This window comes from Flavobacterium sp. TS_SC_5, from assembly GCF_056156265.1.
The window spans coordinates 1,937,844-1,995,514 of the sequence record NZ_CM149588.1 but is presented as its reverse complement, the minus strand read 5'-3'; the positions used below and the strand labels follow the sequence as shown (position 1 = coordinate 1,995,514).

Genomic DNA, 57,671 nt, shown 5'->3' with positions numbered 1-57,671 from the left:
GCTGTGTCAAAATCAGTTGAAACCGTTTCTGGATTACAATTGATCATTATCGTTTCGTAACCACATTCTTTGGCGGCAAGCACCCCGTGAACACAGGAATAATCAAACTCGATTCCCTGTCCAATTCTATTTGGGCCTGACCCAAGAACAATTATTTTCTTTTTATCGGTTACAACACTTTCATTGTCAACATAACGGGTTCCGTCCGCTTTTTCTATTTCGGCTTCAAAAGTCGAGTAGTAATAAGGCGTTTTTGCTTTGAACTCCGCCGCACAAGTATCAACCAGTTTAAACACACGATTGATATTCATTTCTGTACGCAACGTATGTACTTGACTTTCCAGACAACCCATCATGTGCGCGATTTGTCTGTCGGCAAAACCTTTTTGTTTCGCTTCTAATAACAATTCTCTTGGCAAAGATTCTACTTTATAGTTAGAAATTTCTTTTTCTAAACTATACAATTCCTCGTATTGTTTCAAGAACCACATATCAATTTTAGTGATTTCATGAATGCGACTCAATGGAATTCCCATTGCGATTGCATCATAAATCACAAAAACACGATCCCAACTCGCAAAAGTCAGTTTCTCGATAATTTGTTCGTAGTTAGTGTAACCTTTTCCGTCAGCACCCAAACCATTTCTTTTGATTTCCAATGATTGAGTCGCTTTATGCAGGGCTTCCTGAAACGAGCGTCCAATTCCCATTACTTCACCAACGGATTTCATTTGAAGTCCCAAAGTTCTGTCAGCTCCTTCGAATTTATCAAAGTTCCAACGCGGAATTTTCACAATCACATAATCCAAAGTCGGTTCGAATAATGCCGAAGTTGATTTGGTAATTTGATTTTGCAATTCATCAAGATTGTACCCCAAAGCCAGTTTAGAAGCAATTTTTGCAATAGGATAACCCGTTGCTTTTGATGCCAAAGCGGATGAACGAGACACACGAGGATTGATTTCAATCGCTACAATGTCTTCTTTATCGTCAGGTGAAACGGCAAACTGCACATTACAACCTCCGGCAAAGTTTCCGATGCTTCTCATCATCAAGATAGCGTAATCACGCATTTTTTGGAAAGTTGTATCAGACAACGTCATTGCTGGCGCAACTGTAATGGAATCTCCGGTGTGAATTCCCATTGGATCCATATTTTCGATAGAACAGATAATCACAACATTGTCATTTTTATCTCTCAAAAGTTCCAATTCGTATTCTTTCCAGCCCATTAAAGCCTTATCAATTAAGACTTCGTGAATTGGTGAAGCTTCTAAACCTCTAGTCAAAAGTTCATTAAAATCTTCTTTTTTATAAACAATAGCCGCTCCGGTTCCACCTAAAGTAAACGAAGGACGGATTACTAACGGGAAACCAAATTCCTGAGCAATTTCTTTACCGCGAAGGTAAGAAGTACATATTTCTGCAGGCGCAGATGGCACTCCAATTTTTTTCAAAAGTTGTTTGAACTGCTCTCTGTCTTCGGTAATATTTATCGCATTTACATCAACCCCGATTAATTTTACGCCAAAATCAGCCCAAATACCTTTTTCATCGGCTTCCAGACACAAGTTTAAAGCGGTTTGTCCTCCCATTGTAGGCAAAACAGCATCAATTTGCGGATGTGCTTTTAGGATTTCAATGATAGATTTAGTTGTCAGTGGTTTTAAATAGATATGATCAGCCATAGAAGGATCGGTCATAATTGTTGCCGGATTGGAGTTTATCAAAATAACTTCAATTCCTTCTTCACGAATAGAACGGGCAGATTGTGATCCTGCATAATCAAATTCGCACGCTTGACCAATAACGATAGGACCTGAACCTATTATTAAAACTGATTTTATAGATGTATCTTTTGGCATTGTATAGTAGTGTTGTGTAGTTGTTATTTTCAAAAGATTAAAGTTACTGAACTCAAACCCTTTACCTGTAAATCTTAAACTTTTTTTAACGAATAGGTATAAAAAAAGGCGATACTAAAAAAAGTAACGCCTTATTTATGTTTATACAAACATTATTTTTTGTGTCTTGGTTCGCAAGAAACAGTCAATTTATGTCTTCCTTTAGCTCTTCTACGCGCTAGAACTTTTCTTCCATTTGCAGAAGCCATTCTGTCCATAAATCCGTGCTTATTTCTTCTTTTTCTTTTCGATGGTTGAAACGTTCTTTTGCTCATTGCTTTGTATCTTTAAAATCTTATTTATATGTCTTCTTATTTTCGAATAACTGTTATTCTAAAACCGAGTGCAAATATACAAAGACTTTTTTTTCTCACAAGTAGTTTTGTAAAAATATTTTCAATTCATTTTACTATATTTGTGATCTTAAAATAAACCTACTATGTTTCACAGAAATATTAAACTTATTATCGCCGGACTTATTATCGCTACTGGCATTTGGCAATTTACAGAAAGTAATATCGGTAACGGAATTTTCCTTCTAATATTGAGCGCAATTCCAATTTTCCTTTACTTCAAAAATGAATTCATCTTATTGGCTTTCTTAAAACTTAGAAAACAAGATTTTGAAGGAGCTAAAAAATGGTTGGCTTACATCAAAAATCCAGAGACGGCTTTGGTACAAAAACAACAAGGATACTTTAATTACCTGCACGGAATCATGCTTTCGCAAACCAATATCAATCAAGCAGAAAAATATTTCAAGAAAGCGATTGAACTTGGATTATCAATGGATATGGATTTGGCTGTAGCCAAATTAAACTTAGCCGGAGTTGCCATGACACGTCGTCGTAAACTTGAAGCCACTTCTCTATTGAACGAAGCTAAAAAATTAGACAAGCAAAACATGCTGAAAGATCAGATTGTCATGATGAAAGAACAAATGAAGAAAATCTAGTTTCCTCCAAGAATAGCTCTAACAACTTAAAAAACCATTTGTATCCTCAAATGGTTTTTTTTATTCCTAAAATGCTAATTAACGGATATTTAAGTGGTTTACCTATTATATTATTTAGAAGCATTTTTTTTCTTAAATTTAGTTTTCAAAAAAAAAAAATGGCGAGAAAAATACTCTTACTATCCTTTTTACTTTCTTTTTTAAGTAATTACTCCCAAGATAGTATTGCCTATTTTTCTGATACCTTACGATTAAATATCAATTCTTATAATGCTGCAAGTAACCGCGCTTTTGAAAACAAAGATTTTAATGAAGGCAAACGATTATTTGACTCACTCGTACAATACAAGCTTATAGGCACTCGATTTGATGATTTTACGGTTAAGGGGTACAATTCTAAAGACGTAATCTTAAACAACATCAACAAGCCTATTTTATTAGTAACTTATACTTCATGGTGCATCTTAAATAAAGGAGATGCTCCAGCATTAAATGAATTGGCAAAAAAATATCCTGAGAACTTACAAATTATCATTCTTTTTTGGGATAAAAAACAGAACCTAAAAAAAATAGCCACTCAGTTTAGCAACGCAATCAAAATATGCTATGCTAACGAGTCCTACGCTAATGATTTCCGAATCATCGCAACATTAAAACACACGTTGGGAATTCCTACTGTATTTTTTATTGATGAAGACAAAAAGGTAGTTAACATCAACCGTATTAAAAACCATTACAAACCAAAAATTTCATTTGACACAGCTTTGACCATTAGTTATGATCTTTTTGACCAAATGATCAATCCTTATTTAAATAAAATAACTTCCAATTCCGCCATAGTCAACAACAACGATTAATAGCCCTTCAATGGAATTTCGATTTGGTATTTTTTACCAGTATCATTCACCAATTTAGTTTCCCTCAGCCAAGGATTATGGATCTTCAAAATTTTATAATTGATTCCCTGCCCTTTTGCAAAATCAGCTAAATCCGTAATCGAGCTGTCAATTTCAATTTTCTTGGTTGGTAAGATTCCATATAACTCCTCTGGAGCAATCGTAAATCCATATTTTACGGGATTTTCCATAATCTCTTTTAAAGCTAAAATTCTGAAAACATAGCGAGACGTTTCTTCAGTAAGTAATAAATCATAGTAATTAGATACTTTCTGAATTCCAATTTGCTTATTCACACCTGTCATTCCTCCGTTGTAAGAGGCTGCCGCCAAAGTCCAGCTTCCAAATTTTCCTTTGGCACTCAAAAAATAACTGCAAGCCGCTTCGGTTGACTTTTCAAGGTCATAGCGCTGATCCACATTTTCAGTCACTTCCATTCCGCGCTCTTTTGCCGTTTCCGGCATAAATTGCCAAATACCTCTTGCTCCTGCCGGCGAAACTACATTGACCAATCCGCTTTCAATAACGGCCAGATATTTAAAATCATCCGGAATACCATTCTTTTTTAAAATAGGTTCAATCACTGGAAAAGCACGATTCGCTCTTTTTATAGCCAAAATGGTGGAGGCGTGCAAATTCACATTTACCAATAATTCCCTATCAAACCGTTCCTTGACATCAGCTATTTTCAACGGAGTTTCTTCGCCAGCAAAATCAAGTTTTACAGAAAAACTATAACTAATTTCTGCTTTTACATCTTTCCCTTTTGCGTCATTTGTTGTTGCAAAAATGAATATTCCACTTGCAAAAATTACGGTTACGAGTAATATTATTTTATTAATAGCTTTCATCTTTTCCTTTTTTATCGCTTTTGTTTCGTTACAAAAGCGTCTTTGATTGTTTTTTTACTCCCAATATAATAGAAGGCAAATTTTCGTTCAACCATTTGTATTTATTCAAAATCATAATGTGCGTCCCACCTTTTACTACAATACAATCCTTGATATATTTGATTGGAAAAACATCATCCGCATCACCGTGAATGTGAATTACGTTTTCATCAATAACGGTTCTATCCCATAAAATCACTTGTTCCACAGCCCAGTTCAAATACCGAATATCCCGAACAGAAAGAAATTTTTCATATAACTTAAGGCGCTGATTTACTTTTTCTCCAAAAGAAAATTTAGCCAGACTTTCGATATTTGCAAATAAACTCATCGGAATCAGTTTATAAGCTTTGGTTGTTTTAGCGATTTTTAATCTTCGTGGAAATTCAGAATTGCATCTCACACTCGAAATAATAATTACTTTGCGTGCGTCCACATATTTTGACATTTCCTGAACTAAGATTCCTCCAAAAGAAACACCAATCAAAACCGGATTCTTATGGATTACTTTTACAGCAATTCTCTTGGCATAATCCGTCAAAGATTCGTGATCTAGCGGAATCTCCCATTCTAATAAATGGATTTCAAATGTGTCTTCGGGAAGTACGATGCGTTCAAAAATAGCAGCACTTGATGCCAAACCAGGCATTAGATACACGGGAATTTTACTCATAATTGTTTTAACGATTTTATAACAAAAATCCACTTTTTTATGGCGAATTTTGTATAAAATTAATTTTTTTATTGGAATTCGTCTAACTATCCATCTTATATTATCAATAATTTATGACTACACAACTATTTGAATCGAACACAAGAGGCAAGGCTGATTTTGGTTGGCTTAAAGCCAATTTCTCTTTTTCTTTCGGAAATTATTTTAATCCGGAGCGATTACAATTTGGAATGTTACGCGTTTTAAATGATGACACCATTGCAGGCGGATCAGGCTTTGGCACTCATGGACATGCCAATATGGAAATTATTACTATTCCACTCGAAGGCGGCTTAAAGCACCGGGACAGTATGGGAAATGAAGGCGTCATTGGTTTTGGAGAAGTTCAAGTAATGAGTGCGGGATCCGGAGTGGAGCATTCTGAAATGAATGCTAGTCAGAAAGAAGAGGCAAAAACTTTACAACTATGGGTTTTTCCTGACACAGAAAACGTATCGCCAAGATACGACCAGAAATCATTTGATATTGAAAATCAAATCAATACCTTTGTAAACATTGTTTCGCCAAATGATCAAAATGATGGCAACGCTCTTTGGGTTTACCAGAAAACCTTTTTCTATTTAGGAATATTCGACAGCAATACAAGCATTACTTACAAAGTACGAATTCCTAAAAACGGTGTTTATTTGTTTTTGATTGAAGGTGAAATAGAAGTTAACAACCAAGTTTTGAAGGCAAGAGATGCCATGGGAATTACAGATTTTGATACATTTGACATCAAGATCAGCACCAAATCAAAAATACTTTTGGTAGAGGTACCAATGAATCAGAGTTAAATATTATGGATGCAGCAAGCACTATGGAAATCAAAGACAATACTTTTTCAAGACAATTTGAAACTACGGTCGATCAGGGATTAGTTTCTGTTGAATACTCGTTTCAGGAGAAGAAGATATTTTTAACTAAAATAAATGTTCCGGAATCTTTTGAAGATGAAGAATTTATTTCAAATTTCTTGAAAAATATTATGGAAATTGCAATTGAACGAAAATTAAAAGTGGTTCCTATTCTTCCTAAAATAGTAGTGTTTTTCAAAAAAAACCCTGTTTACAAAGAATTGCTTCCTCCAGGAATTAGACTGTAACAAAAAAAAATCGGCTGTATTTTAGGATACAGCCGATTTTTTTTTGTAAAAAGTTTAAGAATATTATTTCTCTATTTCTCTCATGCTATCCATTTTCTTGTTGGCTAAGAAACCAGTAATATCTTCAAAATGTTCCACCACTCTTTTATTTCCAAATTCAAAAACTTTAGTCGCTAATCCGTCTAAGAAATCTCTATCGTGTGAAACCAGGATTAAAGTTCCATCAAAATCGCGCAATGCATCCTTGATAATATCTTTGGTTTTCATGTCTAAGTGATTCGAAGGCTCATCCAGAATTAATAAATTTACAGGTTCCAACAATAATTTTATCATCGCCAAACGCGTTTTTTCCCCACCCGAAAGCACTTTCACTTTTTTGGTCACATCATCACCCTGAAACATGAAAGCACCAAGAATATCTTTGATTTTAGTTCTTACATCACCCACGGCAATATCATCTATTGTTTCAAAAATAGTGGCATTTTCATCTAATAATGAAGCTTGATTTTGGGCAAAATAACCAATTTGTGCGTTATGACCAATTTCTAAACTACCACCATTGATTTCAATTTCTTTCATAATGGCTTTGATCATAGTCGATTTTCCTTCCCCATTTTTACCAACGAAAGCTACTTTTTCTCCTCGTTCAATCACCATATTTGCATTCGAAAAAACTACATGATCTCCATACGATTTTGACAAATCCTTAACAATCACCGGATATTGTCCGGAACGCGCTGCGGGTGGAAATTTTAATTTCAATGCCGAAGTATCTACCTCGTCAACCTGAACAATAACCAATTTCTCTAACATTTTAACACGAGATTGAACAGCATCCGTCTTAGAAAATGTTCCTTTAAACCGGTCGATAAAAGTCCTGTTATCCGCAATCATGCGTTGCTGCTCGTCATATGCTTTTTGCTGATGCACACGTCTGTCTTTTCTCAGTTCCAAATAATGAGAATATTTGGCTTTATAATCATAAATACGTCCCATTGTAACTTCGATAGTACGGTTCGTAATATTATCGACAAAAGCCCTATCGTGAGAAATTACCACCACTGCTTTAGCTGAATTAATCAAGAAATCCTCCAACCATTGAATACTTTCGATATCCATGTGGTTGGTTGGCTCATCCAGTAGAATTAAGTCTGGTTTTTGTAAAAGGATTTTTGCTAGTTCGATTCGCATTCTCCACCCTCCGGAAAATTCCGAAGTTTGACGGCTAAAATCTTCACGAACAAATCCCAACCCAATCAGAATTTTTTCTACTTCGGCTTCATAATTGACCTCCTCAATCGCATAGAATTTCTCGCTTAAATCAGAAACTCTTTCAATTAATTTCATGTACCCATCACTTTCATAATCAGTACGAACTGTCAATTGCTCATTGATTTCATCAATTTCTGCTTTCATCGCAAAAACTTCTCCAAAAGCTTTCGAAGTTTCCTCCATTACGGTTGCACCATCCGTAGTCAATAAATGCTGAGGCAAATAGGCCACAACAGCATCTTTTGGTGCCGAAATATTCCCTGTTGAAGGTTTGCTTTGACCCGCAATGATTTTAAGAAGCGTCGATTTTCCGGCTCCATTTTTACCCATCAGGGCAATTTTATCATTTTCATTTATAGCAAAAGAAACATCGCTAAAAAGGGTTGTCCCACCAAATTGCACGGAAATATCGTTAACTGTAATCATTGTAATGTTGATTTGTAGATTTGGTTATTCATTTATTCTAAAAGTTGAAAACCAAGTTGTTTTTAAAAAGTGCAAAGATAGATTAATTAAGTAATTTGTTTACTATAAAATAAAAGCCTCCAAAAAGAGAATGAAATTTCTATTTCTGGAAGCTTCTCAAAAGAAATACTCGCATTATACTTCTTTATTCTTATTGATTTCGTCCCATATCGGCACATTCATAACACCAATATTCTTTGGATAAAAAACAGGATCTTGACCTTCTTTCTTTTGCTTTTCATAATCTTTTAATGCTGCAAAAGCTGGTTTCTGCAATAGCAGAATTGCAATAATATTACACCAAGCCATGATCCCCACACCAATATCCCCAATATTCCATATCAATTTTGCTTCATTGACACAGCCGTACATTACAACCAATATCATTACAATTTTTAATACTCGGTTAAAAATCGGAGAATTCAATTTTCTGGTCAAGTATGAAATATTAGTTTCAGCAATATAGTAATAAGCCAAAATAGTGGTAAAGCAAAAAAGAATAAAACAATTGCCACAAATAAAGAGCCAAAACCAGGAAAAACACTATCCATGGCACTTTGCGTATATCCCGTTCCAGCAGTAACGTTCTGTGCTCCTTCGTATAAAAATTCAGTGGCGCCATTTGCATCTAAAACTGGGTTTTCTACATTATATTTACCTGTAATCAGCAACATAAAACCGGTTGCGCTGCAAACCAATAATGTATCAATATAGACTGAAAAAGATTGTACTAAACCTTGTTTTACAGGATGCGAAACATTTGCTGCAGCGGCAATATGAGGTGCAGTTCCCTGTCCTGCTTCATTAGAATAAAGCCCTCTTTTTACACCCCATTGAATTGCCAATCCAATAACGGCTCCATATCCCGCTTCCTGACTAAAAGCACTGTTAAAGATCAAGGAAATAATGCCTGGCAACGCTCCAAGATTCATACCTATTATAACTAATACAATTAAAAGATAGCCAATTGCCATGATGGGAACCACTACTTCAGTCACTTTTGCAATTCGTTTTACTCCGCCAAATATAATCGCTCCAAAGACGACAGCAACAACAACGGCGGTAATTCTAGGGTCCAAATTAAAAGCATTGTTCAAACCGTCAGCAACGGAATTTGACTGAATTCCGGGTAATAAAATACCTGCTGATATAACTGAAACAATGGCAAACAAGACAGCAAACCACTTTACGCCCAATCCCTTTTCGATGTAAAAAGCGGGACCTCCTCGAAACTGTCCCAAATGTTTTTCTTTATAAATTTGCGCAAGAGTTGCTTCTACAAATGCTGTACTTGCGCCTAAAAAAGCAACAACCCACATCCAAAATAAAGCTCCAGGACCTCCAAAAGTTATAGCTGTAGCAACTCCCGCAATATTTCCAGTACCAACCCTGCCTGCCAAAGACATTGATAATGCTTGAAAAGAAGAAACACCTGACTCTGAACTTTTCCCATCAAACAACAAACGGAACATTTCCTTGATATGCCGCAACTGAAGAAAACGTGTTCGGATTGAAAAATAAAGCCCTGTTCCTAAACACAAAATTATTAAAGGCATACTCCAAACTATTTCATTTATCATCCCGACAATCTCTTCCATATTTTTAATTTAAATTAATAATCCCAACATTTAATTTTGATAAAAATATACCATTAAGCCAAACAAAACTAACTAACGGCCATCTAAAACGGTACTAAATACTTAAATACCTTAAAAACAAAAGATTGAAAAAAACACTATTTTTACTCAAAAGGAGAATTTCCCCTATCCTTTTTCATATTTCGAAGAAGAATTCTACTTCTATTAAATTGAAAAAAAAATGCTCTATTCGATTGAATGGAGCATTTTCCTGTCTTTAAGAAATATAATATCAATAGCAAAAGTTATTAATCTTTTCTCCACTTTTTTGTTTCCTCGAAAACATGTTCCAAAATTGCTGCTTCTCTTTCATCAAATTCCACATCTCGACGGTTCATTACAAGTCTTGCCGTTTCAAACGCTTTTTTAGTAATATAAGTAGTAAAACCAGAAGCACCGCCCCAAGAAAAACTTGGTACAAAATTGCGAGGAAAACCGCTACCAAAAATATTAGCACTCACTCCTACTACTGTCCCTGTATTGAACATAGTATTAATACCGCATTTACTGTGATCACCCATCATCAAACCGCAAAACTGAAGACCTGTTTTAGCAAAACCTTCTGTTTCATAACTCCACAATTTTACCTCTTCGTAATTATTTTTCAGATTGGAATTGTTGCTGTCAGCTCCAATATTACACCATTCACCAAGAACAGAATTTCCTAAGAATCCGTCATGTCCTTTGTTAGAATATCCAAATAAAACCGAATTATTGACTTCGCCCCCAATTCTGGAAAAAGGACCTACTGTTGTCGCTCCATATATTTTAGACGCCATTTTTACCGATGCGTTTTCACACAAGGCAAAAGGGCCTCTGATTACTGAACCTTCCATAATTTCAGCATCTTTACCGATGTAAATTGGACCTGTAGAAGCATTTAAAGTCACAAACTCTAACTTCGCTCCTTCTTCAATAAATATATTTTCCGGCGCAATTACGTTCACACTTTTGGGAATAGGCTGAGATCTTCGATCTTCGGTTAAGATTTCGAAATCTTCCCTAATGGCAGCATCATTTTTAGAGAAAATATCCCAAGTGTTTTGAACTGTTAAACAATCATCCGTATATTCAATAATTTCATAGGAATCAAAATCTACTGCTTCTTGTTCTTCGGTAGTATAAAAAGCGATGACTTCATCGCCTCTAAAAATTGCCTGATTGGGTTCCAAATTACTAACCATTTCGACCAAAATAGCGTTAGGCAGGAAAGAAGCATTAATCATTACGTTCTCTTCTAACTCTACCATTGGAAATTTTTCTGATAAATATTCCTCTGTCAATGTGGTGGTAGTAGAACCCAGATGCATTTCCCATTTTTGACGAATGGTCATAATTCCGATAAGGATATCCGCAACAGGACGTGTAAAAGTAAAAGGCAATAAGGCGTTTCTGGATGGTCCGTCAAAAAGTATGTAATTCATAAAATTGTTGATTTGTTGGTTCGGTTAGTTATTGATTAAAATTAGCTCAAACAACTTCCCTTTTTATAATATTGACTTCAAAGTTACAAAGTTTTCAAATAAATAAAATAAAAAAGCCTTCCAAAAAGGAAGGCTTTGATATATTTGAAAACAAGTTAAAATTATTTAACGTGTTTAGCGTATTTAGTTTTGAATTTATCAATACGTCCTGCAGTATCAATAAGTTTAGATTTACCTGTGTAAAAAGGGTGAGAAGTTCTAGAGATCTCCATTTTCACAACTGGGTATTCAACACCATCAACTGTTAATGTTTCTCTTGTATCTGCAGTAGATTTAGTGATAAAAACTTCGTCATTTGACATGTCTTTAAATGCAACTAATCTGTAATTTTCTGGGTGAATTCCTTTTTTCATCTTGTTAATCTTTTTTATTTGTTAATTATAACTTGTCTTGAAGCTTTTCTTCTAACAGAAAAGGTATAAACTCCTTATAACTTTTTGTTTTACATTATTATTTTGAGTTTGCAAATTTACAATTATTTTCCAATAAACAAATCTTTGTATCACTTTTTTTATATAATCGTAAAAAGTGATTTTTCGCTCCGAATATATTGGGAATTGTTATATTTGTGGATTAATTTTAAAACTATAACAATGGTAAATGAAATCATTAAAAAGAATGGAATAACCTTTGGAGTAACAATTGGAATTGTTTCTGCATTAATTACTTCAACAATTTACGCTATTGATTTAAATTTGTTTACTTCTTGGTGGATTGGAGTCCTAAGTATTTTGGTTTACCTTACATTGGGAATTGTTTTACTTTCGAAAACAAAAAAAGAGCTGAACAATGTTTTCTCTTTCAAGGATGCTTTTACGACTTACTTCATCGCTACACTAATAGGTATTTTAATTTCAACTCTTTTTAATGTTCTTTTATTCAATTTTATTGATCCTTCTGCTAAAGAGACTTTAAGTGAATTAATGATTAAATACACTGTCAATATGATGCAAAAATTTGGCACACCAGCATCAGCAATTAATGAAGCTATCGCAAAATTAAAAGAAAACAATCCTTACTCTACATTGGAACTATTAAAAGGCTCTGTTTTTAGCATTGTTTTCAGTTCTATTTTTGGATTAATTTTGGCAGCATTCTTTAAAAGCAAATCTACACAAGAATAAGAATTAATGAATTTATCAATACTCATACCGCTTCTTAATGAAGGGGAATCACTTAATGAATTATACAACTGGATCATCAAAGTGATGCACTCTCATAATTATTCGTACGAAATCATTTTTCTGGATGATGGAAGTACCGATAACTCATGGACTATTATTGAAGGATTTGCAAATGAAAATCCTCATGTAAAAGGTGTTCGTTTCATGAAAAATTTCGGAAAATCACAAGCACTGCATGCTGGTTTTGCAAAAGCGCAAGGTGATGTCATCATTACTATGGATGCTGACTTGCAAGACAGCCCAGAGGAAATTCCGGGATTATACGACATGATTATCAATGGAAAATATGATTTAGTTTCCGGATGGAAAAAGAAACGCTACGACTCCGTGGTGGCAAAAAACTTGCCTTCTAAATTGTTCAATTGGGCGGCGAGAAAAACATCGGGAGTGGAATTGAATGATTTCAATTGCGGATTGAAAGCCTACAAAAATATTGTAGTGAAAAACATTGAAGTTTCTGGCGAAATGCACCGATACATTCCGGTTCTGGCAAAAAATGCCGGTTTTGGAAAAATTGGTGAGAAAGTGGTACAACATCAAGCTCGAAAATATGGTGAAACTAAATTTGGGATGGAACGTTTCATTAATGGTTTCCTTGATTTAATCACTATTTGGTTTCTATCAAGATTTGGAAAAAGACCAATGCATTTATTTGGCGCCATGGGATCATTAATGTTTATTATTGGGTTTATGCTTGCCGGATATATTGGTATTTCAAAATTGTATCACATGTATAATGACATGCGTTATAGTCTAGTTACAAATAATCCTTGGTTTTATATCGCGCTTACGACAATGGTTTTGGGAACACAATTATTTTTGGCCGGATTTCTTGGCGAAATAATTTTGAGAACAAAAAATAATGAAGAACGTTATAAAGTATCGAGTGAGGTTAATTTTTTATAAATTTATGTAAACAAAAAAGTTCTCGTTTGCACAATACCTAGCCCTGATAAAAGCGGCATCCCACGCTTTTTTTTTGCGTGGATATAGCGTATAGCAGGATATAGCTCCTAAAAAAAAACAATTGGATTTAAATTTCATTTACGAATTTAGAAACTAAAAACTTATACAATGGAAATCAAACAAAATATTTTGGACGCAGTAAATGAGTGGCTTACGCCAACATTTGACACCGCAACACAGGAGGCGATTAAAGAAATGATGACTACATCGCCGAAAGAACTGGAAGAGAGTTTTTATAAAAATCTTGAATTTGGAACCGGTGGAATGCGCGGTGTTATGGGCGTGGGAAACAATCGCATCAATAAATATACGCTAGGAAAAAGTACTCAAGGACTTTCGGACTACTTGCATACTGCTTTTCCTAACCAACCTTTGAAAGCCGTTATTGCTTACGATTGTCGTCATAATAGCGATACTTTGGCTAAATTAGTGGCAGATGTTTTCACGGCTAACGGAATTGAAGTGTATTTATTTTCGGAATTGCGACCTACTCCAGAATTGTCATTTGCAGTAAAACATTTAGGTTGTCAGTGCGGAATTGTTCTTACGGCATCACATAATCCTCCTGAATATAACGGTTACAAAGTATATTGGCAAGATGGTGGACAAATTGTGCCGCCGGAAGATAAAGGAATTATCACTGTTATTGAGAATTTAAATTACAATCAAATCAAGTTTACTGCAAATGAAGATTTGATACATTATATAGATACGGAAGTTGATGAAGCATTTATCAAATCAACTATCGAGAATGCAAGTTTTGGAACTTCGGCTGAAGCCAAAGAAAATCTGAACATTGTTTTCACGTCTTTGCACGGAACTTCGATCACATTAGTTCCTGATACTTTCGCGCAAGCTGGATACACAAATGTGCATATTGTAGAAGAACAGAGAGTGCCAAATGGTGATTTCCCAACTGTAAAATCTCCTAACCCTGAAGAGCCGGAAGCATTGACGATGGCACTGGCATTGGCAGATAAAACCCATGCTGATATTGTAGTGGGAACAGACCCAGATTGCGATAGATTGGGTGTTGCTGTTCGAAATAACGAAGGACAAATGACCTTGCTAAACGGAAATCAAACGATGATTTTGATGACTGCATTTCTATTAGAACAGTGGAAAAAAGCGGGCAAAATTAATGGCAAACAATTTGTGGGTTCCACAATCGTATCTACTCCTATGATGATGGAACTAGCAACAAACTACGGCGTGGAATGCAAAGTGGGATTAACTGGTTTCAAATGGATTGCCAAGATGATTAAGGATTTTCCTGAGCTGGAATTTATTGGTGGTGGTGAAGAAAGTTTCGGTTATATGGTTGGCGATGCTGTACGTGATAAAGATGCTGTTGCAGCTACATTATTGATTTGCGAATTGGCGGCTCAAGCCAAAGCCAAAGGAAGCACGGTCTACAAGGAATTACTCAAATTGTATGTAGACAACGGTTTTTACAAAGAACATTTAGTTTCATTGACTAAAAAAGGAATGGATGGTTTACAGGAAATTAATCAGATGATGATTGACATGAGAGAAAATCCATTGAAGGAAATCAACGGACAACGCGTGATTATGCTGGAAGATTACCAATCGTCAATAGCTAAAAATTTACTTTCTGATGAGGAATCCAAAATGGATATACCAAAATCGAACGTTTTGATTTATTACACAGAAGATGGCTCTAAAATTTGCGCCAGACCAAGTGGAACGGAACCAAAAATAAAATTCTATATCAGTGTAAATACGGAATTGGAATCAGTTGAAGATTTCAATGAAGTAGAAAGCATTTTGGACCATAAAATAAAAAATATTATTACTTCAATGCAATTGAATTAATTAAAAAACAAAATTGATTTTTCAGACAGACCCGATAAGTAGAGAACTTATCGGGTCTTGATGATAAAAAAAACAACTTAAATGGACTCAAATTTCAAAAAAATTATTCCTTTCACAAAACCATATCGTTCTCATATGGTTTGGAATGTAATATTCAATATTTTTTACGCACTGTTTAGCACTTTGTCTTTTATTGCATTAATCCCTATGATGGATGTCCTTTTTGGCACAAGTGAAAAAATTAACAAAAAACCTGTTTTAGAATCTATTTTTGATATTATTAAATTCTCTAAAGAATACTTATACTATAACATCACACAACTAACAAACGAGTATGGTCCTGAATTTGCGTTGCTGCTAGTTACAGGTATAGTAAGCATCACTTTCCTGTTAAAAAATCTGTTTAATTACCTTGCATCCAATCATTTGATGCATCTTAAAAATGGTGTATTGAAGGATTTGAGGAATTCAATGTATCACAAAATTATAAATTTACCTATCTCCTATTATTCTGAAAAAAGAAAAGGAGATATTATGGCTAGAATGTTAGGTGATGTAAATGAGGTTCAAAACTCTTTCTTTTCTATCCTAGAATTGATTGTAAAGGAACCAATGACGATTATATTCACGCTGATTGGAATGATTGCAATCAGTTTCAAATTGACCTTATTTGTCTTTATTTTCATCCCTCTTTCAGGACTATTAATATCAAAAATTGGCAAGACACTGCGCAGTAAATCCGAGAGAGTACAATATGAAAATGGCTATCTAATTTCAATTGTAGAAGAATCGTTATCTGGACTCAAAGTTGTTAAGAGTTACAATGCCGAATCAAATTTTAAACAAAAATTTAATGATTCAGTTACCAGAGTTTTAAAATTATCTAATAGTATCGGAAAAAAGAACAACTTAGCTACGCCATTAAGTGAGTTCTTAGGAATTATTACAATTTGTGTATTACTATGGTTTGGTGGAAAAATGGTACTTGTAGACACCCTGCCTAATGGAAAAGCACTACTTGACGGAGCTAAATTTTTAGCTTATATGGGTCTTGCCTATAACATTCTAACTCCGGCAAAAGCTATTTCTAAAGCATCTTATTCTGTAAAAAATGGACTAGCAGCAGCCCAACGTGTTTTTGAAGTTTTAGAAGTAAAAAATGAAATTACAGATAGCGAAAATGCGGTTAAAAAATCAACTTTTGAAAACAGTATAACAATTCAGAATATTAATTTTAGATACGAAGAAGAGAATGTTTTAAAAGACTTTTCACTTCAAGTTAAAAAAGGACAAACTGTTGCTCTTGTAGGACAATCCGGTAGTGGAAAAAGTACCATTGCTAATTTATTGACTCGTTTTTATGATGTGAATGAAGGTACTATAGAAATTGATGGAATTGACATCAAAGACATGAACCTACATTCGCTTCGTGATTTAATGGGATTAGTGACTCAAGATAGTATTTTATTCAATGACACTATAAAAGCTAATATCTCTCTTGGGAAATTAGACGCAACGGATGATGAAATTATCGAAGCGTTAAAAATTGCCAATGCCTATGAATTTGTAAAAGACTTACCGTTAGGAATTGACACAAACATTGGCGATAGCGGAAACAAACTTTCCGGCGGACAAAAACAACGTTTATCGATTGCCAGAGCAGTTTTGAAAAATCCTCCAATTATGATCCTGGATGAAGCTACATCAGCATTGGATACTGAGAGTGAAAAATTTGTTCAAGTAGCTCTGGAAAACATGATGCAAAACAGAACATCAATTGTTATTGCGCACCGTCTGTCCACCATTCAAAAAGCAGATTTGATTGTGGTGATGCAAAAAGGAAAAATAGTAGAGCAAGGAAAACATGACGAACTTATTGCAATGAATGGCACATATAACAAATTAGTCACCATGCAGTCTTTTGAATAATAATTGCGTTTTTAAGTATACCTATGGAATCTAATCCTAAAGAAAAATACAGATTTTGACAGATTTTTAAATCATCTAATCTTTACGTTAAAATGTACATCAACAATCCAAACATAAAACTACCTGAAGACCCAAATACTGTTGTTTGGAAATACCTGGATTTGTCAAAGTTTTTAGATTTATTAATGTCCGAAAAATTATTCATGTCACGATCCGATAAATTTGAAGATCAATATGAAGGTACTTTCAGCGAACCCACTTTTGAGGAAATAAAAAAACTTTCAATCGACAATCCTGACTTTTTAAACTATTACAAAACACATCGGGAAAAAGTAGCGATTAGCAGTTGGCATATCAACGAATACGAATCGTATGCCATGTGGCAGATTTTTACACAAAACAGCGAGGGTTTAGCGATTCAATCCACAATTGGGCGTTTGCAGGAATCCTTGAATCCGGAAACTAATTTCAATCAATATATTGGGGAAGTAAATTACATCGATTATAAAAAAGAGCACATTCCTTTTGACGATATGTTTTTTCCTTTTTTATTCAAACGAAAAAGTTTTCAGTACGAACGTGAAGTCCGCATCATCACAGACATTGGTGAAAGTGATATTAAAATTAATGAAGGCTTGAAAATCAATGTAGACATCAATCAGTTAATCGAAAAAATATACATTCATCCTAAATCCGAAAACTGGTATAAAAATCTGGTCATTCAGTTAGTAAAACAACTTGGTTTTAATTTCACCATTGAAAAATCAGACTTGGAAAGTGATATTTTAATTTAAAATCAATGCTGCTAAACTGGCTCGTAACCAATTATTTTCCATTCCTTTTTTGACAGATCGATATAGTAATAATTCACAACATCTTTCTTATCAAACTCTCCATTTTTATTAGTATCCTCAACCGTTCTATAGTACAAACGATTATTGGTTCCTATCAATTTCCAGTCGATTAATTCCTGAAAATCAGAAGATATTTTAGTGAATTTCTCACCGCTGATTTCGGATAAATACAAAGCTTTAATATCACTTATATCTAATTTCCCATCTTTATTCGTATCCATATCAACCATCGTATACACCATAATATGGTTATTGGTTTTATCAGCAACCGACTTCAAATACGTAGCAGTCATAATCAAAACAGGTTTCTCTGTCAATTTTCTGATGGAATCCGAATCAACTTTTTGAAATTTCAAATTCTGCAAAAAACCCGTAATTTCAAATTCACCATAATTTGATATTGTAAAGCTTAAATCATTAACACTTGAAGAACCATATCTCGATTTTATACCTTTCTCACGTATGCTTAAATCCGCAACGGGATGAATCAAGTAATCCGTTCCTTCCATTTGCAGCGGTAAATCGGCAATTTGTATTTGAGTAGAATCAGCTTTGGCCAGTTCTTTTGCTCTACTTGTTCCATCGTAAGTAACTTTTGGTTTTTCAACTTCTTCCTTACAACTCGTTAAAAGTAAAATTGCAATTCCTATTATTGTGATGTGTATTTTTTTCATGTTGTTGTACTATTAAAATTCAAATGTAATCATTTTTAAAAATGGTAACGGCATTCGATACTTGATTTTAACGAATTAAAATTGAGCTAAACTTTACTGATTCGTAACGATTACAACTTAGCGCTCAATTTTACATTAAAAACTCTGGTCGTCATATAATTGGGAATTGCATATTGATTCTTAGAATACACATCGCGCACCCAAGTATTTGTAATAGCATTTTGATTGTCAAAAAGATTAAAAATTTCTAATCCTATTGCCAACTCTTTAAAGTCTTTAAACAAACCTGAATTCTTTCTTACTGTTTTGTTATCTATAAAAACTTTAGAGAAACCTACATCCACACGGCGGTAATCATTCAATCTGTTTTGGTACAAATAAGGATCTGCGTACGATGGCGAACCTCCCGGTAATCCCGTATTGTATACTAAATTCAAGTATAATTTTAAACTTGGAATATTAGGCATATAGTCTTGAAATAAAAGCCCAAATTTCAATCTTTGGTCTGTAGGTCTGGCTATATATCCTTTATCATTGCTGTTTTCTTCTGTTTTTAAATAACCAAAACTAAACCACGATTCAGTTCCGGGAACAAACTCGCCGTTCAAGCGAACATCTAATCCTTGCGCATAGGCGGTCGCATTATTGTTGGCTGCATACCGAATGCGAACATTGTCAATCGTGTACGTTTTTACATCCGTCAGCGATTTGTAATACAACTCTGAAACCAACTTGAAAGGACGATCCCACATCTTAAAACTATAATCATTCCCAAAAACAACATGCACTGATTGCTGCGCTTTGGTATTAAGTTGTACCACTCCATCCACATCTCTCAATTCCCTGTAAAATGGCGGCTGATGATACAATCCTCCAGAAAGTCTAAAAACCATATCTTTCTCCCAATCTGGTTTTATAGCAAATTGAGCTCTGGGACTAACAGTAATTTGGGACATGCCAGATATATCAGAACCTATAACTTCCCAATTGTTAAAACGCAATCCGGCATTATACCAAACTTCACTCGAGCCAATATTTGATTTCAAACTCCATTGACCATAACCCGAAAATCTATTGATAGAGTTAAAATTAGTTGCTCGAATATTTTGATACGGAACAAGCGGTCCGGTGTAAGGCGAATACGGCTGATCATTTTTACGAAAATCAATAATGGGTGGATTCAAAGAAAAACCCGCTGAATCAATTACTTCCCACTCTATTATTCTGTCACGAATGGATTCTTGCGTATATTTTACTCCCCATTCAAATTGGTTTTCTTTCCAATCATGAAATCCTTTTATCTCCGTATTTACAATTAAAGCATCCAAATCATTTCTGGCATGACTCAACTGCGATCCAATTCCTCTTGTAAAAGCAACTTCTCCAAAAGTTTCAGAACCAATATTAGAATCCATTTCACCAAGACGATATTGTGCGAAAATATCAAAATATTCTTGTTCCAAAGTATGAAAAACAGAGCCGATAAATTTCAAAGTAAAATTATCCGAAACATTGAATGTTGTTTTCAATGCTCCAAAATACGTATCGTATTTATCCTTTTCTTGACCTTCATAAAAAACAGTCAATACCATAGGATTATTTATGGTTCCAAAATTAGTTTGTCTCGTTAGTGGTTGATATTGGTATTTATTTTGGGAAATATTCCCCAGAAAACTCCATTGCCATCTAGCCGAAGCTTGATAGTTTATATTGGTTTGAATATCCGCAAATGAAGGTGTAAAATTTGTTTGAGTTTCTTGACTGTTCACCAAAAGGCTGTTGTTGCGGTATCGAACTCCTGTAACTGCAGACCATTTTTTATTCTTGGAAACCGCATCAACAGAAACGCTTCCGCCAAGGAAACTCGCTTCAAGGCTTGCGCCAAATTTAACCGGTTTTCTGTAAGTTATATCTAAAACCGAGGATAATTTATCTCCAAACTTCGCTTGAAAACCTCCCGCTGAGAAATCAACATTTTGCACTAAATCAGTATTAGTAAAACTCAGCCCTTCTTGTTGTCCCGAGCGAATCAGGAACGGACGATAGACTTCAATTTCATTTATATAAACCAAATTCTCGTCATAATTTCCTCCACGCACTGCGTACTGTGTACTCAACTCATTATTAGAATTTACGCCTGGCAACGCTTTCAAAATGTTTTCGATTCCGGCATTGGCTCCAGGAATTTTCCGAATCATCTCAGGTTCAATTGCTGTAATACCCTGAATCTGTTTTCGGTTGTTAGAGGTCACAATAACTTCTCCCATTTGTTCATCCTGATCGCTCATTACTGGGTTGAACTCCTTTTGTTCATATAAATCCAAAGAAAAAATTACTGTTATTTTTTTTAACGAGACATGCGTAAAAACAAGTGTCACTTGTTGGTTTGCAGGAATTTTTAAATTGTAAAAACCATTTTCGTTGGTACGCGTACCGCCACTCGAATAAGAAACATTGACGTTTTCTACCGGTTGATTATTTTTGTCTAAAATAACTCCTTTTATTCTAGCCGTTTGAGCGGATAAAGTTAGGCTCAAAAAAACAAATAAGAATACAGGTAATAATTGATTCGCACTCAAAGTGTGTGATTTTTAATTTTTTTGACTTCTAAAAAAACGAGTTTCAAAGGTAGTTGAATTTCCTACATTATCCGTAACAACAATTTTTAAATCATTGGCTCCATCAACCGCAATTCCGTCACTGAAATAATGAGTCAATTTTCTAGTCTTGTTATCGTATTCAAATAAAATCCATTTCCCGTTTAAGTAGCCATTGTATGATTTAATCCCTGATAATTCATCGTAAATAGAGAACTGAATGGTTTTTTGCTCGCTGATCCATTTCCCTTCAACAGGAACGGCAATACTTATTTTTGGTGCAACCGCATCTGAAACCAAAGCATATTTCCCCAAGATTTTAACCTTAGTATTAAATACATTATCTTTCCTGTAGGTTGGATTGTAATTTATTTTTTTTCCTTCGATCCTGCCAATAAACATTTTTTCTTTTTGCAGTTCGGAAGATTCTGTGTCTTCAATTGAAACCGTAAAATTAGTATGCGCAGGAACCGTGTCATCATGCAAAAACATCGTATCATTTTTTACATCAAAATTCAAATTAAAATCTTCGTAAAAGGTTCCCGAAGGAAAGAAAACTGACATGTTGCCTAAAGCAAAATTGCTGTCTTTGTTCGCTCGTACGAAATAATTGGATTGCACAGGCTCCTTGCTAATTATGGTAGGTAAGATATCGTACTTAATAGGAATTGATATTGTTTTTTTATTTCCAAAAAAATCCGCAACTTCAATGCGATAAAGCGAGGCTAAATTGGGTGTTACTTGCAAAACCCCTTTGTTTTCATCGGCTTGAATAAAACTTAAATTATAGGGCGTTTTCATGAATAATTTCTGAACGCGCTGTTGCATTTTCTTATATCTTGAATAATCAATCAATGCATTAATGTACCGCATGTCATCAAAGGAATACGTGTTGAATTCATAACCGAAATTTGGTTTCCCATTATAAAAAGACTGCACTTTATAAACTCCATTATTATTAAACGAAACATCGTCAGTGTCATACGCCGAAATACCAAAACCGATTGAACCATTTGCGACAACTTTGTCTGACAAATAGGTACCGTCTTTTTGTAAAGAAACATTTAGTAATAAAGGACGTTTAGAATGATTAACCGTAGTTTTCGAATCCAAAGGATACACATAAACCCCAGAAACAATTGGTTTCTTTGTATCTTTTAAAAATTTATTAAATCCAAAAAGCATCGGATTAATTATGAATTCTGTTTTAGAATCCCGAAATTCAAAATGCAAATGTGGTCCTTCTGAGGCTCCTGTATTACCTGAAAAAGCAATGATTTCTCCTTTTTTAACTACCATTTCATTCGGCTTAAAAAACATTTCGATCTCAAACGATTGTTCTTTATAGTGCGTTTTCTTAATGTAATTTTCTATTTCACCGTTGGCCATTTTTAAATGTCCATAAACCGAAGTATATCCATTAGGATGATTGATATAAATTGTTTTTCCGTTCCCAAAAGTAGATATCTTTATTCTTGACACGTAACCATCGGCTACAGCGTATACTTTTAATCCTTCTTTTTGTTGTGTTCTCAAATCAAAACCAGCATGGAAATGATTGGGTCTTAACTCTCCAAAATTCCCAGATAATTGCATCGGAATGTCTAATGGAGATCTAAAATAATCTTTTGGATAATCAACTTGAGCAAAAACAGAGGTGCAAAAAAATAATATATACAGCGAAAATCTCATGGTTTACATTTTTGCTAAGATAAAAAAAGTATTCAAATCATCACTAAAAAAAACAGTTCGTAACCATTTGTACAACTGATATTTAATTAATTTAATGCAAAAAAAATAATAAAATATTGCAAAATTAAAAAGGAATACTAACTTTGTATGATTATGTAATGAATAAGATATATAATGAGTGCGATTGCAGAAATTATTGATACTCTTGAAAATAAAGTCGAAAAACTTTTTAATAAAATGAAAGGTTTAGAGAAAAATAATCAAGATTTGAAAAACGAATTAATAAAAACTGCATCCATAATACAAACTCAATCACAAGAGATTGAAGCGCTGAAAACGCAGTATGAAACACTCAAAGTAGCAAATACATTACTAGGCAGTGACGATAATAAAAGAGATACGAAGCTTAAAATAAATTCATTAATTCGCGAAATTGATTACTGTATAGCACAGCTATCAGATTAATAAAAGATATGGACGAAAAGCTTAAAATTAAAATATCAATAGCAGACAGAGTTTACCCGTTAACGGTTGATTTTGCTCAGGAAGAAGGCCTTAGAAGCGCTTCGAAAAAAATTGATAAAATGATTAAGCAGTTTGAAGAAAATTACGCTGTACGTGACAAACAAGATGTTTTGGCAATGTGTGCCTTACAATTTGCCTCACAAACGGAACAAAAACAAATTGATAATGCTATTGATGGAGAAGCTACCATTGAAAGAATTAAAAAAATCAATGCTATTTTAGATCAATATCTCGACAAATAAACGTTCTTTACAAAAACTAAGATACTGCCTACATTAGTTCAATTTGGTAAACTCAACACTAACAATTTAGAATGAGCAAATCATCGTTACTAAAGCAAGCCAATTCAGTTTGGAAGCTTGAACAACGAGTTAGCTCAAAACTTGTCTTTTCGAGTTTATTCAATCACTCTAATGTAGGCTTTTTTATATATAAATTTTAACAAACATGGACAACATATTAACGATTATTATTGCAGGAATTATAGGTATTGTAGCGGGTTTTGCCATCGCAAAATTGATAGAAAAAAGCAACATATCCAACTTAATTAAAAACTCAAAGAAAGAAGCAGCATCAATTTTGAAAGATGCTAATCTTGAAGCTGAAAACATAAAAAAAGATAAAATTCTTCAAGCAAAAGAAAAATTTATTGAACTGAAATCAGAACACGAACAAGTTATTTTAACTCGTGATAAAAAAGTGGCTGAAATTGAAAAAAGAGTTCGTGATAAAGAATCTCAAATTTCAAATGAATTGTCAAAAGCGAAAAAAGTAAATGATGATTTTGAGTCAAAAACTATAGAATACACTACAAAAATTGAGAATTTAGACAAGAAACAAGCGGAAGTTGAGAAACTTCATAAAAGTCAATTGCAGCAATTAGAGGTTATATCAGGTTTATCTGCCGAAGAAGCTAAAAATCAATTAGTAGAAGGATTGAAGGCAGAAGCTAAAAGCAAAGCAATGTCTCATATTCAAGATACTATCGAAGAAGCAAAATTGACTGCACAACAAGAAGCTAAAAAAATTATTATCAATACAATTCAGAGAGTTGGAACTGAGGAAGCGGTAGAAAACTGCGTTTCGGTATTCAACATTGAATCTGACGATGTAAAAGGTAGAATCATCGGTCGTGAAGGAAGAAATATCCGCGCCCTAGAAGCCGCTACCGGAGTAGAAATCATTGTTGATGACACACCAGAAGCGATTATCCTCTCTTGTTTTGATCCTGTTCGAAGAGAAATTGCACGTTTGGCATTACATAAATTAGTGACTGACGGAAGAATTCACCCGGCTCGTATTGAAGAAGTAGTTGCAAAAACAGCAAAACAAATTGATGATGAAATTATAGAAGTTGGTAAACGTACCGTTATCGATTTAGGAATACACGGATTACATCCTGAACTGATTAAAGTGGTTGGACGTATGAAATACCGTTCTTCTTACGGACAAAACTTATTACAACACTCTCGAGAAGTTTCTAAGCTTTGTGGAATAATGGCTGCTGAACTTGGTTTAAACGTAAAACTGGCTAAAAGAGCTGGTTTATTACACGATATTGGTAAAGTTCCAGATGCCGAAAGTGATTTACCACACGCTTTATTAGGAATGCAATGGGCTGAGAAATACGGTGAAAAAGAAGAGGTTTGTAACGCTATTGGCGCTCACCATGATGAGATTGAAATGAAATCATTATTATCTCCAATCATCCAGGTTTGTGATGCTATATCAGGAGCAAGACCCGGAGCAAGAAGACAAGTATTAGATTCTTATATTCAACGTTTGAAAGACCTTGAAGAAGTGGCTTACGGATTCAGTGGTGTAAAAAATGCTTATGCAATTCAAGCTGGTAGAGAACTTCGTGTAATTGTGGAAAGCGAAAAAGTTTCGGATGAAAATGCTGCAAGCTTATCCTTCGATATTTCACAAAAAATACAAACAGAAATGACGTATCCTGGACAGGTTAAAGTAACTGTAATTCGTGAAACAAGAGCAGTGAATATTGCTAAATAATTTATTGTATCTGACATATAAAAAAAACTTCTCATCACTGAGAAGTTTTTTTTTGGAATATTATAAACGAAGAATCTACTTAAAAAAACTTTGCTAATTCATTAAATAACGTAATTAAGCATTCAAACTATCGTTAAAAACAATCTTAAAAGTTGTTCCTACTCCTACTTCACTTTCGACTGAAACAGTTCCTTTCATCGATTCTATTTGATTCTTTGTAATGTACAACCCTAAACCTCTAGCCCCTTCGTGCTTGTGAAATGTTTTATACATACCAAAAAGAGAATCTCCATATTTTTTTAAATCGATGCCTAAACCATTATCAGAAATTGACAACGTTTTTTTACCATTTTCCAATGAGAAAGAATATTTTATCTCAACAGGTTTATTAGAATTAGAATATTTTATAGCATTTGTTGTAAAATTCAATAAAACACTTTCTAGGTACGCTGGATTAAAATCGATAAATATACTTTCAGGAATATCATTCATAATAGTAACTTGACTATAATTTTTTAAATTCTTGATCAATTCCAAAGTCTTCTTCAAGTATAAATTCAGGTTCAATGATTTTATCGGAATGTTCGAATTACTTTGTATTAGCACTAATTGGGTCAAATTAGCTATTGTTTCATTTAAATCATTGGAGACAGTGCGTAAATGAGATAACATTTCTGTGCTACTCTCTAAATCCTCCTCGGAATCTATAATATCTAAAATTGATTTAATATTACCGGCTTGCGTATTTAGATTATGGGATACAATATGTGAAAAATTCAATAGTCGACTATTTTGTTGACTAAACAATTCCATTGTTTTTACTAATTCTAATTCTTTTTCTTTTTGTAAAGAAATATCAGTATGCGTGCCTATAACTCGCAATGGTTTACCATCTTCATCACGCTGAATTACTTTTCCTCTGTCTAAAATCCATTTATAATTTCCGCTTGAAGTTAAAACACGATGGTAATTTTCATAAAAAGGTGTTTTATTTTTAAAATGATCCTGAATTTCAGAGTAATATTTTTCTAAATCATCAGGATGTACAATTTCATCCCAACGTTCAGGATTATCAAAAATATCTAAAGATTCCTGCTCGAGGATTTTCATCGATTGTGAGGAATAAAAAACTTTATTGGTTGTTAAATCCCAGTCCCAAACTCCAGCTGTAGAAGCTTCAAGAGCAAATTTAAAACGCTCTTCAGAAATTTTAAGCTTAATTTCCTGATCTTTCAAGTCAGTTACATCCGAGATTCTTCCGTAAAAAGCAATATTCCCATCAGGACATAATTCTGGTTTTGATGAGACTTTAAGCCAACGCAATCCCTTTTCAGGTAATAAAACCCGAAACTCGAAATCCCATCTTGCAATATTTCTTTTTGCGTCTACCAATGACTGAAAAAATGTCAATCGATCAGCTTCAAATATCCTGTCATACACAAGGAATTTATCACTGTCTACAAAATGATTTGAAGACAACTCAAAAAAATCAGTTACCGATTTACTCACTAAAGGAAATAAATAGGTATTGTCAGGAGCAATCACAAATTCAAAAATTAAATCTGGAATCTCATTAAATAATTTACTGTAAAAATCATTTACCTCTTGGCAATTTCCGTTTTGGGGAAAATCAAAAACCATATTACTTTTTATAAGATTTTAATTGACCACAATTTAAATTATATTTTTTATTTAACAGACAAATTAACTGTAAAAATCGCTCCTATTTAATGACTTTATAAACCGAATTTTAAGAAATTTAATTTACAGCTTATCCCGTAAACTCTTTCTTACCTTAACAATGTACGAATTGAAATTACTAACAAAATGTTATTTTCTGGGATGAAAAGTATTTACAACTTGCGCGAGGAACTTTCTGTCAAGATGCACATATATTTCTGTTGTTGTTATTGATTCATGTCCAAGCATCAATTGAATAGAGCGCAAATCAGCCCCATTTTCTAGAAGATGTGTCGCAAAAGAATGACGCAAAGTATGCGGACTGATGGTTTTGTAAAGATTTATTTCAAGCGCTAAGTTTTTTATAATTGTAAAAATCATCGCTCTGGTCAATTGCTTCCCTCTTCTGTTTAAAAACAAAGTATCCTCAAATCCTTTTTGAATAGTAAGGTGCGTTCTAACGGTATCCCGGTAAATTTGAATAAATTTTTGCGTCAAATCACTTATAGGTACAAAACGTTGTTTATTGCCTTTTCCGGTAATCTTAATAAAACCTTCCTCAAAGAATAAATCGGAAATTTTTAATGTTACTAATTCAGATACCCGTAAGCCACATCCATAAAGCGTTTCGAGCATCGCACGATTGCGCTCCCCTTCATTCGTAGTCAAATCAATAGCTGCGATAAGATTATCAATTTCTTCGACAGATAAAGTATCCGGAAGTTTCCTGCCCGTTTTGGGAGTTTCAATCAGTTCCAAAGGATTGTCCGTACGATAATCTTCAAAAATTAAATAGTTGAAAAAACTTTTCAAACCTGAAATTATTCTAGCTTGCGAACGAGGATTTACTTCTTTGGAAACACCGTAAATAAACTGTTGCACCGTTTCCTCACTAATTTTAATTGGAGAAACTTCGATTTCACTTATGACTAAAAAAAGGCGTAAACGTTCGATATCAAAAGAATAGTTTTCTATTGTATTCTTTGACAAACCGCATTCAATTTTGAGATACGATTGATAACTCTTTATATAACTGTCCCAATTCATGGCTACAAAGTAACTCTTTTTTAAGCATTAAAAAACCCCTACTAAGAGTGGTTTTGATATAGTAAAAGGAAACAATTATTTTCCCCATTTGCCACCACCTACATAAAATCCTAAATGAATTCCTACGTATGAATTAGCTACAGTTCCTTGATTGTTTCCATTGATGTCTTGTAAAGTAGATTCAGGCACTAAATTATATTCTAATCCCATTCTGAATTTTCCCCACTCAAAACCACCACGAACTAATCCTCCCATTTTACCGGTTGCATCTATATTTACATCATTGTTATTATTTGTATCATCGAGTTCTACATTTGCTACACTACAATAACCCGCACCAGCACCGTTGAAATAATAATCATAAGTAGCAACATACGAACCATTAGCCGCCACTTTTACACTATCAGTGGCACCAGAATCATTTATGTCACGAACAATCGCTGCTATTCCTATTCGTAAACCAACATTCATGTTCTCTCTAATATTATATTTTGGCTCTAATGAGAACAAAGCTCCTCCGCCGCCATTAGTAGGAACAACCACTAAATCTAAACCAACTCTAAATCACCTTCTTTTTGAGCATAACCCGAAACACAAAAAAAAGTAATACATGCCGACAAGATAATTTTTTTCATTTTTTATCAATTGATTATTTTTAGAAAATATAAATTATATTAAATTTAAAATAATTCTTACAATTTTAAATTATTAACATATTTATTAAAAATAAAAACCTCAATTTTTCACACTAAATGGTGAATTTATCAAAGCTTATGATTCATTTTTCTAACTTTTAAAAAATAACTATAAAAATAACTATAAAAAAAACTTCCTAAAAAAAGTGAGAAATTTAAAATTAAAACTAAAACACAAAATACTGTTTTACAACTATTTGAAACTTCAAATTTTTTATTTGAAATTCAAAACTGCATCTAAAAGAAGAAAAATCGTAATTTAGCAGTGTTTTGGATTAGTTCTTGGTATTAGAAATAAAAAAACTAACAATAATTGTTCTACAAAACAGTTTTAAGTAAGAGACAGTATTCAATAAATAGTAATAAATTTAAAAAACAAATTATGAAAAAAATAATTTTAGTAGCGGTAGTACTACTCGCAGCGTCAGTAGACATGCAAGCACAATTGGTTAAATTTGGTATAAAAGCTGGTTTAAACTATGCCAACCAAACTGGTACTGATATCACAATAAATAGTGGTAATTATGATAAAGAAGCTATTACCAGTTATCACGCCGGTTTAATTGCCGAAATCAAAGTAACTGACGGTTTTTCTGTTCAGCCTGAATTATTATATTCTACTCAAGGAGCAAGCTATGAATATGCAGCTACAGAATTCAAAAAGGAACTAGGTTATTTATCCATCCCTGTTTTGGCAAAATTTCATTTTAATAAAACCGTCAGTTTAGATCTTGGACCGCAAGCTTCTTTTTTATTGAGCGAAAGAAAGAATGTTAATATCAACGATTCTGAAACTTTTGAGTTTGGAGTTGTTGGAGGTTTAACATTAAATGTTACGAAAAGCATTTTTCTACAAGGACGCTATGTATTAGGTCTTACTGAAGCATCTAAAGATGCTGATGTCAAGAATTCAGTAGTGCAAATTTCAGCCGGATTTAAATTCTAGAAATAATAAAATTAAATTTATTAAAAACCGTTCTATAAATTGGAACGGTTTTTTTATTTTTACCAAAACAGGAATTATGAAATGAGCATATCGAATATGTAATAAAAACCAGATAAGTCATATGCGAATTCCATATTCAAATAAAAACAAATATTAACTACGTATGAAAATCAGTATCATCAACGGACCAAACCTCAACCTTTTGGGAAAACGTGAACCAGAAATTTATGGAAGCCAAACTTTTGAAGAATATTTCACCACTTTACAAATTAAATACCCTACTGTTGAATTCTCCTATTTTCAGAGCAATATTGAAGGTGAATTAATTGATAAAATTCAGGAATATGGTTTTTCATTTGATGGTATTATCTTAAATGCCGGAGCGTACACGCATACTTCCATAGGAATTGGCGACGCTGTCAAAGCCATTACTACTCCAGTTGTTGAAGTCCATATTTCGAATACTTTTTCCCGTGAAAGTTTCAGACATCAATCCTATATTTCAGGAAATGCCAAAGGGGTAATAGTAGGTTTTGGTTTAAAGAGTTACGAGCTAGCAATACAGTCTTTTTTATAGTTTTAAAATATAGTTCCCTCTCAACGAAATCTTTAACAAATAATTAATACGGTCTTTTTAAACTTCTTCTATTTTTGTGAAAGAAAAAACTTTCATGAAAAAACACTACTTACTACTGCTTTTCTTAGTTTCATTTGTCAGCAATGCACAAATAAAAGGAACTGTTTCGGACGAAAAAGGAAATCCCTTGCCTTTTGTTACTATTTTTCAGGAAGACACCTATAATGGAACCACTTCAAACGAACAAGGAAATTACGAGTTCAACTTAAATAAAAAAGGAAAACAATCGGTTGTTTTTCAGTTTTTAGGTTTCAAAACCCAAAAAGTTGCCATACAAACCGATAAATTGACTTATGTGTTGAATATCATAATGATCGAAGAAAGTTTCTCATTAAACGAAGTAATTATCAACAAAAAAAACAATCCGGCGTTAGCGATTATAAAAAGTGCAATTGCAAACAGAAAACGAAACACCGAAAAAACAAATCGATTCAACGCTGACTTTTATTCACGCGGTATTTTTAAACTAAAAAACGCCCCTAAAAAAATATTAGGGCAAAAAATTGGTGATTTGAATGGTGCTTTGGATTCTACCGGAACCGGGATTATTTCCTTATCGGAAACCTTTTCAAAAATAGCCTTTGAAAAACCCAATAACTTAAAAGAAGTCGTTACTGCGTCTAAAGTGAGTGGCAGCAACAATGGTTACAGCTACAATACTGCCCGATCTTCGTTCTATGATTTCTATGATAACACTATCGATTTTGGTGTCCAAATGATTTCTCCAATAGCGACTAACGCTTTTAACTACTATAATTACAAGTTAGAAAGCACGTTTAATGACGAGAATGCCAATATGATTAACAAAATAAAAGTGATGGCAAAGCGTGACAGCGAACCGGTTTTTGAAGGACACATCTATATAGTGGAAGATTCCTGGGCGATTTACGCAGTTGATCTGGATATAAAAGGCTACCGCATAAAAGAGGAATTTCTGGATTTGATGACCTTAAAACAAAATTTCGGCTACAACAATAGCAATAAAATTTGGCCAAAAATACCCAAAGTCTCGAAATTACAGCAGGCGCTTTTGGGATAAAATTTACCGGAAAATACAATTACGTTTATAGCAATTATGAATTCATAGATACTTTTGCTGCCAAAACATTTACAAATGAAATTACGCGCATCGAAATAAATGCCAATAAAAAAGACAGCGTGTTCTGGAATACTAACAGGCCCATTCCGTTAACACTTGAAGAAAGCACGGATTATGTTAGAAAAGACAGTATTTACAAAGTCCGAAATTCAGAAAAATACTTAGATTCAATTGATACAAAAGAAAACAAGTTCAAATTATTAAAGCTGCTGACGGGCTACACGTATAAGAATAGTGCCGAAAAACACAGTTTTAGTTACGAGGGATTATTAAATGTTGGTTCGCTAAGTTTCAATACTGTACAAGGATATAATTTTGATTCGGGATTTAAATATACCAATTGGAAAAATCAGGAAAATAAAGGAATTTACACTTCCATCAGTACAAAACTAAATTATGGTTTTGCCGAAGATCGTTTGCGTGTCACCGGACAATTTATCCACCGTTTCAACAATCAGAATTATGCCACTTTATATATGACAGGAGGAAGTTCTGTAAAGCAATTTAACCCAAATGAACCCATCAGCAAAGCGATAAATTCGATAAGTTCCTTGGCCTTCAAGAATAATTTCATGAAGTTGTACAATCTGGAATCTGCGGCAATTGGCTACAGCCAAGATATTGCAAACGGAGTGAACCTCGGCGGAAAAATAGAATACCAACAACGCAAACCATTATTCAATAACACTGACTTTTCTTTGTTTAACAAGGACGATTTTTACACTTCGAATAATCCATTGGCACCAAATGATTTTACCAGTCCGGCATTTGAAAAACACCATTTAACTAAAGTGAATTTACAGGCAAAAATCAATTTTGGAAACAAATATTCCGCCCGGCCCGATGGGAAATTTAACATCCGCAATGAAAAATATCCTACTCTTTATTTAGGCTATGAAAAAGCGATTGCTGCTAACGAAAAGAAGTATGAGTTTGACCATTTCAATACCCGATTAACATACGATTTAACATTGGGAAATAAAGGAGTTTTAGGGTTGAATCTAAAAGCAGGAAAATTTGTGAATGCAGATAATATTGCTTTTATAGATTACAAGCATTTTAATGGAAACCAAACCCATATAGGACAAACAGCGCGTTATTTAAATGTTTTTAATTTGCTCCCTTATTATTCTAATAGCACGAATGACAGCTATTTTGAAGCGCATACGGAATACAACGACAAAGGCTATATCATGAATAAAATACCTTTGTTAAACAAACTAAAATCAACTTTGATACTGGGAGCTCATGCGCTGTCTACGCCGAATAACAAACCTTACACTGAAGTCACTGTTGGGCTGGACAATTTAGGTTTTGGTAAATTTAAAATGCTCCGTGTCGATTATGTGCGTTCCTACCAAAATGGTTTTCAAGGTGACGGCGTGGTTTTTGGGCTAACGTTTTTGAATATATTGGAGTAAAAAAAGAATCTATTTGTTAGTTGCAGTACAGTCGGAAAATATTACCGCATCTCGTCTGCGCTCGATATGACAAAAGTATAACGAATTAAAAAAGGCACCAGAAAATAATTTCGGTGCCTTTTTTAATTGTATTGGATAAAAATCTAGTCATTCGGTTCCACATGAATCAACACATGTCCCAATTCCGGAATTTCTTCCCGCAAGGTATCTTTTAGTTTATGAGCGAGATCGTGTCCTTCTTTCACGGTAATATTTGAATCAACAGTAGCATGCAAATCTACGTGATATTGCATACCGGCTTTTCGAATGAAACATTTCTCGGTATCAATAATTCCATCCACCTGAATTGAAATTATTCTGATTTGTTCTATCAAATCATCGTATAAATGCTCGTCCATTATTTCGCCCAAAGCGGGTCTAAAAATAAGGTAACTGTTATACAGAATAAATCCCGAAGCAAAAAGTGCTGCCCAATCATCAGCAGATTCATAACCATTTCCTAAAATCAAAGCAATCGAAATCCCAAGAAATGCAGCCACAGATGTAATTGCATCGCTGCGATGGTGCCAGGCATCGGCTCTAAGTGACGAACTATTTGTTTGAATGCTTCTTTTCATTACGATTCGAAAAGAATATTCTTTCCAAATAATGATTGCAGCCAGAACGATTAATGTCCACGGTTTTGGCAATTGATGAGGCGTTCTAATATTAACGATACTTTCATAAGCAATGATCGTCGCCGAAGTAATCAAAAAACCTACAACTAAAAAAGTGATCAATGGCTCTGCCCTGCCGTGTCCGTAAGGATGGTTCTTATCCGCCGGCCTGTTTGAATATTTGATTCCAAATAACACCAAAAAAGAAGCAAAAATATCGGCGGTTGATTCAATTGCGTCTGCAATTAGTGCATACGAATTTCCAAAAAAACCGGCTAAACCTTTAATAATTGCCAGACAAGTGTTTCCTATAATACTAAAATAAGTCGCCTTGATTGCTGTTTGTTCGCTTGACATGTATTTTATTTATAGGTTGAAGTAAAAGTAAAATCGTTTAAGTAAACCGAATTGAATTTTAGATTCAAATTCTTTCTGGTTTACTTAAACGATATTTTATATAATTTATGTTATTTACGCGCGTACAATATTAGCTCCAATTGCTCTCAATCGTTCATCAATACGTTCGTATCCTCTGTCAATTTGTTCAATATTTTGAATTGTACTCGTTCCTTTTGCAGAAAGCGCAGCAATCAATAAGGAGATTCCCGCACGAATATCCGGTGATGACATTGTGGTTGCTTTGAGTTGTGATTTGAAATCATGTCCCATAACAACTGCACGGTGTGGATCACACAGCATGATTTTTGCTCCCATGTCAATCAGTTTATCGACAAAAAACAATCTGCTTTCAAACATTTTTTGGTGAATCAAAACATCACCTTTTGCTTGAGTGGCAACTACTAAAACAATACTTAATAAATCCGGAGTAAATCCAGGCCAAGGTGCATCAGCAATTGTAAGAATAGAACCGTCAATATCTGTTTTAACTTCATATCCATCAACGTGAGCAGGAATGTAAATATCGTCTCCGCGACGTTCCAGAGTAATTCCAAGTTTTCTAAATGTGTTGGGGATTAATCCAAGGTTGTCCCAGCTCACATCTTTTATTGTAATCTCTGATTTTGTCATTGCAGCCAAACCAATCCAGCTCCCAATTTCAATCATATCAGGAAGAATTCTATGCTCGCAACCCCCTAAACTTTCAACCCCTTCAATAGTCAATAAGTTAGAGCCAACTCCTGTTATTTTAGCCCCCATGCAGTTCAACATCTTACACAATTGTTGCAAGTAAGGCTCACAAGCAGCATTATAAACTGTTGTTTTCCCTTTGGCCAAAACGGCAGCCATAACAATATTAGCAGTCCCAGTTACAGATGCTTCGTCCAATAACATATCGGCACCTTTCAATCCTTTTGGTGCTTCTACGCCATAAAAATGATCCTCTCTGTTGTAACGGAATTTAGCGCCCAGATTGATGAATCCTTCAAAGTGAGTATCCAATCTTCTGCGTCCAATTTTATCACCGCCTGGTTTGGGGATATATCCTTTTCCAAATCGTGCCAATAGTGGTCCAACAATCATGATAGAACCTCTCAGGGAACCACCTTCTTTCTTGAATGCTTCGGTTTCTAAATATTGAATGTTCACCTCATCAGCTTGAAAAGTATACGATCCTGATCCTGTTTTTTGAATTTTTACTCCTAAATTCCCTAAAAGTGTAATTAGTTTATTGATGTCGATAATATCTGGAATATTATTGATCATCACTTTTTCGGGTGTTAAAAGAACGGCACATAAAATTTGTAGTGCTTCATTTTTAGCTCCCTGTGGCGTGATTTCTCCTTTTAGACTAATGCCTCCTTCTATTTTGAAAATTCCCATTTTTTACAGTTATGAGTTATAAATTATTAGATATAAGTTACAAATTGACGAGTTAAAAGTTACTAAAATTCATAACTGAGAACTCCTAATTGATAACGGACTTACAAAGGTTTTCTGTTTTGGTTTTTGTGCACTGGATTTGGTTTTCCCGTTTTTATATTCTTATTGCTAAGAATTTTTGGTTGGCCAACTGGCAAAATTTTATTGGAAACGCGTTTATTGGTTCGCAATAAATCTGTGGTGTTTAATAATTCCTCTGTACTTTGAATTAAATTCAATTTTCCATCGGACAGTTCGTATAAATGTTCGAAAATCACATCATCTTTTACCGTGTCTTTATTCCAACTCAAGTATGATTTTTTCATGTGATTGGCAATAACTTTCACTAGAGCACTTTTCATTTCGCCATCTTCCCATTTATTGGCCACATCAATCATATATTTGATGTTATTGCCATAAAATCTGTATTTTGGAAAATTTTGTGGGTATTTTAAAACATCCGGTTTTAGTTGTAACACTTCACGCGAAGGAATTGGATACGGTGAATCAGCCACTAATTTAAAATTAGACATAATAAAAAGCTGATCCCACAACTTGTGCTGAAAATCAGGAACATCACGCAAATGTGGATTCAAACTTCCCATCACTTGAATAATGTATTTTGCCGCTTTGTTGCGTTCTACATCATCTTCAATTTTAGTTGCCTGATCAATCAATTTCTGCAAATGACGGCCGTATTCCGGAATAATCAAATGCGATCTCTCCGCATTATATTCCAAATGATGCACGACATCATTCGAGTTTTCTTTAATATATTTTGAATTCATATTCGAATGTATCTGTTTTGATTCCAATGCTTTTTCCGAAAATTAGAACCATTCGAACGCAGCAAATCAAAAATTTTATTTTGTAATTAAAGGGAAATAATACCTTCTATTGTAGAAACTTCCAGGTATTTATCTACTATTTCTTGTGAATCTTTCATAGTAACGTCAACAGATATGCTGGTAAATTTTCCTGTTTTGGATTTTGTAGTTTTGATAACTGCTCCCATACAGTCAAATGCCAACTGCACTCGTTCTATATTATCACTTTCTGTTGGTACAATAAATTTAAATAAGTATTCTGCTGGCCAAGTATTGCTCATGTCCAACTCCACTTTTAATCTATCATAAAATTCTTCAGTCTTCTTATCCATTTTCTATTTAAAAATAAAGGCAAATATACGGTTTAGAACGTAAATTATGAATTTTGAATTATGATTTTTTGTCTAATCGCATTTTAACCGTAATGATTTTTTCAAATCCCGATAAGTTTAAGTAAATTTGCCCCTTATTTTTTAAAAGTGCAAAAAGAAATCATAGTTATCATTGGCGGTCCAGGAACAGGTAAAACCACTATTATCGACGGATTGGTCGCTAAAGGACATTGTTGTTATCCCGAAATTTCTCGGGAGGTGACTTTGGAAGCAAAAAAACAAGGAATCGAGCAATTATTCCTTGAAAAACCTTTGTTATTCAGCGAATTACTTCTTGAAGGAAGAAAGAAACAATTTCAAAATGCTTCAAAAGAGCCGCATGAAGTTGTATTTATCGACAGAGGAATTCCGGATGTTTTGGCCTACATGCACTACATTGGCGATAGTTACCCTGCTACTTTTGATGCCGCTTGCCGCGAACATACGTACTCAAAAATCTTTATTCTTCCGCCTTGGGAAGAAATTTATATTAGCGATCACGAACGTTATGAAAACTTCGAACAAGCTAAACTCATATACAATCATCTTACGGAAACCTATCAAAGTTACGGTTATGAACTTATAGAAGTCCCAAAAGACACGATGGATAACAGAATTCTTTTTATCTTAGATGAAATTTCTAAATAGTCTGCAGGTTTAAGATTTAAGCTTTAGACTGTTTTTCAATGAAATGAAATCTATACTTTATGCAAGAAGCAGTTGCTATTCTTCAAAAATATTGGAAGCACGACAAATTCAGGTCGCTGCAAAAGGAAATCATCGATTCCGTTTTAAGCGGTCATGACACCTTTGCATTGATGCCAACCGGTGGCGGAAAATCAGTTTGTTTCCAAATTCCGGCTATGATGAACAAAGGCATTTGCCTCGTCGTCTCGCCATTGGTAGCGTTGATGAAAGATCAAGTCGCCAATTTGCAAAAGCTAAACATCAAAGCCATCGCATTGACAGGCGGAATTCGATCCGAGGAAATGATTGACTTGCTTGACAATTGCCAATTCGGAAATTACAAATTTCTATATTTATCGCCTGAACGTCTTCAATCCGACTGGATTTTGGAACGAATAAAAAATCTCCCCATCAATTTAATCACCATAGATGAAGCGCACTGCGTCTCACAATGGGGACATGATTTCCGACCTGCTTATTTAAAAATTTCGGAATTAAAAAAACATTTTCCAACAGTGCCATTTTTAGCCTTGACAGCTACTGCTACGCCAAGAGTAAAAGATGACATCATCAATGAGTTGGGATTACACAAACCACAAGTTTTCGAAAAATCATTTGCCAGAGAAAATATTGCTTACATGATTTTTGAGGTCGAGGATAAACTTTTTAGAATAGAACAAATTCTAAAGAAAAACCCACAACCTTCCATAATATATGTGCGAAACAGAAAATCGTGTCTTGATATTTCCTCACAGTTAAATTCCTTAGGATTTAAAGCTACGTATTATCACGGCGGACTTTCGTCCAAAGAAAAAGACAAAAACATGCAATCCTGGATGAACGAAGAAGTACAGGTTATTGTGGCTACTAATGCGTTTGGAATGGGAATTGACAAAGCCAATGTAAAGACGGTCATTCACATTCAGCTTCCGGAAAACATGGAAAATTATTATCAGGAAGCCGGACGTGCGGGACGAAATGGAGAAAGAGCCTTTGCCGTTTTATTGACCAGCCCTTCTGATGTAATTCAGGCTCAAAGCCAATTTATCAATATTCTTCCCGATAAAAAGTTTTTGAATCTGATGTATGTAAAGCTATGCAACTATTTCCAAATCGCTTACGGAGAGGGAATCAACGAACAATTCACATTCAATTTGCAACATTTTTGTTTAAAATATGAATTCCCAACCTTGAAAACGTACAATGCCATGCAATTCCTGGACCGACAAGGAATCATTAGTCTGTCCCAAGAATTTTCAGAAAAAATTACGCTGCAATTCATGATTTCCTCCAAAGAAGTGATTCGGTATATGAGTTTAAATCCAAACGACGAGGAAATTATTTTAGCCATTTTGCGCACGTATCCGGGAATTTACGAGATGCAAACTGCTTTCAACCTGCAGCTGATTGCCAAAAAATCAAATCATAAGGAAACTGAAATCCAGGCTGTTTTACAGAAATTAAAAGAAAAAGAAATTATAGATTATCATTCGAAAAATAATGACGCCACATTAATTTTCAATGAAGTTCGGGAAGATGACAGAACCATCAATCGGGTTTCGAAACATTTAGAGAATCAAAATCAATTAAAAAAAGAGCAGCTTCAATCTGTAATTCAGTACATCAGTGAGAAAAAAGTTTGCAAAAATAAGTTGATTCTAAATTATTTTGGAGAAAAAACAACCATAGATTGCGGCATTTGTTCGTTTTGCATTACCAAGAAAATAAAGAAGAAAGATGTATCGCTGCTTTCTACAGCAATAATTGCTTTATTACAAGACGAAGATCTAAATTCGAGAGACATTCAAAACAAAACTAAAAATAGTGCGGACGAAGTTATTGGCGTACTTCAGGATTTATTAGAAAACAACACAATTTTAGTTAAACCAAATAACAAATATACTATACGATCATAATGGAAAAATTACGAATTGTTTTTATGGGTACGCCCGAATTTGCAGTAGGAATATTAGACACAATAATCAAAAACAACTATGAGGTTGTAGGTATCATCACTGCCGCAGATAAACCTGCAGGCCGCGGACAAAAATTAAAGTATTCTGCAGTAAAGGAATACGCGCTAGCTCATGATCTTACTTTATTACAGCCTTTAAACTTAAAAGATGAGACTTTTTTAGCTGAATTAAAAGCGCTTAATGCTAATTTACAAATTGTAGTTGCGTTTAGAATGTTACCAAAAGTTGTTTGGGAAATGCCATCTTTAGGAACTTTTAATCTTCATGCTTCACTCCTGCCGAATTATCGCGGAGCCGCACCGATAAATTGGGCAATAATCAATGGAGAAACTAAAACGGGCGTCACCACTTTTTTTATCGATGATAAAATTGATACTGGAGCGATGATTTTAAGTTCGGAAATTGCAATTGATGCAACCGAAAATGCGGGACAATTACATGACCGATTAATGGAATTAGGAAGCAAGACTGTTATTGACACTTTGGAAATGATTGAAAAAGGAAATGTGTCGACAATTATTCAAAAAGACACTGCCGATATCAAAACAGCTTATAAACTCAACAAAGAGAACTGCAAAATTGACTGGACAAAATCAGCTCAAGAGATAAACAATCTGATTCGAGGTTTGAGTCCTTATCCATCAGCTTGGTGTTTCTTTCAAGACAAGAATGAAGAATGGAATGTCAAAATATACGAAGCCAAAATAATTTCTGAGGAGCACAGTCAGCCGATTGGAAGTTTAATTTGTACCAAAAAAGAAATGAAAATTGCGGTAAAAAAGGGTTTCATACAAATACTTAATTTGCAGTTTCCAGGTAAAAAGAAAATGAGCACACCAGAATTATTGAATGGGATTGCTTTTTCAGCGGAGGCAAAAGTCCATTAACGCCAACAATTACGGGTGTTTCTTAACTTTAATCAGAAATTATCATTGATTTATCAACAAAAAAAATAAGTTATCAACAAAATAAACTAAATTAACATAAAACACTTGCAAGGAACGTATTTCCTACTAAATTTGTGTATTAACAATTTTTTTTAACCACAATTAATAACTATTTATTATGAACAAATCAGAATTAATCGATGCTATCGCTGCTGATGCAGGAATTACAAAAGCTGCTGCAAAATTAGCTTTAGAGTCATTTTTAGGAAACGTAGGAGGTACTTTGAAAAAAGGTGGAAGAGTATCTTTAGTAGGTTTCGGATCATGGTCTGTTTCTGCTAGAGCTGCTAGAGACGGTAGAAATCCTCAAACAGGAAAAACTATCCAAATCGCTGCTAAAAATGTAGTGAAATTTAAGGCAGGTGCAGAATTAGAAGGTGCTGTAAACTAATTTAGTCCCCCTTATATAATCAAAACCTTCCATCTGGAAGGTTTTTTTATACGTTTCAACGATTTTATTTGGCACTATTATAATAAAAAACTTAAATTTAATAAAAAATCCAATCCAATGATTACAGATAAATTAAAAAAAGGATATTTGCTTATTGCAGAGCCTACGATAATTGGGGATTTGTCATTCAATAGATCGGTAATTTTATTAGCTGACTATAACGAAGAGGGATCCGTTGGTTTTATTATCAATAAACCATTGAAGTACACCATCCATGATTTGATTCCGGACGTAGATGCTCGATTTAAGATCTATAACGGAGGCCCGGTGGAACAAGACAACCTTTATTTTATTCATAATATTCCAGACCTGATTCCCAATAGCATTGAGATTTCCAATGGAATTTATTGGGGTGGTGATTTTGAATCTGCCAAAGAACTCATCAATAAAGGAGAAATAAGCAAAGACAATATCCGATTCTTTTTAGGATACACTGGTTGGCACGAAAATCAACTAGAAAGTGAAATGAAAAGTCATTCTTGGATTATTACTGCCAATAGCTATGAAAACAAAATAATTGGTAAATCAGCAACTCATTTCTGGAAAGAGCAAATCATGGAGTTGGGCGGAGAATACCTAATATGGTCTAATGCTCCGGAAAACCCCTACTTAAACTAAGTACTACTTATCATTTCGTTAAGCTTCTCCAATAGTTGAACGGATATATCCGTCGCAAAAGTTTTTTTACGATACTGGGTTATTGGCTGAATTCCTTTGATAACATTGGTCACAAATAACTCATCTGCTTTTTGAAGGTCAAACGGAGAAATTACTTCTTCAACGACCTCTAAATTTTCTATTTTTTTAGCTAAACTTAAAATTTGCTTTCTCATAACACCGTTTAAGCATCCTTCAGAAACTGGCGGAGTAATCAATTTATTGCCCAATAGCATGAAGATATTTCCTTGTAATACTTCAACCACATTCTTGCTGTCATTTAGCAATAAACAATTGTCTAAGCCATTTTCACTCGCAAAAATACTTCCTGTTATATTGATGATTTTATTAGTCGTTTTAATAGACGACAGCAATTGTTTTGTGATATAGAAGTCTTTGTATAAATCTACTTCATATTCTTTTTTTTCGAATGAATACATGGTGTTTTTGAGTGCTACAGCATGAATTAAAAAAGAGACCGTATTACTTTGTGGCAAATAATAACCGCCATCGTTTCTGTAAACTGTAATTCGGGCCCTTGAGGATTTATCTAATGCGCATTTATTAACCAAAGAAAGAATTTGCTCCTCTAGGTATTCCATTGTAAAATTCATGGGGATTTCCATTCGGACTACACGCATGGAAGACATTAGTCTGAAATAATGATCTTCCAGAAAAAGAATTTTATTGTTTATTATTTTAACTGTTTCAAAAACTCCGTCTCCATATAAAAAAGCACGATTATGAGTCAATACATTGGTATCCTCAGATACTATAGTTCCATTAAAATTAATCATAAAAAAAGCCCTAAATTTTATTCAGGGCAAATATAAGTTATAAAATATGATTTTACTATACAGATCCAATTAGATGTTTCAAGTCAGAGATTTGGTTTTCCCACAATAATGTGGCTTCCTCAATCTCATTCTTATCGGCAAAGTCTACGACCATTAAAGAGACATCTTTAGTGAGTTCATCAACTAAAATATGTAATTCAAAAAAGTACTCGGTGTCTTTACTATTCTCGTCTACCCACTTAAATTTCACTTTTTCGCCTGTTTTCTTAGAGGCGAGCCTAGCTTTTTCCTCGGAGTCATTCCAAATAAAAGTAAAAAATTCACCACGAGAATTGACATTATCGGCAAACCACTCAGATAAACCTGACGGTGTCGATATGTATTGATACAACAATTGAGGAGAAGAATTGATGGGAAATTCGATTTCGTAACGTACTTTTTGATCCATGAGCTACATTTAATTTTTCGGAAATATATAGAATATAACTACATAAAAAAAGTGTTTTGAAAAATATTTTTTTTTATTAAAAATATGCTTGCATGCTCTAATATTATTTTTATATTTGCACCCGCATTGAGGGAGGATTATATACCCTCAATCATGGCGAGATAGCTCAGTTGGTTAGAGCGCAGGATTCATAACCCTGAGGTCCCGAGTTCAAATCTCGGTCTCGCTACCAAAGCAAGCCCTTAAACAGCAATTGTTTAAGGGTTTTTTATTGGAATTATATTTCGGAAATACAGACTTTAAAACGCTGAAATAAGGAAAGAGAGTAAGGAATTTCATCACTTGACTTATATGTTTTATCTAACATCAAACATAGACAGTATAAATGAAATGTAGTTTTTCAGGTATACCGTTTCTATTTTAGCCAAATATTTTGACTTCTAAAACCCCTTTATTTCCCGCAAGGAATCTGACAGAGTATTAGAATATTCGATTTGTGGGCTGTTCGATTGTAAATCTTCAACATTTTTGAAAATAAATCTGTTGAAAAATTTAAACCGCTGTCAATTTAAAATAAAAAGTACTACCCAGACCCAATTCACTGTCTACTCCAATAATTCCGTTTTGTGCTTCTATAAATTCTTTGCTTATAGCTAAACCCAATCCTGTTCCTGACTTATGACTTCCTGGTACCTGAAAATATTTATCAAAAACTTTAGTTTTATAACGACTATTAATTCCTTTTCCAGTGTCAATTACTCGAAAAACAACCTGATTGTTTTCATTTTTAAGTTTTACAATTATGGTACTGTTTTCTGTTGAATACGTAATTGCATTGGTTAAAAAATTAATCAAAACCCAAGCAGTTTTCTCGCTGTCTGCCTTTATATCTGGTAAATTTTGTTCCGTCTCAATAACTAGCACAATTTGCTTTTGTTCTGCTTGCACTTTTACGGCTTCAGTAGCGTAATTAATAATTTCATAGGGATTACTATTCTCAATATTCAGCTTAATATTCCCAGTTTCTAACTGTGATAATTCCAATAGTTCGCCAGTAATTTTTAATAACCGCTGACTGTCGTCTTTTATACTTTCTATTAATTGCTTTTGATCCTCATTAATGTTGCCTGTTTCTGCTTTTTCGAGCAATTGTAAACTTAATTTTATGGATGAAATTGGGGTTTTCAATTCGTGTGAAACAGTAGCAATAAAATTGGTTTTAGCAAAATCCAGTTCTTTAAAAACAGTAATATTTCTTAAGATAATAACATTCCCAATGTCAATAATTTGATCTTCTCCTGTTGGTTTAATGGTAATGTTTATGGTTTCTTTTTCGAAATAACTTTCTTTGCCATCAGCAAAAATTTTCATGGGAAGCGATTTCTGTTTTTCATCAGACAAATCATTTATTATTAGCGATTTCATCAAATCATTTGTCAGAGCAAGAGTTGTTGCCAATTTTCCAATTACTTCTTCCGTTTTTAATCCAATGATTTTCAAGGCTTCATTATTTGCAAATAAAACCAATCCTTGATTGTCTAACCCAATGATTGGATCATGCATATTGTTGATTAAAGTTTCCAGTCTTTTCTTTTCAAATGAGAGTTTATACAAATTACTATTGTTGTATTCCTGCAGTTTTTCGGCCATGGTGTTGAATGTTTTGGCCAAATCCCCAAATTCATTGTGATTCATAAAATTCACACGTTGCGAATAGTTTTTATTGGCTATTTCTTTGATACTGTCCGTGAGTTCTTTTATTGGATTGGCAATATTGTTGGGCAAATTCACTAATAAATTGAACGCTATCAAAAAGCAAAGTGTTCCTGTTACTGCAATCCAAAAATTAGCGGTCTCTGCTGTGTGTTTTGCAATATCACTTTTTTCTTTTATTGCATTCATATTCAATTTCATAATCTTGAAAATGTCTTGACGAATTTGGCTTTTCAAGGTTTCATCAGTTCTACTTTCTTTCAACAAATCGAAATTTTTCTGCAAATTATAGGTCGCTTTGTCTTCGCCAGCCTCTGTAATATTGGCAATTTGTTTGGTAATATTGGTTTCAAAAGTAATAATTGCTTTTTCTTCATTCCCGTTAATTTCATCTAACGAAAGAAGCATGTTTCGCGAATATTCTAGCGTGTTGTAATTGGCTTTTAAAATATTGTCTATATCTTTTTTTATCGAAAAAATATAAAATGCCGCTACTAATGAAAGGATGATTATCATTAGAAAAAGCAAGCCAACGCCTAGGTTTAATTTGGTTTTAATTTTCATTTTAAGATAGAATTATAAGATCAATATTAGATGACGTTAGGTTGTTCAACAATTTATTAAAAACAGTTGTCGATAAAATTACTTTAAATAAACTCAAATGCGGTTTCCCGATGCAAACGGTGGTGATTTGTTTTTGCGCGACCACCTCTAAAATAGCATTCGTAATATGAGTATTCTGAACTTTAATTACTTCGGCACCAAGTTGCGTAGCTAACTTGAAATTATTTATCAGATGCCGTTGTTTGTCGAGCGCAATTTTGTCGCTGCTTTCTTTGGGCGTTTCTACATACAAAACGCACCATTTGCTGTTGTAATAACTCGCTAATCGGGCCGTTTTTCTTATGATTGTCTTAGCGATTTTGTCGTTACTACTGATACAGGCCAATAATTTTTCATGTTTTACTGCAATGTTTCTAGGTACTTCACTTTCCACTTTTCGATTGACTTGACTCGCTACTTCCTTCAAGGCCAATTCCCGCAATTGTAAAATTTGATCAGATTTAAAAAAATTATTTAGCGCCGTAGGAATTTTATCTGAAGTATAGATTTTACCTTCTTTCAAACGGGCAATCAACTCATCTGAAGTCAAATCAATATTGACCACCTCATCCGCCAATTTCAAAACACTGTCTGGAATGCGTTCCTGAACATCAATATTTGTAATGTTTTTTACATCTGCATTTAAACTTTCTAAGTGCTGAATATTCACTGCCGAAATCACATTTATGCCTGCTTCTAAAATCTCCAAAACATCCTGCCACCTTTTTTCGTTTTTGCTTCCTTCAATATTCGTATGCGCTAATTCATCTACAATAACCACTTCTGGACGCAAATTGATAATGGCTTGTAAATCCATTTCTTCAAGCAATTTCCCTTTGTAAAAAAGGGTTCGCCTAGGAATTACCGGTAAACCCTCTAATAGTTCGTGTGTTTCTTTCCGATTGTGCGTTTCTATAAACCCAATCTTTACATCGATACCATTTTTTAACAGCGTATGTGCTTCCTGTAACATCCTAAAAGTTTTGCCCACACCGGCACTCATACCGATGTAGACTTTAAACTTTCCTTTGCGTGATTTCTGAATTAAATCAAGAAAGTGCTTGACATTATTTTCTTTTTCGTTGTCCAATTTAGTTTTAGGATTTTAAATTTTAGAAAAATTAAAATGAAATAGCTAGTGATGTAGTTAAAAATACATTTTGATTGCTTGGCAAATTGTCTTTCAAAAAGATTTCGTGTTCACTATTTAATTTTCTTGCTTCTAACCTAAACATAACATTATCAGCAATTAAATAATCAAAGTTTGTAGAGAAACCGTATGTTTTAAATTCGTTAGGTGTTGCTGTTGCTATTATCACTCCTTTTTCATCTGCGTAATACTCCGCTCTTGCTGCCAATTGGATTTTAGTAGTCGGTTTGTATTGCGCTATTAAAATCGGTGCAAACCAAACATCATATTGGTCACTTTCTGTTACTTTTTGTTGCGCTCCAATATCAAAACCAGCTGTTAAACTTGTCTTTTCGGATACTTTAAATTGTCCGTAAAAATTATTGAAATAACGCCATTTTTTTAAATTATCCGGTTGTTCATTCCCCAAATACGTACTCCAGTTTAATGTAGTTTTGGCAGTAGGTTTATAGGTTACCTGTGTACCAAAAGCCGGTGTCTGGTTGCCATCAATTTTCTGGATGCGTTGCCATCCATTTAAATACATGGCAGCCAAATACCATCGTTCACTTTTGGATGTATATCCAATTTTTACTCCTGCTTCGTAATACGGAGAATTATCAGCTAAAATACTTCTAGTCAAAGTAGCGCAGTCTTTGCCAATCGCGCTTTCAAAACCAATATGCGACGGCATGACTCCCGCATCAATCCACAGATTATGTTTTGACGAAATTTTCACACCCACATTCGCTTCATACACATTTTTAAGTAAATCCTGTTCAGGTGCCAAATTGTATTGCGAATACGTTCCGGCCATTAAGGCAAAATTCCCGCGAACATTCTCTTTAGCATAATTCAACTTCACTAATCCTAAATTCAAATTGACCTCATTGTGTTTGTTATGACTGTAAATAAATCCCGGCCTTTCATGATTGTCGGGTTCGCCAAAATCGTAACTGTAATACGTTTCCACATAACCCGAAAACGTAAAAGGACTTTGTGTTTTTTCAGTTTCTTGTGCAGCAACTGTTGTTATCCCAAAAGCTATTAAAGCGATACTTACTATATTTTTCATTTTTTTGTCATTGCGAGGAACGAAGCAATCTCACCCTCATTATTTATTTCTTGAAGCTAATCCCGCTATCATTCCAATCTTTTGTCTCGCAAAAAAACGAGACAAAAGGATTTTCCCTTCTATCGGGGCTACGGCATCTCGTTTTTAAAGACCTTATTTTTTTAATTTGCCATTGACTTTAGTATTGAAATCATTCCTATTTCAATTCATTCAAGGCCACATTCAACTCTAGAACATTTACTGATGCAGTTTCTATTACTGCGGGCGTATTGATTTTGGCTTGGACCAAAGCTTTTACCTTTTCCTCTGATAATTTTCTTTCTTTTGCCACCCGTTTTACCTGAATCAAAGCTCCTTGCGGAGAAATATTCGGGTCTAAACCACTTCCCGAAGCCGTCACCATATCCGAAGGAATCTCTGATTTTTTCAAATAAGGATGCACGATTAAAAAAGTGTCGATTCTTTTTTGCACCAATGCTAAATAATCAGGATTACTTGGTCCTTTATTGCTTCCTCCACTTCCTGCAGCGTTATAATCCACAGCGGAAGGACTTCCCCAAAAGTAGTTGGATTTGTCGAATTTTTGTCCAATTTTTTGATAACCCACCACTTTTCCGTTTACGGTAATTGTTTCTCCTTTTCCTTTATTGGGAGCCAATTGTGCTATCCCAAAAATTGCCATTGGGTAAATAACCGCTAACAACACCACCATAAATAAGGTGAATTTTAATATTGAAAATATATTTTTCATTTTTTTATTTTTTTTTATTCATCCCGACCTTCTCTACACAATCGACAGCAAACTGGTGAAGCAAAGGAGAGGGAGAATTTATAGAAGTTTTTACTCTTAATTTCGTTTATTAATTCTTAAAATTCATTTTTCACCATCCTTTTATGGAATTTCGGCTCCCTCTCCTTTGGAGAGGGCTGGGGTGAGGATTACATAAATAATGCTACAACCAAATCAATTATTTTAATTCCAATAAATGGGATGATCAAACCACCAAGACCATAAATCAATAGGTTTCGCTTTAAAATAGCACTCGCCCCGATCGGTTTATAATCAACTCCTTTTAGCGCAAGCGGAATCAATATCGGAATAATAATCGCATTGAAAATAACCGCTGATAAAATCGCACTTTCTGGACTGTGTAATCCCATAATATTTAATCCTTCAAGAGCAGGAATTGCCGTGATGAAAAGCGCAGGAACAATGGCAAAATATTTGGCCACATCATTCGCAATAGAGAAAGTAGTAAGCGTTCCTCTAGTCATCAATAATTGTTTTCCTATTTCTATGATTTCGATTAACTTGGTGGGATCATTGTCTAGATCGACCATGTTTCCGGCTTCTTTTGCTGCTTGTGTTCCGCTATTCATGGCGACACCTACATCGGCTTGCGCCAAAGCGGGAGCGTCATTCGTACCGTCACCCATCATCGCTACGAGTTTTCCGTTTTGCTGTTCATTTTTGATGTAATTCATTTTATCTTCCGGTTTGGCTTCGGCAATAAAATCATCTATACCAGCAGCTTCGGCAATAAATTTGGCTGTCAACGGGTTATCTCCTGTAACCATTACCGTTTTTACTCCCATTTTTCTCAAACGGTCAAAACGTTCTTTCATTCCCGTTTTAATAATGTCCTGCAATTCAATAACCCCTTGAACTTGACCATTTTTAACTACCACCAATGGCGTTCCACCTTTTGATGAGATAGCAATCACTGCTTGTGCAATATCTTCCGGGAAAATTGTTCCCGCTTGCAGTGCAATATTTTTTGCAGCATCCTGAGCTCCTTTTCTAATATCGGTTCCGTCTTTTAAAATAACACCGCTGGTTCTCGTTTCGGCGGTAAACTTGATTAAAGTAGCTCCTTCAATAGATAGTTTATTTGCAACTTCAATTCCTGCCAGTTCCACAATACTTTTGCCTTCGGGCGTGTCATCAGCCAGTGAACTCAAAACTGCTGACTTTATAAAATCATCTTCCGAAATCCCCTTTGCAGGATAAAAACGTGTTGCTTTTCTGTTTCCAATAGTGATTGTTCCTGTTTTATCCAAAAGTAATACATCAATATCTCCCGCAGTTTCGACCGCTTTTCCTGATTTAGTAATTACATTAGCTCGCAAAGCCCTGTCCATTCCTGCAATTCCAATCGCAGATAACAAACCACCAATCGTTGTTGGAATCAAACAAACAAAAAGTGAAATGAATGCAGCAATTGTTATCGGTGCATTCGCATAATCGGCAAAAGGTTTCAAGGTCACACATACAATCACGAAGATTAAAGTAAACGCTGCCAACAAAATAGTTAATGCAATTTCATTTGGCGTTTTTTGACGACTTGCCCCTTCTACCAAAGCAATCATTTTGTCCAGAAAACTCTCTCCTGGTTCGTTAGTTACGATAACTTTGATTTTGTCTGATAACACTTTAGTTCCGCCGGTAACTGATGATTTATCGCCACCCGCTTCCCGAATTACAGGAGCGCTCTCTCCGGTAATGGCACTTTCATCTATAGTGGCCAATCCTTCGATAATTTCACCATCAGTCGCAATCAAATCACCTGCTTCACAAACAAAAATATCGCCTTTCTTCAATTCAGAAGAACTGATATTCTTAATTTCACCATTGGCTAAAACCTGTCTTGCCGGTGTTTCCTCACGTGTTTTTCTCAAACTGTCCGCTTGTGCTTTTCCTCTGGCTTCGGCAATAGCCTCGGCAAAATTGGCAAACAAAAGCGTTGCTAACAAAATTAAAAATACTATGAAATTATATGTAAAACTACCTTGGTCTTGTGCGCCAAATAAAATGGCAATACACACGGCTAGCATAATGGCAGTTCCGATTTCAACGGTAAACATTACCGGATTTTTGAACATTATTTTCGGGTTTAGCTTTACAAAAGACTGCACCAACGCCTCTTTTACTTGCTTACTTTCGATTAATGAATTGGATTTATTGTTATTCATTTTTACTATTATTTTAATGTAAAATATTCTGCCAATGGTCCTAAAGCCAATGCTGGGAAGAAAGATAAAGCTGCAATAATGGCGATTACGGCAAAAACCATAACTCCAAAAATGGTCGTGTCTGTTTTTAAAGTTCCAGCACTTTCAGGAATATATTTTTTATTGGCCAACAATCCTGCTATAGCCAATGGCCCAATGATAGGAAGGAAACGACTCAATAACAAAACAATTCCTGTAGTGATATTCCAAAAAGGATTATTGTCTCCTAAACCTTCAAAACCAGAACCATTGTTGGCTGCACTTGAAGTATATTCGTATAACATTTCCGAAAATCCATGATGTCCAGGATTGTTCAACCAGCCTGTAGCATTTCCGCTAAACCAGTAGCCCATTGCAGTATCATTTGCAGCAAAATAAGATGCTAAAGCGGTACCTGACAATATCAATAAAGGATGAAGAATGGCGATGAAAGCAGCGATTTTTACTTCACGGGCTTCAATTTTCTTTCCTAAAAATTCTGGCGTTCGCCCCACCATTAAACCCGAAATAAATACGGCGAGAATGATGAAAATATAGAAGTTCAAAAATCCTACTCCGCAACCACCATAAAAGGCGTTGACCATCATCGCCAACAATTGCATCGAACCAGAAACCGGCATCGAACTGTCATGCATACTATTCACCGAGCCTGTAGAAATTACGGTGGTGGCAATGCTCCAAAATCCAGAAATGGCGGGTCCAAAACGAACTTCTTTGCCTTCCATCGCTCCAGTTGCTTGTGTAATTCCCATTTTTTCGATAGCGGGATTTCCGTTGAGTTCACTGATAACTGTTGGAATAACTAAAAGTAAAAATCCAGCCGTCATCACTCCAAAAACGACATAGGAAAACCTTCTTTTCTTGAGATAAAATCCTAAAGCAAAAATCATCGCAAACGGAATGATTAATTGTGCCCATAGTTCAACCGCATTGGTAAAATAAGTAGGATTCTCTAATGGATGAGCCGAATTGGCTCCAAAAAACCCACCACCATTCGTTCCTATATGTTTAATTCCGATAAACGCTGCTGCAGGTCCACGAGAAACTGCTACTGAATCACCTTGTAAGGTGGTAATTGTGTCTTTTCCTTCAAAAGTCATTGGAGTTCCGCTAAATAATAAAGCGATAGCTACAAGAGCAGAAAAAGGCAGTAAAATTCTTGTACAGCTTTTGATAAAATAATTATAAAAGTTACCCAATTTATCAGTGGTTCTCTCTTTCATTGTAGTAAAAACCATTGCTGCAGCTGCCATGCCAACACCTGCAGAAACAAATTGCAGGAACATCAATACCATTTGTGACAAATAAGAAACGCCTGTTTCACCCGAGTAATGCTGCAAATTGCAATTTACCACAAAAGAAATAGCGGTATTAAATGCCAAATCTGGAGTCATATTTGGATTATTATCTGGATTTAAAGGCATTGAACCTTGAAATAACAACACAAAAAAGCAAAGAAAGAACCAAACCATATTCACGCTTAACAGTGCTTTTAAATGCTGCTTCCAGTTCATTTCTTCCGTGGCATTGATTCCGCTGATTTTGAAAATAAATTTTTCAATTGGATTGAAAATCGGGTCAAGCAATGTTGTATCGCCGGAATAAATTTTGGCAATATACCTTCCTAAAGGAATAGCCAAAACTATCGAAACAATAAAAATACTGATGACACCAAATAATTCTGTGTTCATAAAAAATTAGTTTATTGAGTTAAAATTTTTCCGGTTTGATTAATACATAAACCAAATAGCCAAAAACAGCAATTGCAATTATAAATAGTGCTATCATAGTTTAGATTTTTTCAAAAAATTCGACAGATTTAAAACAAATCGCAAACAACAAAACAGCTAGTGCGAGTAAAAGGATTGTGATTATCATAATTGTAGATTATTGGATTATTGGATTATTGGACTTTTAGACAATTTATTTGCCTCATTATACTCCCGAGGCATTAATTTGTTTGATGTATTCTGCCTTCAATGATTTTGGGAAAAGATTCGAAATATTGCAATGACGCAATTCCATGAAAGAGGAAACTGAAAAAACATATACATTCGAAATGGCAATCTTAGTTTCGTTGCTTCCTGTTGTCAATAATCGTTCAGCAAGTGCCAAACATTTTTTTGCTCTGGAAATATTTCCAGTAATAATTGCAGTCTTGGTGATTTCAGCAAAGCGTTCTGCTTGTTTGTAAATCGTGGTGACTTGATTTTTCATATGTATTTAATATTTGTTTTTTAAAGGAATATGGTATCGCCATTCTTCGGTTTTATTTCTAATTTGAATCATGGCGATTTCATAAGAATGATTTTTATGTTCTTCATCGCTTATGCCAAAATACATTCCAAAAAGTAACCATAAACATCAAAGCATTGTCAATTACGGATTTGTGGTTTTCATGCCAAAAAAAAGCATAAAAAAAGCCTATCAAAATGATAGGCTTTTCTCAAAATAATATGATTTTAATGAATGTTGTATTCGTCTAATTTACGGTAAAGTGTTGCAATACTAATCTCCAGCAAGCGTGCGGTCTCTGCTTTATTTCCTTTGGTGTAATTCAAAACTTTTTGAATGTGGAGTTTTTCAATACTTTGCATCGAAAAAGCAGACATTATTTTAGTGCTTTTCTCTATTGGATGTTGCATTTCATAGGGTAAGAGATCAGTAGTAAGCGTTTCTCCGTTTACCAAAATTACGGCTCGTTCAATGATATTTTTTAATTCCCTAATATTTCCGGGCCAGTTATAGGTTTCAAGTTTATGAAGAAATTCAGCATCAATAGTCAATGTCTTTTTATTAGTTTTAGCCGAAAATTGAGACACAAAACTATGAGCCAATGGCGGAATATCTTTTATTCTTTCTCTTAAGGGCGGAATTTTAATTTCGAAAATATTCAATCTAAAATACAAATCCAAACGAAAACGGTGTTCTTCACTTTCGGTTTTTAAATTGCGATTCGTTGCGGCAATTAACCTAAAATTTGATTTTCTGGGTGTCGTATCTCCTATTTGTATGTATTCATTGGTTTCTAAAACCCGTAATAATTTAGCCTGCAATTCTATAGGCATTTCACCAATTTCGTCCAAAAATAAGGTTCCTCCATTGGCTTCTTCAATAAATCCTTTTTTATCTTTTAAGGCACCTGTAAAAGCCCCTTGTTTGTGTCCGAATAACTCACTTTCCAGGATTTCCTTGCTGAAAGTACTACAATTCAATGCAACAAAGGATTTCCCTACTCGGTTGCTGTTTTCATGAATGGCTTGTGCAAAAACTTCTTTTCCGGTGCCGGTTTCGCCAGTTAAAAGTACAGTAGAATCTGTTTTGGATACTCTTTTGGCCAAATCAATTACCTGTTCCAATCCTTTTGATTTTCCGATAATAGAATCAAATGAATATTTATCGGAAATTCTTTTTTGTAATTGTTGGACTTTCTTTTGCAACTGCACTTTTTCTAATGCCTTATATAACAACGGAATAATTTTGTCATTATCATCCCCTTTGACTATGTAATCAAAAGCCCCGTTTTTCATGGCTTGAACACCATCGGAAATTTTGCCATAAGCAGTTAATAAAATGACTTCTGTCAAAGGAAAAGCACTTTTTATTTTTTGTACAAAATCAACGCCGTTGCCATCTGGAAGTTTGACATCGCAAAGAACTACATCAATTTCCTTAATTTCCATTTTTTTGAAACCCGATTTTAAATCCGATGCTTCAAAAACTTCAAATCCTTCTGATTTTATTATTCTAGCGAGCAGTCCGCGAAGTTTTTCTTCGTCGTCTATGATAAGGATGTTTTTCAAAACTGACTTTATATAAATTTAATAAACAAAATTACATCTTTGCCTCTTTAGAGAGGTTATATCTACTACTAAATTTTCATTAGCTCAACCTTAAATTTTAATCTCAACAGCAAAAAATCTATACAATTGTAAAATTTTCATACCGTATAAGGGCAAATAAATAAGGTGCTTTGATGAAAATATCAAATTTATAAAACTAAGGCACGAGTTCAAATTACAGTTTTCGCTTCAAAAATTTATGTTCAAAAAATATCGTATGAATATTCTGGGAGTGAGAAAAGGGCGCGAGAAATCCTTTTAGTTGAAAGAGCTGATAAAATCATAAATAAACTTTTTTTCATAGAGTTGTAGCTAATTTTGTCCTCAGTATCAGTAGAATTTTCAAACTAAATCCTTTTTCATTTTCTTTAAAAAGGCATCAATAGCTGTGAAGTTCTTTCAATCAAAATTATGAGACTGTGAATTTTGCAACTAATAAAAGTAATTGTGTACGGAATAGATTTTACTAATTTCTAAATTTGTTCTGTGTTGACTGAAAATGTACCTATCGGTTTTAGAAATGGGAATAAAATAGCAATACTTATTCACTGATGTACCAACAGTACTACTTTATACTACTAAATTTGTACAGAAGTTTTTATATAAAGAAGAACATTTCAAATTATTGTAAAAACGGAAAATCCATTGCTAACTATTTTAAATACTATCAACTTTCTAATATGAAAAAAAAATAATACTATTGGTATTTTTAGTACTGCCTTTTTTATGTAATGCACAAGAATACATCGATCTGTTTTCTATCAATTATGGGAAATCGCAAAAGACAACTTTTGAAGATTCATCGATTAACACCGACATAGCTACGTTTCAAACGAATCTCATTTTACCAATTGTTTTAAATGAAAAATATATTGCTGTTACCGGTGTAAATTTCAGCAGCTACAACTTACAATTGTTTCCTAATGCTGAAAACAATCATTTATACTCAACAAATTTAAGAGCGGGCTTGAGCATTAACCATTCCGAACATTGGACCGGAATATATCTTTTTTTGCCAAAAGTCGCATCTGATTATATCAATCTAAGCAGTGAAGACATTTACCTGGGCGGATTAGCTTTATTGAAACATAAAAAAAATGAAAGTTTTGGTTATGGTTTAGGACTTTACGGCAGTAGTGAAGCTTACGGTATGTCCGTTGTTCCCATTGTGACTTTCTATTATCAAAATCCGAATAAACGTTTTGAAATAAATGCCTTCATGCCAAATGATGCTGACATCAATTATAGTTTGACTGATAAAACAAAAGTAGGCGTGGATTTTCTGGGTCACGGAAACAGTTACAAACTGACCACTGATAACGTTCGTTCAAATTATGTCGAAAATAATTCGATAGATTTTTCTACTTATGTACAAAGAAGCATTTTAGATAAAAAAATTCTTTTACGTCTAAAAATGGGTTATTCGTTAAATGATTTTAGAGTATATCCAATAGATCAAAAACTGGATTTACAAATTTTAGCGTTAAAATTTGGGGATAACCGAACTCCTATTTTAGATAACAAATCAAATACGCTCCTTTTGAAAATGGAAGCTATTTATCGATTTGATTTAAGCAACGTTAAAAAATAAATGCAATCTCTAAGACTTCGGTTTACAAAATATGGGTTTGCTTCATTACCTATTTTTTTTGTATGTATCGTTATTTTTGGACCGGAACAAATATTAAACTGGAAATGCGAAACTCACTTTAAATCCTCTTTGGAGCGCATTATCAAAAGTAAATGTTCCATCGATGGCCTTTATGCGAGTCTCAACATTTAGGAGTCCGTTTTTTAAATTTATTTTTTTCTGCGAAACCCCAATGCCGTTATCCGTGTATTCTATTTGGATTTTTTTCTCGATATTTTTAAAAGCAATAACTACTAAACTACATTGGCTGTGTTTCTTCATATTGACCAGCAATTCTTGAAGGATGCGATATATTGTAATTTTTTTATTGGTTTCCAAAGCTGTATTTAGCAACACATCCAACCCATTCACCATTATATTTACATTATCGTTACTGTAATTCGACATCATTTCTTTCAAATTGGGAACAAAATTAGGTCCAATGTCTATTGAACTATTTTCTCTGGAAATATTTCGTGTTCTGGAATATATGCTATCCAAATCATTGAGTAGGGTTTCTTTATTGTTTTCTGTAGATAAATCTTGCGTTTCCGCAAACGTCATTGTTTGGTACAAATCATTTGCCAACTCATCGTGAAGTTTTTTGGAAATACGTGTTTCAGTGTTATACGATATTCTAATCTTTTCTCTTTTGCTTTTATTTTTTAAAAAATTAATGATAAAAACAGAAAGGAAAACCACCAGCAATACTACAAAAGACAACAGCAGTGTATTATTTTTTTGTCGTTCTAATTGTAAGGTGGTTTGTGCTTTTTGGGCAGATAACTTTAGATTATCCGCTCTGTTTTGGTCGCTGTCATATTTGATTTTAGCAAATTGATTTTTAGCGTTGTTTCGGACTTTAACAATGCTGTCATTTAACTGTATATACGCTAACGCATACTTGTTATTCCCCCGATCAAAATTATTTTTAACCAAAAAAGATAATGATTCCAGTCTCCCATCAACACTTCCAATAGCCATTGAAGTTTGATACGCTCCCAGTACATATTCATTCGCCTTTTTAGAATCTTTATTTAAAAAATATTCTGAAAGATGCAAATAGCTTCCAAGAATTCCATAGGTGTCATTATTCATCTTCCTCATAGATAGCGCTTCGTTCATTAACCGCAACCCATCTTGATCGCGACTAACCTTAAAATAGGAGTAACCAAGATTGTCCAAAACTCGCGCTTTAGTTACATTAACGGTGTCTAAAACGTCCGACTTTATTACTGCTTCCAATATTTTAATGGACGTATTGAATTCCTTTTTCTCAATATTAACAGATGCTATGTTATTTTCAATGGAAATTTTAGGTAAAGTATCCTTGGTAATACTTTTAGCTTTATCATAATAATATAAGGCGTCATCATAATTAAAAAGTTGTTTAGATGAAATCCCTAATTGATTATATGCGGCTGATTGATAGAGTACATTGCCTTGTGTGTACGGTAGGGCTTCGACTAGATTTTTTTCACTGCCAGAATAATCACCATAAATTTGCTGAATAATAGCCATTTGAAGTAAATTATAAGCAATTTTCAAACTATCATTTTCTACCTCATATAATAACTTGGAACGGTTATAAAAATAAAAAGCACTATCAAACTTTTGATTTGCATAATTTGCCATACCTAAGTCCAATAATCTTCTCGCCTGTAAACTATTTTGTGAAAGCGTGTCTTCAGTAGCCAATGCGGCTTTAGTTTTTGAAGTTTCTGTGCAAGAACAAAAAATTAAAAGTAGAAAAAAAACAAAAATTGGGGAACGCAACATAATGGGAACTTTTTCCGAAATTAGTACTTTATAAGTACTTTTCCGAAATTAAATTATACACTGTGAATTTAGTGGCTGCATTATCAAACTAAAACCCTCCGCACTGCAGTCTTATTTTTTATTTTTAAAACAAAT

Annotated in this window: 49 protein-coding genes, 1 tRNA gene, 1 other RNA gene and 2 pseudogenes (1 of these 53 only partly in view); 23 read left to right on the top strand and 30 right to left on the bottom strand. The window is 34.2% G+C overall.

Annotated elements, in window-relative coordinates:
• Together carB and rpmH are read right to left on the bottom strand one after the other, a co-directional pair.
• A protein-coding gene (gene carB, locus AC0J6S_RS08825) for a carbamoyl-phosphate synthase large subunit (RefSeq protein WP_474953477.1) crosses the window boundary here: on the bottom strand, window positions 1-1,865 show its 5' portion. The gene continues 988 nt to the left of window position 1, outside the view; 1,865 of the gene's 2,853 nt are visible here — the first part of the coding sequence; it begins with the start codon at window positions 1,863-1,865; the stop codon falls past the left edge of the window.
• A 152-nt stretch (window positions 1,866-2,017) separates the two neighbouring features.
• Window positions 2,018-2,179 carry a 50S ribosomal protein L34 gene (gene rpmH / locus AC0J6S_RS08820; protein ID WP_007136275.1) on the bottom strand — a complete coding sequence of 54 codons (162 nt, stop codon included), beginning with the start codon at window positions 2,177-2,179 and terminating at the stop codon, window positions 2,018-2,020.
• Between the two features lie 164 nt (window positions 2,180-2,343).
• Here rpmH and AC0J6S_RS08815 point away from each other — a divergent pair, with 164 nt between their 5' ends.
• Window positions 2,344-2,859 carry a DUF2892 domain-containing protein gene (locus tag AC0J6S_RS08815; RefSeq protein WP_113666333.1) on the top strand — a complete coding sequence of 172 codons (516 nt, stop codon included), beginning with the start codon at window positions 2,344-2,346 and terminating at the stop codon, window positions 2,857-2,859.
• A gap of 158 nt (window positions 2,860-3,017) precedes the next feature.
• Window positions 3,018-3,716, top strand: coding sequence for a TlpA family protein disulfide reductase (locus AC0J6S_RS08810; protein WP_474953476.1), 699 nt, complete (start codon window positions 3,018-3,020; stop codon window positions 3,714-3,716).
• Here the strand turns inward: AC0J6S_RS08810 and AC0J6S_RS08805 are convergent.
• Window positions 3,713-4,606, bottom strand: coding sequence for a lytic transglycosylase domain-containing protein (locus AC0J6S_RS08805; RefSeq protein WP_474953475.1), 894 nt, complete (start codon window positions 4,604-4,606; stop codon window positions 3,713-3,715). The two genes, AC0J6S_RS08810 and AC0J6S_RS08805, sit on opposite strands and share 4 nt — an antisense overlap.
• A 28-nt stretch (window positions 4,607-4,634) precedes the next feature.
• On the bottom strand, window positions 4,635-5,318 hold the full coding sequence (locus AC0J6S_RS08800) for an alpha/beta hydrolase (protein ID WP_474953474.1): 684 nt from the start codon (window positions 5,316-5,318) through the stop codon (window positions 4,635-4,637).
• Window positions 5,319-5,431: 113 nt separating this feature from the next.
• Between AC0J6S_RS08800 and AC0J6S_RS08795 the strand changes: the two genes are divergently transcribed.
• Window positions 5,432-6,154: a pirin family protein gene (locus tag AC0J6S_RS08795; RefSeq protein WP_474953473.1), complete on the top strand. Its 723-nt coding sequence runs from the start codon at window positions 5,432-5,434 to the stop codon at window positions 6,152-6,154.
• 23 nt (window positions 6,155-6,177) lie between these two features.
• The gene (locus AC0J6S_RS08790; RefSeq protein WP_474956346.1) at window positions 6,178-6,462 is read left to right on the top strand and encodes a GNAT family N-acetyltransferase; all 285 of its coding nucleotides are present in this window, start codon (window positions 6,178-6,180) and stop codon (window positions 6,460-6,462) included.
• A 63-nt stretch (window positions 6,463-6,525) separates the two neighbouring features.
• Here AC0J6S_RS08790 and AC0J6S_RS08785 read toward each other — a convergent pair whose 3' ends face one another.
• From AC0J6S_RS08785 to AC0J6S_RS08770, 4 genes and pseudogenes are all read right to left on the bottom strand, one after another.
• Window positions 6,526-8,160, bottom strand: a complete 1,635-nt coding sequence (locus AC0J6S_RS08785) for an ABC-F family ATP-binding cassette domain-containing protein (protein WP_474953472.1) — start codon at window positions 8,158-8,160, stop codon at window positions 6,526-6,528.
• A gap of 174 nt (window positions 8,161-8,334) precedes the next feature.
• Window positions 8,335-9,755, bottom strand: a pseudogene (locus AC0J6S_RS08780) (alanine/glycine:cation symporter family protein).
• A 329-nt stretch (window positions 9,756-10,084) separates the two neighbouring features.
• A complete protein-coding gene (locus tag AC0J6S_RS08775; protein WP_474953471.1) occupies window positions 10,085-11,260 on the bottom strand; it encodes a GlmU family protein in 1,176 nt (391 codons plus the stop codon).
• Between the two features lie 161 nt (window positions 11,261-11,421).
• Window positions 11,422-11,673 (bottom strand): type B 50S ribosomal protein L31, encoded by a 252-nt coding sequence (locus tag AC0J6S_RS08770; protein WP_039109118.1) that lies wholly within the window; start codon window positions 11,671-11,673, stop codon window positions 11,422-11,424.
• 240 nt (window positions 11,674-11,913) lie between these two features.
• Between AC0J6S_RS08770 and AC0J6S_RS08765 the strand changes: the two genes are divergently transcribed.
• From AC0J6S_RS08765 to AC0J6S_RS08745, 5 genes are all read left to right on the top strand, one after another.
• The gene (locus tag AC0J6S_RS08765; protein WP_474953470.1) at window positions 11,914-12,444 is read left to right on the top strand and encodes a DUF4199 domain-containing protein; all 531 of its coding nucleotides are present in this window, start codon (window positions 11,914-11,916) and stop codon (window positions 12,442-12,444) included.
• 6 nt (window positions 12,445-12,450) lie between these two features.
• The gene (locus AC0J6S_RS08760; protein WP_474953469.1) at window positions 12,451-13,410 is read left to right on the top strand and encodes a glycosyltransferase family 2 protein; all 960 of its coding nucleotides are present in this window, start codon (window positions 12,451-12,453) and stop codon (window positions 13,408-13,410) included.
• Window positions 13,411-13,578: 168 nt separating this feature from the next.
• Window positions 13,579-15,306: a phospho-sugar mutase gene (locus AC0J6S_RS08755; protein WP_474953468.1), complete on the top strand. Its 1,728-nt coding sequence runs from the start codon at window positions 13,579-13,581 to the stop codon at window positions 15,304-15,306.
• Between the two features lie 81 nt (window positions 15,307-15,387).
• Window positions 15,388-17,235, top strand: coding sequence for an ABC transporter ATP-binding protein (locus AC0J6S_RS08750; protein ID WP_474953467.1), 1,848 nt, complete (start codon window positions 15,388-15,390; stop codon window positions 17,233-17,235).
• Window positions 17,236-17,327: 92 nt separating this feature from the next.
• Complete coding sequence (locus tag AC0J6S_RS08745) at window positions 17,328-18,029, top strand: hypothetical protein (RefSeq protein ID WP_474953466.1); 702 nt, start codon at window positions 17,328-17,330, stop codon at window positions 18,027-18,029.
• Between the two features lie 11 nt (window positions 18,030-18,040).
• On the opposite strand, the gene AC0J6S_RS08740 is transcribed toward AC0J6S_RS08745, so the two are convergent.
• The 3 genes from AC0J6S_RS08740 to AC0J6S_RS08730 all read right to left on the bottom strand — a co-directional run bounded on the left by AC0J6S_RS08740 (window position 18,041) and on the right by AC0J6S_RS08730 (window position 23,052).
• Entirely contained in the window at window positions 18,041-18,763 is a 723-nt protein-coding gene (locus tag AC0J6S_RS08740; protein ID WP_474953465.1) for a hypothetical protein, read from the bottom strand.
• Between the two features lie 110 nt (window positions 18,764-18,873).
• Window positions 18,874-21,342, bottom strand: a complete 2,469-nt coding sequence (locus AC0J6S_RS08735) for a TonB-dependent receptor (protein WP_474953464.1) — start codon at window positions 21,340-21,342, stop codon at window positions 18,874-18,876.
• Between the two features lie 12 nt (window positions 21,343-21,354).
• Window positions 21,355-23,052 (bottom strand): M23 family metallopeptidase, encoded by a 1,698-nt coding sequence (locus AC0J6S_RS08730; protein ID WP_474953463.1) that lies wholly within the window; start codon window positions 23,050-23,052, stop codon window positions 21,355-21,357.
• A 174-nt stretch (window positions 23,053-23,226) separates the two neighbouring features.
• On the opposite strand from AC0J6S_RS08730, the gene AC0J6S_RS08725 reads away from it, so the two are divergent.
• From AC0J6S_RS08725 to rny, 4 genes are all read left to right on the top strand, one after another.
• Entirely contained in the window at window positions 23,227-23,517 is a 291-nt protein-coding gene (locus AC0J6S_RS08725; RefSeq protein ID WP_474953462.1) for a hypothetical protein, read from the top strand.
• An 8-nt stretch (window positions 23,518-23,525) separates the two neighbouring features.
• Window positions 23,526-23,819, top strand: a complete 294-nt coding sequence (locus tag AC0J6S_RS08720; RefSeq protein ID WP_113637896.1) for a cell division protein ZapA — start codon at window positions 23,526-23,528, stop codon at window positions 23,817-23,819.
• A gap of 50 nt (window positions 23,820-23,869) precedes the next feature.
• Window positions 23,870-23,976: non-coding RNA, 6S RNA (gene ssrS / locus AC0J6S_RS08715), on the top strand.
• Window positions 23,977-24,024: 48 nt separating this feature from the next.
• Window positions 24,025-25,590 carry a ribonuclease Y gene (rny, locus tag AC0J6S_RS08710; RefSeq protein WP_474953461.1) on the top strand — a complete coding sequence of 522 codons (1,566 nt, stop codon included), beginning with the start codon at window positions 24,025-24,027 and terminating at the stop codon, window positions 25,588-25,590.
• Between the two features lie 114 nt (window positions 25,591-25,704).
• Here the strand turns inward: rny and AC0J6S_RS08705 are convergent, their stop codons facing one another.
• The 3 genes from AC0J6S_RS08705 to AC0J6S_RS08695 form a co-directional block, all read right to left on the bottom strand.
• Window positions 25,705-27,231 (bottom strand): sensor histidine kinase, encoded by a 1,527-nt coding sequence (locus AC0J6S_RS08705; protein ID WP_474953460.1) that lies wholly within the window; start codon window positions 27,229-27,231, stop codon window positions 25,705-25,707.
• A gap of 189 nt (window positions 27,232-27,420) precedes the next feature.
• On the bottom strand, window positions 27,421-28,317 hold the full coding sequence (xerD, locus tag AC0J6S_RS08700) for a site-specific tyrosine recombinase XerD (RefSeq protein WP_474953459.1): 897 nt from the start codon (window positions 28,315-28,317) through the stop codon (window positions 27,421-27,423).
• Window positions 28,318-28,392: 75 nt separating this feature from the next.
• A complete protein-coding gene (locus AC0J6S_RS08695; protein WP_474953458.1) occupies window positions 28,393-28,860 on the bottom strand; it encodes a hypothetical protein in 468 nt (155 codons plus the stop codon).
• 534 nt (window positions 28,861-29,394) lie between these two features.
• On the opposite strand from AC0J6S_RS08695, the gene AC0J6S_RS08690 reads away from it, so the two are divergent.
• From AC0J6S_RS08690 to AC0J6S_RS08680, 3 genes and pseudogenes are all read left to right on the top strand, one after another.
• Window positions 29,395-29,958: a porin family protein gene (locus AC0J6S_RS08690; RefSeq protein WP_474953457.1), complete on the top strand. Its 564-nt coding sequence runs from the start codon at window positions 29,395-29,397 to the stop codon at window positions 29,956-29,958.
• 163 nt (window positions 29,959-30,121) lie between these two features.
• Entirely contained in the window at window positions 30,122-30,535 is a 414-nt protein-coding gene (gene aroQ / locus AC0J6S_RS08685) for a type II 3-dehydroquinate dehydratase (protein WP_474953456.1), read from the top strand.
• Window positions 30,536-30,629: 94 nt separating this feature from the next.
• Window positions 30,630-33,115: pseudogene (locus AC0J6S_RS08680) on the top strand (DUF5686 and carboxypeptidase regulatory-like domain-containing protein).
• Window positions 33,116-33,258: 143 nt separating this feature from the next.
• Here AC0J6S_RS08680 and AC0J6S_RS08675 read toward each other — a convergent pair.
• The 4 genes from AC0J6S_RS08675 to AC0J6S_RS08660 all read right to left on the bottom strand — a co-directional run bounded on the left by AC0J6S_RS08675 (window position 33,259) and on the right by AC0J6S_RS08660 (window position 36,751).
• Entirely contained in the window at window positions 33,259-34,128 is an 870-nt protein-coding gene (locus tag AC0J6S_RS08675; protein WP_474953455.1) for a cation diffusion facilitator family transporter, read from the bottom strand.
• A gap of 114 nt (window positions 34,129-34,242) precedes the next feature.
• Window positions 34,243-35,553, bottom strand: coding sequence for a UDP-N-acetylglucosamine 1-carboxyvinyltransferase (gene murA, locus AC0J6S_RS08670; RefSeq protein ID WP_474953454.1), 1,311 nt, complete (start codon window positions 35,551-35,553; stop codon window positions 34,243-34,245).
• Between the two features lie 101 nt (window positions 35,554-35,654).
• Entirely contained in the window at window positions 35,655-36,380 is a 726-nt protein-coding gene (locus AC0J6S_RS08665) for a DUF4290 domain-containing protein (RefSeq protein WP_474953453.1), read from the bottom strand.
• An 86-nt stretch (window positions 36,381-36,466) separates the two neighbouring features.
• Window positions 36,467-36,751, bottom strand: a complete 285-nt coding sequence (locus tag AC0J6S_RS08660) for a DUF493 family protein (protein WP_474953452.1) — start codon at window positions 36,749-36,751, stop codon at window positions 36,467-36,469.
• A 147-nt stretch (window positions 36,752-36,898) separates the two neighbouring features.
• On the opposite strand from AC0J6S_RS08660, the gene AC0J6S_RS08655 reads away from it, so the two are divergent.
• From AC0J6S_RS08655 to AC0J6S_RS08635, 5 genes are all read left to right on the top strand, one after another.
• The gene (locus AC0J6S_RS08655; RefSeq protein WP_091171620.1) at window positions 36,899-37,438 is read left to right on the top strand and encodes an AAA family ATPase; all 540 of its coding nucleotides are present in this window, start codon (window positions 36,899-36,901) and stop codon (window positions 37,436-37,438) included.
• Between the two features lie 59 nt (window positions 37,439-37,497).
• Window positions 37,498-39,393, top strand: a complete 1,896-nt coding sequence (locus AC0J6S_RS08650) for a RecQ family ATP-dependent DNA helicase (RefSeq protein ID WP_474953451.1) — start codon at window positions 37,498-37,500, stop codon at window positions 39,391-39,393.
• Complete coding sequence (gene fmt, locus AC0J6S_RS08645; RefSeq protein ID WP_474953450.1) at window positions 39,393-40,340, top strand: methionyl-tRNA formyltransferase; 948 nt, start codon at window positions 39,393-39,395, stop codon at window positions 40,338-40,340. The genes AC0J6S_RS08650 and fmt overlap by 1 nt, the downstream gene beginning before the upstream one ends.
• A gap of 178 nt (window positions 40,341-40,518) precedes the next feature.
• Window positions 40,519-40,791 carry an HU family DNA-binding protein gene (locus AC0J6S_RS08640; protein WP_073017033.1) on the top strand — a complete coding sequence of 91 codons (273 nt, stop codon included), beginning with the start codon at window positions 40,519-40,521 and terminating at the stop codon, window positions 40,789-40,791.
• 117 nt (window positions 40,792-40,908) lie between these two features.
• Entirely contained in the window at window positions 40,909-41,469 is a 561-nt protein-coding gene (locus tag AC0J6S_RS08635; RefSeq protein WP_474953449.1) for a YqgE/AlgH family protein, read from the top strand.
• On the opposite strand, the gene AC0J6S_RS08630 is transcribed toward AC0J6S_RS08635, so the two are convergent.
• Together AC0J6S_RS08630 and AC0J6S_RS08625 are read right to left on the bottom strand one after the other, a co-directional pair.
• Window positions 41,466-42,305 (bottom strand): aminotransferase class IV, encoded by an 840-nt coding sequence (locus AC0J6S_RS08630; RefSeq protein WP_474953448.1) that lies wholly within the window; start codon window positions 42,303-42,305, stop codon window positions 41,466-41,468. The genes AC0J6S_RS08635 and AC0J6S_RS08630 overlap by 4 nt on opposite strands.
• A gap of 55 nt (window positions 42,306-42,360) precedes the next feature.
• The gene (locus AC0J6S_RS08625; RefSeq protein WP_474953447.1) at window positions 42,361-42,753 is read right to left on the bottom strand and encodes an START-like domain-containing protein; all 393 of its coding nucleotides are present in this window, start codon (window positions 42,751-42,753) and stop codon (window positions 42,361-42,363) included.
• 155 nt (window positions 42,754-42,908) lie between these two features.
• Between AC0J6S_RS08625 and AC0J6S_RS08620 the strand changes: the two genes are divergently transcribed.
• A tRNA-Met gene (locus AC0J6S_RS08620) sits at window positions 42,909-42,985 on the top strand.
• Between the two features lie 320 nt (window positions 42,986-43,305).
• Here the strand turns inward: AC0J6S_RS08620 and AC0J6S_RS08615 are convergent.
• The 9 genes from AC0J6S_RS08615 to AC0J6S_RS08575 all read right to left on the bottom strand — a co-directional run bounded on the left by AC0J6S_RS08615 (window position 43,306) and on the right by AC0J6S_RS08575 (window position 54,088).
• Window positions 43,306-45,030 (bottom strand): ATP-binding protein, encoded by a 1,725-nt coding sequence (locus AC0J6S_RS08615; protein WP_474953446.1) that lies wholly within the window; start codon window positions 45,028-45,030, stop codon window positions 43,306-43,308.
• A gap of 1 nt (window position 45,031) precedes the next feature.
• Entirely contained in the window at window positions 45,032-46,159 is a 1,128-nt protein-coding gene (locus AC0J6S_RS08610; protein WP_474953445.1) for a sensor protein KdpD, read from the bottom strand.
• A gap of 31 nt (window positions 46,160-46,190) precedes the next feature.
• Window positions 46,191-47,273: a porin gene (locus tag AC0J6S_RS08605; protein ID WP_474953444.1), complete on the bottom strand. Its 1,083-nt coding sequence runs from the start codon at window positions 47,271-47,273 to the stop codon at window positions 46,191-46,193.
• 196 nt (window positions 47,274-47,469) lie between these two features.
• A complete protein-coding gene (locus AC0J6S_RS08600) occupies window positions 47,470-48,024 on the bottom strand; it encodes a K(+)-transporting ATPase subunit C (protein WP_474953443.1) in 555 nt (184 codons plus the stop codon).
• A gap of 188 nt (window positions 48,025-48,212) precedes the next feature.
• Window positions 48,213-50,246, bottom strand: coding sequence for a potassium-transporting ATPase subunit KdpB (gene kdpB, locus AC0J6S_RS08595; RefSeq protein ID WP_474953442.1), 2,034 nt, complete (start codon window positions 50,244-50,246; stop codon window positions 48,213-48,215).
• A gap of 8 nt (window positions 50,247-50,254) precedes the next feature.
• Window positions 50,255-51,976: a potassium-transporting ATPase subunit KdpA gene (gene kdpA, locus AC0J6S_RS08590; protein ID WP_474956306.1), complete on the bottom strand. Its 1,722-nt coding sequence runs from the start codon at window positions 51,974-51,976 to the stop codon at window positions 50,255-50,257.
• Window positions 51,977-51,995: 19 nt separating this feature from the next.
• Window positions 51,996-52,073 carry a K(+)-transporting ATPase subunit F gene (gene kdpF / locus AC0J6S_RS08585; protein ID WP_165153762.1) on the bottom strand — a complete coding sequence of 26 codons (78 nt, stop codon included), beginning with the start codon at window positions 52,071-52,073 and terminating at the stop codon, window positions 51,996-51,998.
• Between the two features lie 147 nt (window positions 52,074-52,220).
• Complete coding sequence (locus tag AC0J6S_RS08580) at window positions 52,221-52,502, bottom strand: DUF7674 family protein (RefSeq protein WP_165152750.1); 282 nt, start codon at window positions 52,500-52,502, stop codon at window positions 52,221-52,223.
• A gap of 245 nt (window positions 52,503-52,747) precedes the next feature.
• On the bottom strand, window positions 52,748-54,088 hold the full coding sequence (locus tag AC0J6S_RS08575) for a sigma-54-dependent transcriptional regulator (RefSeq protein WP_113666381.1): 1,341 nt from the start codon (window positions 54,086-54,088) through the stop codon (window positions 52,748-52,750).
• A gap of 739 nt (window positions 54,089-54,827) precedes the next feature.
• Here AC0J6S_RS08575 and AC0J6S_RS08570 point away from each other — a divergent pair.
• Window positions 54,828-55,718, top strand: a complete 891-nt coding sequence (locus AC0J6S_RS08570; protein ID WP_474956305.1) for a DUF6268 family outer membrane beta-barrel protein — start codon at window positions 54,828-54,830, stop codon at window positions 55,716-55,718.
• A gap of 93 nt (window positions 55,719-55,811) precedes the next feature.
• On the opposite strand, the gene AC0J6S_RS08565 is transcribed toward AC0J6S_RS08570, so the two are convergent.
• On the bottom strand, window positions 55,812-57,455 hold the full coding sequence (locus AC0J6S_RS08565) for a tetratricopeptide repeat-containing sensor histidine kinase (protein ID WP_474956304.1): 1,644 nt from the start codon (window positions 57,453-57,455) through the stop codon (window positions 55,812-55,814).
• Between the last annotated feature and the right edge of the window lie 216 nt (window positions 57,456-57,671).

What these genes read in the sequence shown, in the direction of transcription:
- rpmH (WP_007136275.1), bottom strand. Translation starts at nt 2,179, where the DNA reads ATGAGCAAAAGAACGTTTCAACCATCGAAAAGAAAAAGAAGAAATAAG.
- AC0J6S_RS08815 (WP_113666333.1), top strand. Translation starts at nt 2,344, where the DNA reads ATGTTTCACAGAAATATTAAACTTATTATCGCCGGACTTATTATCGCT.
- AC0J6S_RS08810 (WP_474953476.1), top strand. Translation starts at nt 3,018, where the DNA reads ATGGCGAGAAAAATACTCTTACTATCCTTTTTACTTTCTTTTTTAAGT.
- AC0J6S_RS08805 (WP_474953475.1), bottom strand. Translation starts at nt 4,606, where the DNA reads ATGAAAGCTATTAATAAAATAATATTACTCGTAACCGTAATTTTTGCA.
- AC0J6S_RS08800 (WP_474953474.1), bottom strand. Translation starts at nt 5,318, where the DNA reads ATGAGTAAAATTCCCGTGTATCTAATGCCTGGTTTGGCATCAAGTGCT.
- AC0J6S_RS08795 (WP_474953473.1), top strand. Translation starts at nt 5,432, where the DNA reads ATGACTACACAACTATTTGAATCGAACACAAGAGGCAAGGCTGATTTT.
- AC0J6S_RS08790 (WP_474956346.1), top strand. Translation starts at nt 6,178, where the DNA reads ATGGAAATCAAAGACAATACTTTTTCAAGACAATTTGAAACTACGGTC.
- AC0J6S_RS08785 (WP_474953472.1), bottom strand. Translation starts at nt 8,160, where the DNA reads ATGATTACAGTTAACGATATTTCCGTGCAATTTGGTGGGACAACCCTT.
- AC0J6S_RS08775 (WP_474953471.1), bottom strand. Translation starts at nt 11,260, where the DNA reads ATGAATTACATACTTTTTGACGGACCATCCAGAAACGCCTTATTGCCT.
- AC0J6S_RS08770 (WP_039109118.1), bottom strand. Translation starts at nt 11,673, where the DNA reads ATGAAAAAAGGAATTCACCCAGAAAATTACAGATTAGTTGCATTTAAA.
- AC0J6S_RS08765 (WP_474953470.1), top strand. Translation starts at nt 11,914, where the DNA reads ATGGTAAATGAAATCATTAAAAAGAATGGAATAACCTTTGGAGTAACA.
- AC0J6S_RS08760 (WP_474953469.1), top strand. Translation starts at nt 12,451, where the DNA reads ATGAATTTATCAATACTCATACCGCTTCTTAATGAAGGGGAATCACTT.
- AC0J6S_RS08755 (WP_474953468.1), top strand. Translation starts at nt 13,579, where the DNA reads ATGGAAATCAAACAAAATATTTTGGACGCAGTAAATGAGTGGCTTACG.
- AC0J6S_RS08750 (WP_474953467.1), top strand. Translation starts at nt 15,388, where the DNA reads ATGGACTCAAATTTCAAAAAAATTATTCCTTTCACAAAACCATATCGT.
- AC0J6S_RS08745 (WP_474953466.1), top strand. Translation starts at nt 17,328, where the DNA reads ATGTACATCAACAATCCAAACATAAAACTACCTGAAGACCCAAATACT.
- AC0J6S_RS08740 (WP_474953465.1), bottom strand. Translation starts at nt 18,763, where the DNA reads ATGAAAAAAATACACATCACAATAATAGGAATTGCAATTTTACTTTTA.
- AC0J6S_RS08730 (WP_474953463.1), bottom strand. Translation starts at nt 23,052, where the DNA reads ATGAGATTTTCGCTGTATATATTATTTTTTTGCACCTCTGTTTTTGCT.
- AC0J6S_RS08725 (WP_474953462.1), top strand. Translation starts at nt 23,227, where the DNA reads ATGAGTGCGATTGCAGAAATTATTGATACTCTTGAAAATAAAGTCGAA.
- AC0J6S_RS08720 (WP_113637896.1), top strand. Translation starts at nt 23,526, where the DNA reads ATGGACGAAAAGCTTAAAATTAAAATATCAATAGCAGACAGAGTTTAC.
- rny (WP_474953461.1), top strand. Translation starts at nt 24,025, where the DNA reads ATGGACAACATATTAACGATTATTATTGCAGGAATTATAGGTATTGTA.
- AC0J6S_RS08705 (WP_474953460.1), bottom strand. Translation starts at nt 27,231, where the DNA reads ATGGTTTTTGATTTTCCCCAAAACGGAAATTGCCAAGAGGTAAATGAT.
- xerD (WP_474953459.1), bottom strand. Translation starts at nt 28,317, where the DNA reads ATGAATTGGGACAGTTATATAAAGAGTTATCAATCGTATCTCAAAATT.
- AC0J6S_RS08690 (WP_474953457.1), top strand. Translation starts at nt 29,395, where the DNA reads ATGAAAAAAATAATTTTAGTAGCGGTAGTACTACTCGCAGCGTCAGTA.
- aroQ (WP_474953456.1), top strand. Translation starts at nt 30,122, where the DNA reads ATGAAAATCAGTATCATCAACGGACCAAACCTCAACCTTTTGGGAAAA.
- AC0J6S_RS08675 (WP_474953455.1), bottom strand. Translation starts at nt 34,128, where the DNA reads ATGTCAAGCGAACAAACAGCAATCAAGGCGACTTATTTTAGTATTATA.
- murA (WP_474953454.1), bottom strand. Translation starts at nt 35,553, where the DNA reads ATGGGAATTTTCAAAATAGAAGGAGGCATTAGTCTAAAAGGAGAAATC.
- AC0J6S_RS08665 (WP_474953453.1), bottom strand. Translation starts at nt 36,380, where the DNA reads ATGAATTCAAAATATATTAAAGAAAACTCGAATGATGTCGTGCATCAT.
- AC0J6S_RS08660 (WP_474953452.1), bottom strand. Translation starts at nt 36,751, where the DNA reads ATGGATAAGAAGACTGAAGAATTTTATGATAGATTAAAAGTGGAGTTG.
- AC0J6S_RS08650 (WP_474953451.1), top strand. Translation starts at nt 37,498, where the DNA reads ATGCAAGAAGCAGTTGCTATTCTTCAAAAATATTGGAAGCACGACAAA.
- fmt (WP_474953450.1), top strand. Translation starts at nt 39,393, where the DNA reads ATGGAAAAATTACGAATTGTTTTTATGGGTACGCCCGAATTTGCAGTA.
- AC0J6S_RS08640 (WP_073017033.1), top strand. Translation starts at nt 40,519, where the DNA reads ATGAACAAATCAGAATTAATCGATGCTATCGCTGCTGATGCAGGAATT.
- AC0J6S_RS08635 (WP_474953449.1), top strand. Translation starts at nt 40,909, where the DNA reads ATGATTACAGATAAATTAAAAAAAGGATATTTGCTTATTGCAGAGCCT.
- AC0J6S_RS08630 (WP_474953448.1), bottom strand. Translation starts at nt 42,305, where the DNA reads ATGATTAATTTTAATGGAACTATAGTATCTGAGGATACCAATGTATTG.
- AC0J6S_RS08625 (WP_474953447.1), bottom strand. Translation starts at nt 42,753, where the DNA reads ATGGATCAAAAAGTACGTTACGAAATCGAATTTCCCATCAATTCTTCT.
- AC0J6S_RS08615 (WP_474953446.1), bottom strand. Translation starts at nt 45,030, where the DNA reads ATGAAAATTAAAACCAAATTAAACCTAGGCGTTGGCTTGCTTTTTCTA.
- AC0J6S_RS08605 (WP_474953444.1), bottom strand. Translation starts at nt 47,273, where the DNA reads ATGAAAAATATAGTAAGTATCGCTTTAATAGCTTTTGGGATAACAACA.
- AC0J6S_RS08600 (WP_474953443.1), bottom strand. Translation starts at nt 48,024, where the DNA reads ATGAAAAATATATTTTCAATATTAAAATTCACCTTATTTATGGTGGTG.
- kdpB (WP_474953442.1), bottom strand. Translation starts at nt 50,246, where the DNA reads ATGAATAACAATAAATCCAATTCATTAATCGAAAGTAAGCAAGTAAAA.
- kdpA (WP_474956306.1), bottom strand. Translation starts at nt 51,976, where the DNA reads ATGAACACAGAATTATTTGGTGTCATCAGTATTTTTATTGTTTCGATA.
- kdpF (WP_165153762.1), bottom strand. Translation starts at nt 52,073, where the DNA reads ATGATAGCACTATTTATAATTGCAATTGCTGTTTTTGGCTATTTGGTT.
- AC0J6S_RS08580 (WP_165152750.1), bottom strand. Translation starts at nt 52,502, where the DNA reads ATGAAAAATCAAGTCACCACGATTTACAAACAAGCAGAACGCTTTGCT.